At 38.6% G+C, this 57,671-nt stretch carries 52 protein-coding genes and 2 pseudogenes (2 of these 54 cut by a window edge); 32 read left to right on the top strand and 22 right to left on the bottom strand.

Annotation, left to right across the window (positions count from 1 at the left end):
• The 9 genes from BBP83_RS02145 to BBP83_RS02105 form a co-directional block, all read right to left on the bottom strand.
• Positions 1 to 85, bottom strand: the beginning of a protein-coding gene (locus BBP83_RS02145; protein ID WP_068885760.1) for a M23 family metallopeptidase. The gene continues 473 nt to the left of window position 1, outside the view; 85 of the gene's 558 nt are visible here — the first part of the coding sequence; its start codon is at positions 83 to 85; its stop codon lies beyond the left edge, outside the window.
• Between the two features lie 40 nt (positions 86 to 125).
• A complete protein-coding gene (gene mutY / locus BBP83_RS02140; protein WP_068885759.1) occupies positions 126 to 1,154 on the bottom strand; it encodes an A/G-specific adenine glycosylase in 1,029 nt (342 codons plus the stop codon).
• A gap of 153 nt (positions 1,155 to 1,307) precedes the next feature.
• Positions 1,308 to 1,667 (bottom strand): HIT family protein, encoded by a 360-nt coding sequence (locus BBP83_RS02135; protein ID WP_068885957.1) that lies wholly within the window; start codon positions 1,665 to 1,667, stop codon positions 1,308 to 1,310.
• Positions 1,668 to 1,713: 46 nt separating this feature from the next.
• Positions 1,714 to 2,457: a dienelactone hydrolase family protein gene (locus tag BBP83_RS02130; RefSeq protein ID WP_068885758.1), complete on the bottom strand. Its 744-nt coding sequence runs from the start codon at positions 2,455 to 2,457 to the stop codon at positions 1,714 to 1,716.
• 180 nt (positions 2,458 to 2,637) lie between these two features.
• On the bottom strand, positions 2,638 to 3,330 hold the full coding sequence (bamJ, locus tag BBP83_RS02125) for a BamJ family beta-barrel-assembly machinery protein (RefSeq protein WP_068885757.1): 693 nt from the start codon (positions 3,328 to 3,330) through the stop codon (positions 2,638 to 2,640).
• A gap of 57 nt (positions 3,331 to 3,387) precedes the next feature.
• Positions 3,388 to 4,101, bottom strand: a complete 714-nt coding sequence (bamJ, locus tag BBP83_RS02120) for a BamJ family beta-barrel-assembly machinery protein (RefSeq protein ID WP_068885756.1) — start codon at positions 4,099 to 4,101, stop codon at positions 3,388 to 3,390.
• Between the two features lie 245 nt (positions 4,102 to 4,346).
• Positions 4,347 to 6,539 (bottom strand): polysaccharide biosynthesis tyrosine autokinase, encoded by a 2,193-nt coding sequence (locus tag BBP83_RS02115; protein WP_068885755.1) that lies wholly within the window; start codon positions 6,537 to 6,539, stop codon positions 4,347 to 4,349.
• A gap of 28 nt (positions 6,540 to 6,567) precedes the next feature.
• Positions 6,568 to 6,996, bottom strand: a complete 429-nt coding sequence (locus tag BBP83_RS02110) for a low molecular weight protein-tyrosine-phosphatase (protein WP_068885754.1) — start codon at positions 6,994 to 6,996, stop codon at positions 6,568 to 6,570.
• A gap of 4 nt (positions 6,997 to 7,000) precedes the next feature.
• A complete protein-coding gene (locus BBP83_RS02105) occupies positions 7,001 to 8,071 on the bottom strand; it encodes a polysaccharide biosynthesis/export family protein (RefSeq protein ID WP_068885753.1) in 1,071 nt (356 codons plus the stop codon).
• 525 nt (positions 8,072 to 8,596) lie between these two features.
• On the opposite strand from BBP83_RS02105, the pseudogene BBP83_RS15125 reads away from it, so the two are divergent.
• The 28 genes and pseudogenes from BBP83_RS15125 to galE form a co-directional block, all read left to right on the top strand.
• Positions 8,597 to 8,710, top strand: a pseudogene (locus BBP83_RS15125) (IS5/IS1182 family transposase); the annotation flags it as partial.
• A 155-nt stretch (positions 8,711 to 8,865) separates the two neighbouring features.
• Positions 8,866 to 10,143 carry a Vi polysaccharide biosynthesis UDP-N-acetylglucosamine C-6 dehydrogenase TviB gene (tviB, locus tag BBP83_RS02100; RefSeq protein WP_068885752.1) on the top strand — a complete coding sequence of 426 codons (1,278 nt, stop codon included), beginning with the start codon at positions 8,866 to 8,868 and terminating at the stop codon, positions 10,141 to 10,143.
• Between the two features lie 24 nt (positions 10,144 to 10,167).
• Positions 10,168 to 11,190: an NAD-dependent epimerase/dehydratase family protein gene (locus BBP83_RS02095; protein ID WP_068885751.1), complete on the top strand. Its 1,023-nt coding sequence runs from the start codon at positions 10,168 to 10,170 to the stop codon at positions 11,188 to 11,190.
• Complete coding sequence (locus BBP83_RS02090; protein ID WP_342669282.1) at positions 11,166 to 12,362, top strand: lipopolysaccharide biosynthesis protein; 1,197 nt, start codon at positions 11,166 to 11,168, stop codon at positions 12,360 to 12,362. The genes BBP83_RS02095 and BBP83_RS02090 overlap by 25 nt, the downstream gene beginning before the upstream one ends.
• Positions 12,359 to 12,973, top strand: coding sequence for an acyltransferase (locus BBP83_RS02085; RefSeq protein WP_245669697.1), 615 nt, complete (start codon positions 12,359 to 12,361; stop codon positions 12,971 to 12,973). Before BBP83_RS02090 ends, BBP83_RS02085 begins: the two co-directional genes overlap by 4 nt.
• A gap of 137 nt (positions 12,974 to 13,110) precedes the next feature.
• Positions 13,111 to 13,656, top strand: a complete 546-nt coding sequence (locus BBP83_RS02080; RefSeq protein ID WP_068885749.1) for an acyltransferase — start codon at positions 13,111 to 13,113, stop codon at positions 13,654 to 13,656.
• 23 nt (positions 13,657 to 13,679) lie between these two features.
• Positions 13,680 to 14,798 (top strand): glycosyltransferase, encoded by a 1,119-nt coding sequence (locus BBP83_RS02075; RefSeq protein WP_068885748.1) that lies wholly within the window; start codon positions 13,680 to 13,682, stop codon positions 14,796 to 14,798.
• Positions 14,795 to 15,889, top strand: a complete 1,095-nt coding sequence (locus BBP83_RS02070) for a glycosyltransferase (RefSeq protein WP_068885747.1) — start codon at positions 14,795 to 14,797, stop codon at positions 15,887 to 15,889. The genes BBP83_RS02075 and BBP83_RS02070 overlap by 4 nt, the downstream gene beginning before the upstream one ends.
• Positions 15,886 to 17,022, top strand: a complete 1,137-nt coding sequence (locus BBP83_RS02065; protein ID WP_068885746.1) for a glycosyltransferase family 4 protein — start codon at positions 15,886 to 15,888, stop codon at positions 17,020 to 17,022. Before BBP83_RS02070 ends, BBP83_RS02065 begins: the two co-directional genes overlap by 4 nt.
• Before the next feature lie 72 nt (positions 17,023 to 17,094).
• On the top strand, positions 17,095 to 17,634 hold the full coding sequence (locus tag BBP83_RS02060; RefSeq protein ID WP_068885745.1) for a serine acetyltransferase: 540 nt from the start codon (positions 17,095 to 17,097) through the stop codon (positions 17,632 to 17,634).
• Positions 17,635 to 17,785: 151 nt separating this feature from the next.
• The gene (locus tag BBP83_RS02055; RefSeq protein WP_068885744.1) at positions 17,786 to 18,385 is read left to right on the top strand and encodes a sugar transferase; all 600 of its coding nucleotides are present in this window, start codon (positions 17,786 to 17,788) and stop codon (positions 18,383 to 18,385) included.
• The gene (locus BBP83_RS02050; protein ID WP_068885743.1) at positions 18,378 to 19,034 is read left to right on the top strand and encodes a NeuD/PglB/VioB family sugar acetyltransferase; all 657 of its coding nucleotides are present in this window, start codon (positions 18,378 to 18,380) and stop codon (positions 19,032 to 19,034) included. Before BBP83_RS02055 ends, BBP83_RS02050 begins: the two co-directional genes overlap by 8 nt.
• Positions 19,035 to 19,056: 22 nt before the next feature.
• On the top strand, positions 19,057 to 20,226 hold the full coding sequence (locus BBP83_RS02045) for a DegT/DnrJ/EryC1/StrS family aminotransferase (protein WP_068885742.1): 1,170 nt from the start codon (positions 19,057 to 19,059) through the stop codon (positions 20,224 to 20,226).
• A 63-nt stretch (positions 20,227 to 20,289) separates the two neighbouring features.
• The gene (locus BBP83_RS02040) at positions 20,290 to 22,155 is read left to right on the top strand and encodes a polysaccharide biosynthesis protein (protein ID WP_068885955.1); all 1,866 of its coding nucleotides are present in this window, start codon (positions 20,290 to 20,292) and stop codon (positions 22,153 to 22,155) included.
• A 180-nt stretch (positions 22,156 to 22,335) separates the two neighbouring features.
• A complete protein-coding gene (gene rfbB, locus BBP83_RS02035) occupies positions 22,336 to 23,394 on the top strand; it encodes a dTDP-glucose 4,6-dehydratase (RefSeq protein ID WP_068885741.1) in 1,059 nt (352 codons plus the stop codon).
• A complete protein-coding gene (rfbA, locus tag BBP83_RS02030) occupies positions 23,394 to 24,272 on the top strand; it encodes a glucose-1-phosphate thymidylyltransferase RfbA (RefSeq protein WP_068885740.1) in 879 nt (292 codons plus the stop codon). Before rfbB ends, rfbA begins: the two co-directional genes overlap by 1 nt.
• Before the next feature lies 1 nt (position 24,273).
• Positions 24,274 to 25,125, top strand: a complete 852-nt coding sequence (locus tag BBP83_RS14895; RefSeq protein ID WP_078055376.1) for a WxcM-like domain-containing protein — start codon at positions 24,274 to 24,276, stop codon at positions 25,123 to 25,125.
• A gap of 2 nt (positions 25,126 to 25,127) precedes the next feature.
• Complete coding sequence (locus tag BBP83_RS02020; RefSeq protein WP_068885739.1) at positions 25,128 to 26,243, top strand: DegT/DnrJ/EryC1/StrS family aminotransferase; 1,116 nt, start codon at positions 25,128 to 25,130, stop codon at positions 26,241 to 26,243.
• Position 26,244: 1 nt separating this feature from the next.
• Complete coding sequence (locus tag BBP83_RS02015; protein ID WP_068885738.1) at positions 26,245 to 27,516, top strand: O-antigen translocase; 1,272 nt, start codon at positions 26,245 to 26,247, stop codon at positions 27,514 to 27,516.
• Entirely contained in the window at positions 27,503 to 28,399 is an 897-nt protein-coding gene (locus BBP83_RS02010; protein WP_068885737.1) for a glycosyltransferase, read from the top strand. The genes BBP83_RS02015 and BBP83_RS02010 overlap by 14 nt, the downstream gene beginning before the upstream one ends.
• A 25-nt stretch (positions 28,400 to 28,424) precedes the next feature.
• Entirely contained in the window at positions 28,425 to 29,426 is a 1,002-nt protein-coding gene (locus BBP83_RS02005) for an EpsG family protein (RefSeq protein WP_068885736.1), read from the top strand.
• 3 nt (positions 29,427 to 29,429) lie between these two features.
• On the top strand, positions 29,430 to 30,479 hold the full coding sequence (locus tag BBP83_RS02000) for a glycosyltransferase family 4 protein (RefSeq protein WP_068885735.1): 1,050 nt from the start codon (positions 29,430 to 29,432) through the stop codon (positions 30,477 to 30,479).
• Positions 30,469 to 31,299 carry a glycosyltransferase gene (locus tag BBP83_RS01995; RefSeq protein ID WP_068885734.1) on the top strand — a complete coding sequence of 277 codons (831 nt, stop codon included), beginning with the start codon at positions 30,469 to 30,471 and terminating at the stop codon, positions 31,297 to 31,299. Before BBP83_RS02000 ends, BBP83_RS01995 begins: the two co-directional genes overlap by 11 nt.
• Positions 31,300 to 31,315: 16 nt before the next feature.
• Positions 31,316 to 31,939, top strand: coding sequence for a sugar transferase (locus tag BBP83_RS01990; RefSeq protein ID WP_068885733.1), 624 nt, complete (start codon positions 31,316 to 31,318; stop codon positions 31,937 to 31,939).
• A 31-nt stretch (positions 31,940 to 31,970) separates the two neighbouring features.
• Entirely contained in the window at positions 31,971 to 32,846 is an 876-nt protein-coding gene (galU, locus tag BBP83_RS01985) for a UTP--glucose-1-phosphate uridylyltransferase GalU (RefSeq protein WP_068885732.1), read from the top strand.
• A 12-nt stretch (positions 32,847 to 32,858) separates the two neighbouring features.
• On the top strand, positions 32,859 to 34,115 hold the full coding sequence (locus BBP83_RS01980) for a nucleotide sugar dehydrogenase (RefSeq protein ID WP_068885731.1): 1,257 nt from the start codon (positions 32,859 to 32,861) through the stop codon (positions 34,113 to 34,115).
• Positions 34,115 to 35,788: a glucose-6-phosphate isomerase gene (gene pgi / locus BBP83_RS01975; RefSeq protein WP_068885730.1), complete on the top strand. Its 1,674-nt coding sequence runs from the start codon at positions 34,115 to 34,117 to the stop codon at positions 35,786 to 35,788. Before BBP83_RS01980 ends, pgi begins: the two co-directional genes overlap by 1 nt.
• Positions 35,781 to 36,800, top strand: a complete 1,020-nt coding sequence (gene galE / locus BBP83_RS01970; protein ID WP_068885729.1) for a UDP-glucose 4-epimerase GalE — start codon at positions 35,781 to 35,783, stop codon at positions 36,798 to 36,800. Before pgi ends, galE begins: the two co-directional genes overlap by 8 nt.
• 281 nt (positions 36,801 to 37,081) lie before the next feature.
• Here galE and BBP83_RS01965 read toward each other — a convergent pair whose 3' ends face one another.
• Positions 37,082 to 38,926 (bottom strand): N,N-dimethylformamidase beta subunit family domain-containing protein, encoded by a 1,845-nt coding sequence (locus BBP83_RS01965; protein WP_068885728.1) that lies wholly within the window; start codon positions 38,924 to 38,926, stop codon positions 37,082 to 37,084.
• Between the two features lie 697 nt (positions 38,927 to 39,623).
• On the opposite strand from BBP83_RS01965, the gene BBP83_RS01960 reads away from it, so the two are divergent.
• On the top strand, positions 39,624 to 41,069 hold the full coding sequence (locus BBP83_RS01960; RefSeq protein ID WP_068885727.1) for a capsule assembly Wzi family protein: 1,446 nt from the start codon (positions 39,624 to 39,626) through the stop codon (positions 41,067 to 41,069).
• Between the two features lie 86 nt (positions 41,070 to 41,155).
• On the opposite strand, the gene BBP83_RS01955 is transcribed toward BBP83_RS01960, so the two are convergent.
• The 10 genes from BBP83_RS01955 to exaC all read right to left on the bottom strand — a co-directional run bounded on the left by BBP83_RS01955 (position 41,156) and on the right by exaC (position 52,375).
• On the bottom strand, positions 41,156 to 42,526 hold the full coding sequence (locus tag BBP83_RS01955; protein ID WP_068885726.1) for a phosphohexomutase domain-containing protein: 1,371 nt from the start codon (positions 42,524 to 42,526) through the stop codon (positions 41,156 to 41,158).
• Positions 42,527 to 42,587: 61 nt separating this feature from the next.
• Positions 42,588 to 44,426 carry a glutamine--fructose-6-phosphate transaminase (isomerizing) gene (glmS, locus tag BBP83_RS01950; protein WP_068885725.1) on the bottom strand — a complete coding sequence of 613 codons (1,839 nt, stop codon included), beginning with the start codon at positions 44,424 to 44,426 and terminating at the stop codon, positions 42,588 to 42,590.
• Positions 44,427 to 44,438: 12 nt separating this feature from the next.
• Positions 44,439 to 45,803: a bifunctional UDP-N-acetylglucosamine diphosphorylase/glucosamine-1-phosphate N-acetyltransferase GlmU gene (gene glmU / locus BBP83_RS01945; protein WP_068885724.1), complete on the bottom strand. Its 1,365-nt coding sequence runs from the start codon at positions 45,801 to 45,803 to the stop codon at positions 44,439 to 44,441.
• Between the two features lie 21 nt (positions 45,804 to 45,824).
• Positions 45,825 to 46,346: a phosphatidylglycerophosphatase A family protein gene (locus BBP83_RS01940; RefSeq protein WP_068885723.1), complete on the bottom strand. Its 522-nt coding sequence runs from the start codon at positions 46,344 to 46,346 to the stop codon at positions 45,825 to 45,827.
• The gene (thiL, locus tag BBP83_RS01935) at positions 46,324 to 47,241 is read right to left on the bottom strand and encodes a thiamine-phosphate kinase (protein ID WP_068885722.1); all 918 of its coding nucleotides are present in this window, start codon (positions 47,239 to 47,241) and stop codon (positions 46,324 to 46,326) included. Before thiL ends, BBP83_RS01940 begins: the two co-directional genes overlap by 23 nt.
• Before the next feature lie 18 nt (positions 47,242 to 47,259).
• Positions 47,260 to 47,709 carry a transcription antitermination factor NusB gene (gene nusB, locus BBP83_RS01930; protein WP_068885721.1) on the bottom strand — a complete coding sequence of 150 codons (450 nt, stop codon included), beginning with the start codon at positions 47,707 to 47,709 and terminating at the stop codon, positions 47,260 to 47,262.
• A gap of 4 nt (positions 47,710 to 47,713) precedes the next feature.
• Positions 47,714 to 48,184 (bottom strand): 6,7-dimethyl-8-ribityllumazine synthase, encoded by a 471-nt coding sequence (gene ribH, locus BBP83_RS01925; protein ID WP_068885720.1) that lies wholly within the window; start codon positions 48,182 to 48,184, stop codon positions 47,714 to 47,716.
• Between the two features lie 11 nt (positions 48,185 to 48,195).
• The gene (gene ribBA / locus BBP83_RS01920) at positions 48,196 to 49,317 is read right to left on the bottom strand and encodes a bifunctional 3,4-dihydroxy-2-butanone-4-phosphate synthase/GTP cyclohydrolase II (protein ID WP_068885719.1); all 1,122 of its coding nucleotides are present in this window, start codon (positions 49,315 to 49,317) and stop codon (positions 48,196 to 48,198) included.
• A gap of 328 nt (positions 49,318 to 49,645) precedes the next feature.
• Positions 49,646 to 50,563: a LysR family transcriptional regulator gene (locus tag BBP83_RS01910; RefSeq protein ID WP_068885717.1), complete on the bottom strand. Its 918-nt coding sequence runs from the start codon at positions 50,561 to 50,563 to the stop codon at positions 49,646 to 49,648.
• A 300-nt stretch (positions 50,564 to 50,863) separates the two neighbouring features.
• On the bottom strand, positions 50,864 to 52,375 hold the full coding sequence (gene exaC / locus BBP83_RS01905; RefSeq protein ID WP_068885716.1) for an acetaldehyde dehydrogenase ExaC: 1,512 nt from the start codon (positions 52,373 to 52,375) through the stop codon (positions 50,864 to 50,866).
• A gap of 208 nt (positions 52,376 to 52,583) precedes the next feature.
• Between exaC and BBP83_RS01900 the strand changes: the two genes are divergently transcribed.
• Complete coding sequence (locus BBP83_RS01900; RefSeq protein WP_068885715.1) at positions 52,584 to 53,771, top strand: sigma-54-dependent transcriptional regulator family protein; 1,188 nt, start codon at positions 52,584 to 52,586, stop codon at positions 53,769 to 53,771.
• Between the two features lie 8 nt (positions 53,772 to 53,779).
• On the opposite strand, the gene BBP83_RS01895 is transcribed toward BBP83_RS01900, so the two are convergent.
• Both BBP83_RS01895 and mdh read right to left on the bottom strand, forming a co-directional pair.
• Positions 53,780 to 54,745: an alpha/beta hydrolase gene (locus BBP83_RS01895; protein WP_141689940.1), complete on the bottom strand. Its 966-nt coding sequence runs from the start codon at positions 54,743 to 54,745 to the stop codon at positions 53,780 to 53,782.
• Positions 54,746 to 54,935: 190 nt separating this feature from the next.
• On the bottom strand, positions 54,936 to 56,147 hold the full coding sequence (mdh, locus tag BBP83_RS01890; RefSeq protein WP_068885713.1) for an iron-dependent methanol dehydrogenase: 1,212 nt from the start codon (positions 56,145 to 56,147) through the stop codon (positions 54,936 to 54,938).
• 419 nt (positions 56,148 to 56,566) lie between these two features.
• Here mdh and BBP83_RS15120 point away from each other — a divergent pair.
• A pseudogene (locus BBP83_RS15120) lies at positions 56,567 to 56,683 on the top strand (type I-F CRISPR-associated endonuclease Cas1f); the annotation flags it as partial.
• A gap of 523 nt (positions 56,684 to 57,206) precedes the next feature.
• Positions 57,207 to 57,671 carry the 5' portion of a response regulator gene (locus BBP83_RS01885; RefSeq protein ID WP_068885712.1) on the top strand. The gene runs 186 nt beyond the window's last position, so only the first 465 of its 651 coding nucleotides appear in the window; the start codon lies at positions 57,207 to 57,209; the stop codon falls past the right edge of the window.

Here is a 57,671-nt window from a genome sequence, read left to right as displayed (position 1 = left end):
GGGCCGTGGTACAGGCTGCTAACAAAATAATTTGAACGATGAGAAAGACAATTGTAATTGGGCGCAACACAAAATTTTCCTTCATTTTTTATGATGAACGTCTCATCGGGCGAACCTTGACTATGTCATAGATTTACGGCCGAGATCAATTTTTTCATGGCGGTTGGAAGACCTAAAGCGGTGGCTTGTGTCGCACTGAGCCATTGCCCATTTAATTCAATAGCCAAATGCTCTTTTTGATCTTTGGTGACTTCAAAAATTAGCGTATCGAGCAACCATGTAAAATGGGTAAAACTATGCGAAATACGTGCTTGCTGAACCACTATTTTTAAACCCAGACGTTGGGTCGTTTGTTGGAATTCATGTGGTTGTTCAAAAACAGGTAGGCACCATAATCCCCCCCATAAGCCCGTATTTGGGCGTTGCTGCCAAAGCCATTCATCACCTGCACGAATCAGCAGAACTTGAGCTTGTTTAATGGGCACAGCTTTTTTGGGTTTTTTAAAGGGTAATTCAGTTTCAATCCCTTGCTGATGCGCTTTGCAATGTTGTTGCATTGGACAGTATAAACACAAGGGTTTTTTCGGCGTACAGACAGTGGCGCCTAAGTCCATAATGGCTTGAGTGTAGTCATGATTACGCTCTTCTGGACAAAGCTGTTCGGCTATGGCCCACATTTCACGTTCATGTATAGGTTTGGATAAATCAGTATCAATCGCTAGAAAACGCGACAGTACACGTTTGACATTGCCATCCATAATCACGCCGTATTGGCGTAGTCCTAAAGACATTAATGCACCAGCAGTGGACGGGCCAACTCCCGGGAGGGCAATCCAACCTTCTAAGGTGTTTGGAAATTGATTTTGATGGGCAACGATACCTGCTGCTTTATGTAGGTTACGCGCACGGGCGTAATAGCCTAATCCTGCCCAATAAGGTGCAACATCGTCCCAACTGGCTTGACCTAAGTTTTGAACCGTAGGAAAGCGCTCAATAAAACGCTCAAAGTATTGTAATACCGTTTTGACTTGTGTCTGTTGCAACATAATTTCAGACACCCAAACTTTGTAAGGGTCATCGGCTACTTGCCAAGGTAAATCATGGCGACCATGTACATCAAACCAAGTCAGTAAAGCATCTGAAAACACAAACATAGAACAGGACAGTCAACAAAAAACTGCCTCAGTATACATGGAATTTTTGCGTGATTTTTGTCGTTACACAAGAATTGGAAAGAGCACAGCAATGCGGGGTATTAAAAATGTAAAGAAGGATCTGAAGATCCTTCTTTTAATTACTCAATGAGCTTATTGGTTAAAGCCCCAGCGCTCATCCAGTACTAAGCTTTGATTTTCATAGCGTGGAATAATATGAATATGCAAATGTGTTGTAGATTCACCGAAAACCGTTCCATCATTAAAGCCAATATGGAAGCCTGTTGGATGATGCAATATATTCAGTTCATTACGAGCTTGTTCTAAGAGTGACATTAAGCTTTTTCGTTCTTTGTCGGTCACTTCAAAAAAAGAACTGACATGGCGTAAAGGAATAATGACGCAATGGCCCTTAGAAAGACTATTGGCTTCAGGTAACACAACACCAAAATCATTCTTCGCAATGACATCATATTCGTCAAAATTACAATATGAGCAGTTATTGTCAGTCATCATTCTATCCTCCAAATGATTATAAAATTTAAGTTTAAATCTGGTTTTATTCGTTTTTAAGTTGGCGTGCTAATAATGCATACATCGCATCTAAGCTTTGCTGTTCGGCAGATGCGTTATAAGCTAAATCTACACCATTTGCTTGAGCGCGTTCATCGGCTAAAGGATTACTAAAACCATGTTTGGCATTTTCAAATACAATCACCTCATGATCGACTTTGGCTGCATGCATTTCTTGACGGAAAGTAGCCACATCATCTAAAGTCACCATGCTGTCTAGCTCACCATGCATCACCAAAATTTCAGCTTTAATGACGCCTTCTTGCGCAGGGGCTTTCGGTGTTAAAACGGCATGAAAGGTTGCCACCGCACGTAAATTTGCACCAGAACGAGCCAAATCTAAGATGACTTTACCGCCGTAGCAAAAACCAATTGCGCCCAGTTTATCTGCATTCACTTCAGGTTGTTGCGCTAAAGTCGTTAATCCAGCAGACGCACGAGTCACAATCGTCTCTGAATCTTCAAAAGTTTGCATCATCCATGCCGATGCTTCACTGACTAAGGTTGTGACTTTTTTATCGCCATACATATCAATTGCCAAAGCAGCATAACCATGTTCTGCTAATTCACGTGCACGTTGTTCGGTATACTCATTACGGCCCCACCATTCAGGTGCAACAATAATACCTGCAACCGGTGATGCAGTTTCAGGTGCTGCAAAGTAGCCAATCAGTTTTGCACCGTCAGCAGCGGTATATTCAATTTCACGTGTTTTGATTTTCAGTGCCATGGATCAATCCTTGTTCGATGAAGTTAATAAGTAAAGCATAGCTAGATGATTTGATTTATGAAGGTTTAAATAAAAGCAAAATAAGTTGTGCTAAAAAATGAAATAAAAAAAAGTATAAAAGTGTTGCAGATAAAAGCATACAGCGCATTGATGCGCTGTCGCAGGAAAAATTGTAATGATTTATTTAGAGGTGATTTCGAGTAATTCGACATCAAAAATCAGGGTGCTATTGGGTTCGATGGCATCACCTGAACCAATTTGACCATATGCTAAATTTGCAGGAATAAAGAAGCGGTATTTTGCACCTTCTTTCATCAGTTGTAGCCCTTCAGTCCAGCCTTGAATGACTTGGCTTACTTGAAACGTAGCAGGTTGATGGCGCGCAATTGAGCTGTCAAAAACAGTGCCATCAATGAGACGTCCTTCATAGTCCACTTTGACAGTTGAATTGGCCTTAGGTGTTTTGCCTTTTCCTTCTTGAAGGACTTGATACTGTAAGCCAGACTTGGTGATTTTAATTCCATCTTTTTTTGCATTTTCGGCTAGGAACGCATTGCCAATTTGTGCATTTTTATCTGCTTGTTGCTTGAGTTCAATTAATTGTTTTGCTTCGGTCTGTTTTTTATATTGTGTTAACGCACGGGTCATTTCTTCATCGCTCAGCGATGCGCTTTTGCCTTGAGAAGCCGTTTTTAAGCCTGTAATAAAAGCATCGATGTCCATATCTTTCATGGCGTCGGCATTACTACGGCCCATGAGATAGCCAAAACTGTAGCCCACTTGTTCTGCAGCACTACTTTTGGTGTTAATGTCTTTGGCAAATGTGCCATTGGCGCAAAGTGCAAGACAAAGCAGGGTCATTTGAATTTTCATAGACGTCTCAATAAAGATAAAGAAAAGGAGAGCTGATGGGCTCTCCTGAGTTTTTTGTTATTTCACTTTAATTAGTTCAACATCAAAAATTAAAGTACTGTTTGGTGGAATAGTTCCCGGAACACCTTGTTCGCCATAACCTAGATTTGAAGGAATATAAAGTGTTGCTTTACCGCCTTCTTTCATCAGTTGTAGGCCTTCAGTCCAGCCAGGAATCACTTGATTCAGTGGAAACTCAATGGGCTCGCCACGATCAATTGAGCTATCAAAAACTTTGCCATCAACCAATTGACCTTTGTAATGCACAGTGACCATTGAATTTGCAGCAGGTTGTTTACCTGTGCCTTCTTGGGTAATTTTATATTGCAGACCCGATGCCGTAGTTTTTACACCCGATTTTTTCGCATTTTCTATTAAGAAGGAATCACTGGTGCTTTGAGCTTGTTGAGTTTGATCAAGTTGCTTTTGTTGCATTTCTTTTTGGAATTCAACATAAGCTTGTTGCAATTCCTCTTCTGTATAAGCTGGTTTTGCACGTGCGTGGCCTGCGCGAACACCTGTCACAAAGCTGTCAATATTCAGTTCTGGTGGTGTTTGGTGTGCAACTTCATAACCCAATGCATAGCTAATTTTTTCTACAGCAGATGCATTTGCAGATGGTTGTGTTGACGTTGCAGCCTGTACTGCAGGTTTTTGTGTTGCGTAGTAAACAGGAACAAGTGCAGCACCGCCTAGAAGAACAGCGACAGCAATGGGTAGGGCCTTACTCATATATTTTCCCACAATTATTTTATATGTAAAAAGTTGCTGAAATTTTAGCAGACTTCTCTGTACTACAGGTTCTTAATCTGTCTGTAGATCCAAAAAATATCATAGTCATATTTCAGTTTTTATTCTATAAAATATTGAATATATAAAACATTTTTTATACAAAAAGAAAGATGTAGATTGGTTTTATTTATTTTTTAAAATGAAAAAAGCCAGTATTAAATACTGGCTTTGTAAGATTAAATCAATCAATCTTGTTCGGTTGATGCCTTGTAGCCATAAGAATAGTTATAGCCATAACCACCAGCACTGCGCACAATATCATTCAAGATGATACCGTTCACTTTCACACCCACCTGTTCAAAACGGTTGATGGTTATCTCTAGTTCTTTCATTTGTGTTTTTGCATAGCGTGCAATGACTAAATTTACACCGGTATATTGTGAAATAATAATCCCATCTGTCACAGCCAGAATAGGCGGTGTATCAATAATCACATGATCATACAGTGGCGAAAGCTGTTCTAATAAAGTCGCAAATTTTGCAGAACTGAGCAATTCAGAAGGATTGGTTGGGCTTTTACCGCGGGTAATTACGCTTAGCCCTGTAATTTCAGTTGTTTTAATAATTGTGTCCAAATTTTGCTGGCCATTTAAATACTCAGCAAGACCTGCCTGATTGTCATGATTGAAATATTTATGTAAATAACCACGACGTAAGTCAGCATCAATAATTAGAACACGTTTTTCACTTTGCGCCAAAATGGCTGCTAAGTTAGTTGAAATAAAGGACTTACCCACTTCAGGTGCAGGACCCGAAATCATAATTAAATTATTTTTTGCTGCACTTAAGGCAAAATGAATAGCAGTACGCATACTCCGTAGGCTTTCAATGGCAATATCATCGCCATTCTTAACAGCTAAAATGGGGATATGCTTTTTCTTTTTTAATAATTTAATGCGACTTTCTTGTACCGGTGAGCGCGGTACGGTGGCGTAAACGGGTAAATCCAATTCATTTTCAATTTGTGAAGAATCTTTAATCCCTGAACGCATCATATTACGCAGTAATGCCAACAAGGTACCTAAGAACCCACCTACAAAAATAGATAGAACAAGGATAATAAGCTTTTGAGGTTTAATTGGCTTTACTGGTTCAATTGCCGTGTCAATAATTCGCACGTTACCAATTTCACCTGCATTGGCAATTTTTAATTGTTGGTAACTATTTAATAAAGACGTATATAACTCCGTATTTACTTTAACATCACGATACAATTGCAAATATAGGCGTTGGGTTTCAGGCAAACGCTTAATAGCCTGACTGAGCTCCTTGGATTTCTGATCTAATGCATTAATTTGTGCATTAATTTCAGTCATTAACGGGTGATCTGCAGTATATTTTGCTGAAAATTCAGCCTGCTTTTGTTTCAGCTCAATGCGCATTTTTTCAAGCTCAATATTTTGTTTGAGCATGAGTTCAGACTCTTGAGTTACATCAACTGTATTATATTTTTCGCGAAAATCATTGAATTTTAATTCTGATTTTTCAAGTTGTTGTTTTAACTCAGGAAGTTGTTGATCAAGGAATCCTAAAGTTTGCTTAGATTCTAATGATTTTCGTTCAATATTTTGTTGATGATAAATTTCTAAAATATGGTTTAAGACATTGGTGATATGTTGCTGATCTTCACCTCTGTAATTTAAACCGATGACACCGGTCATTTTTCCTTTTTCAGCGACGGTATAATTTAACTTAAGCAGTTCAACTGCTGTTGTGGCTGACAGTTTAGTAAGGAAAAAATCTTGCTGGAAAGGACTATTACTTACAATATTAACTTTCCAAGTACCTTTGGAATCATTTGCTTGGTTAAGTTTGTTTAAATCGCCTGAAAAAATAATTTGATCTTTATCGCTTAAAGTGAATTTAGCATTATCTTCAAATTTTAATTTTAATTTTTTGTCTAAATAGAAATTAGGAATATCCAGCTGTTTGACTAAAAATGAGTGTTGTTTAGAACTAAAGCTTACACCCTGCGTATCATATTTTAGTTGAGTATTCTCTAGTGAAAAGAGTCTATTGAATGGCGTATCTTCACTATCTTTAATTGTAATATTAAGATTCAAATCATGGATCACTTTACCTAGAACCATTCTTGAATTTAAAATTTCAATTTCTGCTTCTGCTGGTGATTTTTGTCCTAATCCCCCTGAAAAGTCTTTCAATTCACCAAGTAAAGCAGCTGAGGCCGCGCCCTTACCATCTTCAACTTGTACTAATGCATCCGTCGAATAAACAGAAGGTGTAATGCGGATATAGAAAATTGCACAAATTAAACTTAAAATGATACAAAGAGCAATAACTTTCCATTGTGCAATAAGTGAAAAGAAAAGCTCTTTCAAATCAATAGTATCATCGTCAGATTTTGCATTTTGATTCATAAGTTAACAACTAATTATTTAATTCAAATTAAAGATGTGGAAGCCAATCTTTGACATAAGTTTGGATGTTTTGACATGATTCGTTAAAAAAGTTTTGATCATGTTTATATGGGTCAGGCACGTTTTGTCCTTTCCAATGTCCTAGCCTAAATACTTTTCCTTTGGCTGAAGGCCATTGTTTCTCAATATGCTGAGCTTGATTGTTGCTCATCACTAGGATCAAATCTGCATTTTTTATTAATGTAGAGTTTATTTGTTTTGCCACATGGCTACGCATATTAATGTTGAGCTGATCCATGCATTGGATCGCTTTTTCATCGGCCCCGTGCCCAACCATTGCAGATAAACCAGCAGATTCAATTTGATGGTTTAGACAATTTTCTTTAAGAAAAAACTCTGCCATAGGGCTACGACAAATATTACCGACACAAACAACTAAAATATTTTGAAGTTTCATCTAGTTATTTTCCAAGCTGGTCAAAACTATATAAGGCGCTTGAAAAAGGAATAATCTGATTCATGATACGCTGCCAACGTGCTAAACCAGTGGCATCAATATAAACGATATCATTTTTCTTCATTTGGAATTGGTTAGCTAAAGCTAAATTACCAATGTCGCTTAAATTAAGGTGATAAATTGTTGATTGCTTACTGCTTAGGTCTGTACGCATAATATAAATTCGTGCTGCACTGGCAGAGTAAGGGCTAATCCCTTCACTTTCACCAAGGACATCACTTAAGGACATACCTTGTTCACGCATGTTGACGGCTTGACTTTTGTTTGATTCGCCCATGACATAAAGCTTTTGATCTTGTTTTGTATTCACAAAAATTGTGTCATTGGGTTGAATAAGTAGATTGTGTAAAGATAATCCACTTTTTTCTAATTGAATGGCATTTAAATTATATGTGTGCCCATTACGAATCAACTGAATATTGGTTGTATCTCCAGTTTTTGTATCAATACCACCGGCTTGACCAAGTGCTGTATATAAACTGATAGGTTGGTCAGAAAGAGTGTATTGACCACTTTTTAATACCTGACCATTTACAAAATAGCGATGACCTTCATAGGATAAAACACGTACGACAACATCAGGGTGTTTTAGATATTTGCTGAATTGGTTGCGAATAAAGACATTTGTTTCTGCAAGTGTTTTTCCTGCAATTTTAACCGAGCCAATGAGGGGAAGTTGTACGTTGCCATTTAGATCGATTGGGTAGCCGACGGCTTTAATATTCGTTACATCTTGAATAGGTGGGGTGATTTCAGGATATGCCCAAAGCTGAATTGAAAGTACATCTCCAGCACTTAGCCGATAAACATGTTGTTGATTGCTGAATAAGGATTGGATGTTGGAAAAATTATTTAGATTAAATGGTGTGATCGGAGGTATATTATTTTGATTAAGTTGAATTACATTTAAATTAGCGCCCTGTTCTGTCTGATATGCCCCTTGATCGGGTAAATCATAAGTTTGTAGACCAGAAGTAATGGCACAGCCCGTCATTCCTAGGCTAAGTGTTAACATGATGCAGAAACGGTAGTAATTCACTCTAAATAAAATCCTATTTATAGATATAATTTTAGTAATAAATGATGGGTCTAACATACCCAAATTATTAATTTAAAACGCAGTAATTTTATACTAATAACCACGATTAATACAGTAAAAGATGCGACACACTCGTAAAGTATACAGCCTTGTAAAGATAAAAATGTTAGGGACGGTAGCCTTATAATTTAAAGCTTTTTTAATTTACTTAAAGTTAAGATATAACTTGGGTATAGAGTCTACCTAACTTCGGTGGATTTTTAAGCGAGGCTCTCCATGAAGTACTGTACATGATTTTGAATTATTTAGATGAAGTCTGAATAAGATTCCTTTCGGTTCTCTCCTCTTCGCAGGTAAAGATTACTAGGATATCTGCATTTTGTGCCCAGATAGTGTTTTGCCGTTAAAAACTAAAAGAGGGAGATGGTAAATTGAACCCTGAAAATAAAAATTTATAATCAATAAAAGAAAAACAGGGATTAAGCGTGTATTTGGGAGTCAAAAATCTTCAAAAGACTTGCTGAGTGTTATCGAAATAGAGGTAAAAGACTGGGATTGAGATTTAATTTAATTGCTGGAGCATATAACTTGGGGCTGAGCAAAAATGATTTATAAAAAAGGTCTAATATATTTCAAAGTAGGGTCAAAGACTCACAGGTCATGCACTCACAATATTTAGCAACATCGCTTGGGACTTATTTTTGTTATATTATAGGGCTCTTCACAATATAACGATGATTCATAATCCATCGATGGTATAGGCTTCTAGTATGTTACAACTTTCTGAACTAAAAATAGCCATTATTGGTCTAGGATATGTTGGGTTACCTTTGGCTGTAGAGTTTGGCAAACACGTTTCAGTGGTCGGTTTTGATATTCATCAAAAGCGTATTGATGAACTCAAAAACGGTCAGGACCATACCTTAGAGGTAACACCTGAAGAATTAAAACAATCTATTCATCTGAGCTATACCACCGATTTACAGCAACTGAGTGATTGCAATTTTTTCATTGTCACCGTCCCTACGCCGATTGATGAATATAAGCAACCCGATCTTAGCCCATTGGTGAAAGCATCAGAAAGCATTGCTAAAGTCTTGAAAAAAGACGATATCGTGGTGTACGAATCTACGGTATATCCAGGGGCAACTGAAGAGGTTTGTATTCCTGTACTGGAAAAAAAATCTGGCTTGAAATTTAATCAAGATTTTTATGCAGGCTATAGCCCAGAGCGTATTAATCCGGGTGATAAGTTGCATCGTGTAACTAATATTCTGAAAATTACTTCAGGCTCTACACCTGAAATTGCAGAATTTATAGATCAAGTTTATAACCTGATTATTGAAGCGGGCACACATAAAGCGACCAGTATTAAAGTCGCAGAAGCGGCAAAAGTCATTGAAAATACTCAGCGTGATGTCAATATTGCTTTAATTAATGAGCTTGCCATTATATTTAATAAAATGGGCATCGACACCGAAGCTGTTTTACAAGCTGCAGGCACCAAATGGAACTTTTTACCCTTCCGCCCAGGTCTTGTTGGGGGGCATTGTATTGGTGTAGATCCTTATTATTTAACGCATAAAGCACAAGCGATAGGTTATCACCCTGAAATTATTTTAGCAGGGCGTCGTCTAAATGACTCTATGGGGGCTTATGTTGTCACCCAGCTGGTAAAAGGAATGATTCAGAAAAGAATTCAAGTTGAAGGTGCAAAAGTATTGGTACTTGGTTTGAGTTTTAAAGAGAATTGTCCAGATATTCGTAATACTAAAATTATTGATATTGTGACAGAGCTGAATGAATACCATATGGATGTAGATGTTTACGATCCTTGGGTAGATGTGCAAGAAGCAGAACATGAGTATGGCATTACACCAGTACAATCTGTCAATACAGATACTTATGATGCCGTTATTTTAGCAGTGGCTCATGATCAATTTAAAGCAATGGGTGCAGGTGAGATTCGTGCTTTAGGGAAAGAGCAACATGTTTTATATGATTTAAAATATGTACTTGACGCAACAGAATCTGACATCCGCCTTTAATTGTTAAAATAAGGAAGACAATATATGAGCCAATATCAAACGGTATGTGAACAATTAAAAGCTACCCCTAAAACTTGGTTAGTTACGGGTGTGGCTGGTTTTATTGGCTCTAATTTATTAGAAACCTTATTAAAGCTGAATCAAACTGTGGTGGGCTTAGACAACTTTGCCACAGGTCATCAGTATAATTTAGATGAAGTACAGTCTGTAGTTACCACTGATCAATGGGCAAAATTTAACTTTATTGAAGGTGATATTCGAAAGTTTGAAGATTGCCAAAAAGCCTGCATGGGTGTGGACTATGTGCTACATGAAGCGGCATTAGGTTCGGTGCCACGTTCAATTGCCGATCCAATCACCACCAATGAAACCAATATTAGTGGTTTTTTAAATATGTTGACTGCGGCACGCGATGCGCAAGTCTCAAGTTTTACCTATGCAGCCAGTAGCTCAACCTATGGCGATCATCCTGCATTACCCAAAGTAGAAGAAAATATTGGGAACCCACTTTCACCTTATGCAGTAACGAAATACGTCAATGAATTGTATGCAGACGTATTTGCGCGGACATATGGCTTTGAGTCGATTGGTCTGCGTTATTTTAATGTCTTTGGTCAGCGTCAAGACCCGAATGGTGCATATGCTGCAGTGATTCCAAAATGGACAGCGGCCATGATTGCAAATGATGATGTGTTCATTAATGGTGATGGTGAGACCAGTCGAGATTTTTGTTTTATTGATAATACGGTTCAAGCGAATATTTTAGCCGCGACTGCAAGTAACGATGCGAAAAATCAAGTCTACAACGTTGCAGTAGGTGACAGAACGACATTGAATGACTTATTTAATGCGATTAAAACTGCGTTAAATGAAAATAAGGTGAGTTATACAAAAGAACCTGTATATCGTGACTTCCGTGCCGGAGATGTGCGTCACTCGCAAGCGAGCATTGCTAAAATTGAAAAAGCACTGGGCTATGCGCCAAAATTTCGCATTGATGCAGGAATTCAGTTGGCGATGAAATGGTATGTGCAAAATCTAAAATGAGGCTGATGCATTTAGCCCGAAAATATCAATCTATTGGGTTGATTACTCTTAGTTTATTAGTCGGTGCGATAATGACATTTATCGCACTTCCTTTTTTAACACGACTATATTCAGTTCATGATTTTGGTCAATATGGCGTAGCGCTGGCCTTCGTTAGTGTGTTGTCTACAGTAGCAAATTTACGCCTAGACCAAGCTTTATTGGTGGCAAAGGCAGAGCATCAAAAAAGTTTGATTTTTGAAAGTAGTGTATTTTCACTACTTTTTTGCACCGTTATTGCCGTTGTTATTGCATATGTGTATAACGCAGAAATGGCGATTGCGATTGCTTTGGGGGTTTTTGCCAATACCTTAATTCAAAGTGTTTATAATTATAAATTTGCCCACGAAGCAGAATGGTTTTGTGCAGGGTTGAATATTTTTCGCAGTATAACGGTTGTTGCGGTACAACTGATTTTACCACTTATTTTTACGATAAATTTACTGAACAGTTATAGTGTGAGCTCACTGCTGTTAGCCGTTGTCTTATTATTTTATGTGCTCAGCCAGCGTCTTTATGAGGTGAGTTGGCAAATATTTAAAAATTATAAAGACTTTATTTTTAGCAATACGCCACATGCCTTACTCAATAGTTTTTCACACAATTTGCCTTATTATGTGGTCGTGCATTTTGTGGGCTTTCAATCCGTTGGCTTTTATTCAATTGTTGAGCGGACTTTACGTGTACCGATTAATTTAATGTCACAAACCATTCGCCAGTTTTTTATTCGGAAATATAAAAACCAAAATACCCCGCGTGAAGCTTTTAAAAGTAGCATTTTTTTAAGTGTCTTATCATTGCCTTTTTTTGCGATTTTTTTCGTTTTACCTGAATCATTCTATCTTTTGATTTTTGGCCAAGAATGGGTAGGGATTTCTTTATATTTCCAAATTTTAGCTTTGGGTTATTGGGCAGTATTTTGTAATCCGCCAAGTTCAGCTTATTTGATTGCGAAGCGACAAAGTAATGTGTTATTTCAGTTGCAAATTGTCGAATTGATCATTAAGTTTATATTATTCTTAGGGTTATATTGGTTGTGTGCGGATAAATTATATATGTTGGTGGCTGTACCAGTAGCGTTGATTTTTTATAATTTTTCCATTTTAGCTACCGTGTGGAGACGTCCGAAGTGATCTTTTTTAAAGGTTTAAAACTGCTGAATTGGTTTTCTGCGCAGTGCCGTAAAATGCTCTATAACATGGCATTGGGCACACAGCTTAAATATTTTGGACGACGTACTAAACTCGAAGTTTCAGGGCAAATTCGCATTGGAAAAAATGTTTATATTGGTGATGATGTCACGTTAATTGTAGAATCGGATGCGACCTTAATTATTGGTGACAACAGTTTTATTGGTGAAAGTTGTTATATCAAATGCTTTGGCGGAAAGATTGAAATTGGTCATGATGTGAGTATCAATTCTAAATCATTTTTAAATGGTTGTGGTGGGCTGAAAATTGGTGCTAATACTCGTATTGGAACGCAAACCGTGATGATTGCCAGTAATCATACATTCAATAATCCAGAGGTTTTAGTGAAAGATCAAATCACGAAACAGGGCATTGTGATTGGTGAAAATATCTGGTTTGGCGCTCGGGTCACTGTATTAGATGGTGTCACAATTGCAGATAATTGTGTTGTTGGTGCGTGTTCTTTGGTGAGCAAAAATATTGCAGAGGCGGGCGTCTATGTCGGTATTCCTGCGAAGAAGCTAGAAAAGTCTGTAACTGTATCTGAGGTTTAAGTCCTTTAGTTAGGCGGTATATGTTGAACTCATTTTCAGTTAAAATGTATTGTCAAAAAATGGGCTGATGGTAGCTCATTGTCTTTTGTAGTTTCACGTTACGTCTTGCTTTTTAGGTTGTCACATAGGTTTTAATTATGAGCTTTATCCGTGCCGTTTTTAATACTGTTTTTGATTTGACCTATTTTTTTGCCAAAGGCAGTGTGGCATATGCAAGGAAGAAAGGCGTCACGATTGGTCATAATTGTAGAATCTATATTCGAAGTTGGGGTTCAGAACCGTTCTTAGTAACCATCGGCGATGATGTTACTGTTACTTCTGGGGTGAAATTTATTACCCATGATGGCAGTACTTGTTTGGTCAAAGATGAACAAGGTGAACGTTATCAGCGTTTTGCCAGAATTACTGTGGGCTCACAGGTCTTTATTGGTGTGAACAGTATTATTATGCCAGGTGTAAATATTGGCTCAAATGTAGTGATTGGTGCGGGTTCTGTCGTGACCAAAGACATTCCAGATAATACAGTAGCCATAGGCGTTCCTGCAAAAGTGGTGTCTAGCTTTGACGCTTACCACGCAAAAATTAAAGCCACTTGTGTTAGCGATACTGAACTGAAGGGTATTCAGGGGTATGCGGAGCGTGTGCAACATGCAATTGAACTGCAAAATCAAAAACAACTTTAATCTCCCATCTTTTAGGTTTTGTTATGCTGAATAAAGTCATGTTCTTTTTACCGACGTTAGGTGGAGGTGGGGCGGAACGTACAATCATTCAACTTGCCAATAGTTTGGTCGAACAAGGCTTAAATATTGATTTAGCGGTGTGTAATTTAGAGGGCGAAAAAGGCAAATTATTGCCCGAAATTCATCCAAAAATTCAGTTGATTAATTTTGATTGTGGGCGCGTGGTTAATGCTTTATTTCCGTTAAAAAAACGATTACAAGAACAACACTATGACTGTATTATTGCGACGCAAACACATAGCAATGTGATTTGTGGGTTTGCCAAAAAATTGGCACATGTCAAAACCAAGCTCATTTTTCGTGAAGTATCAACTCCTTCAAAAAATATGAAAAATACAGGTTTATCTAAATTTATTTTAAAAAGTTTAGTGAACTTGACTTATCCGCTGGCAGATAAAGTGGTGTGTGTCTCGAATGGTGTTTTGCAAGATTTTCGTGAATATTATGCGTATAAAAAGCAAAATCTCATCACCATTTATAACCCTGTCATTGACGATGCTTATTTTGAAAAATTAAATGCCCCTGTGCAACATCATTTTTTTAGTGCCGAAAATAAAGTGGTTATGGCTGTTGGGCGTTTAACTGAAGCCAAAAATTTTGCTTTTCTGATTCGTTCCTTCCAAAAGTTATATCAACAGTACCCTCAAACGCGCTTAATTATTTTAGGTGAGGGCGAATTGCGTACCGAATTAGATCAGTTATTAAAAGATTTGAATCTGTCAGATGTCGTTGATCTTTCAGGGTTTGATCCAAATCCATATGCCTACTTTAAATATGCAGATTTATTTGTACTTAGTTCTAATTGGGAAGGTTTACCCGGCGTTTTAATTCAAGCACTGGCATCAAAAATTAAAGTGGTGAGTACCAATTGTCCAAGTGGCCCAATGGAAATTTTGATGAATTCAAAATTTGGACTATTGGTGGAATGTAATGATATTGATGGTATGAGCCGTGCAATGCAACATGCAATGTTTGAAAATTATGTTGACTATAGCAATGATGAATTTGAAAAGCATTGCTGTCAATTTCACAAAAAAAATGTCTTACAGAGCTATTTAAACTTGATGGAAAATTTAGCGTGAGTAAAGAGACGATTGTTCATGTGATTACCAATTTTGCAGGGGTTGGTGGCGCTGAAATGATGCTGTCACGCCTAATTCAGCAAACGCAAAATGAATGTGATCATGTGATCATTTCATTAATGAAAACCTCAGCTGTTTATACTGAAACTTTGGCGCTATGTCGGTCACATTATGCTTTGAATTGGAATGGTTTAAATACTGTATCGGTAATTTTTCAATTAAAAAAACTACTGCAAAAACTGGTGCCTAAAACTATTCAATGTTGGATGTATCATGCCAATGTGTTGGCGACATTAAGCACTTTAGGAATGCAACATAAACCGAATGTTTTTTGGGGAATCCATCATTCTTTAGCATCAACCAAAGAAGAATCTATTAGTACCAAAGTCGCTTTGGTATTTAGCAAAATGTTATCAAACATGCCCAAAGGCATTATTTATTGTGCACATTCAGCTTTAGTGCAACACCAAAAATTTGGTTTAGAAAATGCCAATTCGCATGTCATTGCTAATGGCGTTTCACTTACCAAATTTGGGCCTAATCCAATTTTGCATGAGCCTTGCACAATAGGCTTTGCTGGACGTTATCACCTTGCAAAAGGTTATCCGTATTTATTTGCCACCATTGCCAAATTAAAAGATCAGCCGATTATTTTTAAAATTGCAGGTAGTGGCGCAAATATCGAAAACCCTGAAATAAAAGCCTATTTTGAGCAATATCAGCTTGATGAAAAGAAGGTGCAATTGCTTGATCAAATTTCAGATATGCCTAGTTTTTATCAGTCGATTGATGCCTTTTTAATGACTTCGATTACTGAAGGTTTTCCAAATGTTTTGGTGGAAGCGATGGCTTCAGGTTTGCCATGCATTAGTACCGATGTTGGCGATGCCAAATATATTGTGAATGATTTTGGCACGATTGTCCCGCCCCGTGATGTTGAGGCTTTGACAGATGCAATTTTAAATTATGTTGCAAAAACAGATGAAGAAAAACGCGCTTTAAAACAAGCCACACGCCAACGAGTGGAGCAAAATTTTGGTATTGAAAGCGTGAGTCAGCAATATCTTGCACAGTGGAGACAAGACAGATGAAATTTTTAATGATTAGCAGTTTTCTGCCTTCTGTTTTGAATTTTCGTGGCAAATTATTGGAAGCGATTCAGACCAAAGGCTATGAAATTCATATCATGGTACCTGAATTAGCAAACTTCCAAGAGGAATATCAAAAGCTCATCGCATTAGGTTATCAGGTGCATGAAATTCCAATGCAACGCACGGGAACGAATCCGTTAGCAGATTTGAAACTGTTGAAAAATATGTATCAGCAGATTCGTCAGATCCAGCCCGATGTTGTGCTGTCTTATACCATTAAACCTGTGATTTACGGTACGCTGGCAGCAGGATTGGCAAAGGTGCCAAAGCGTTTTGCATTGATCACAGGTTTAGGCTATGCCTTTCAAAATGTTGAAACAGCTAAGCGCAGTATTTTTCAAAAAATGGTGCATGGTTTATATGCGCAGGCCTTAAAATATGCCCATAAAGTTTTTTTCCAAAATCCAGATGATTTAAAACTATTTGAAGAGATGCGCTTACTTGAAGCCAATAAACCAGCGGTTGTCGTGAATGGTTCTGGCGTGAATGTGCAAGATTTTGAGGTTATGCCATTGCCTATTAATGAGCAAGGTGGAGTAAAGGCCTCATTTTTGCTGATAGCACGTTTATTGGGTGATAAAGGTATACGTGAATATATGGCTGCTGCACGTAGTATTAAAGCTCAATATCCAGAAGCTGAATTTCATTTGGTGGGATGGATGGATGACAATCCTTCAGCCATTTCCCAGCAGGAACTCGAGACTTGGGTAAATGATAAAATTGTCAATTATTGGGGCAAACTGAGCGATGTTCGCCCTGCAATTACAGCCAGTTCCGTGTATGTCTTACCTTCTTATCGAGAAGGGACACCACGAACGGTGTTAGAGGCCATGGCCATGGGGCGTGCGGTCATTACCACAGATGCGCCAGGGTGTCGCGAAACGGTTTCTCATGGGGTAAATGGTTATTTGGTGGCAGTAAAATCGGTCGATCAATTGGTGCAAAGCATGCAGTATTTTATTGAAGACCCGAAACTGATGATTTCGATGGGGCAACGTTCACGAGAAATTGCGCTAAATAAATACGATGTCCATCAAGTGAATAAGCATATGATGACTGAAATGGATATGTAAAAAAGATGATTGATTCTGCTCATCTCGCATTATGTTTTAAAATAAGAGGATTAACTCTTCAGGGGCAGTTGTATGACTTTAAAATATATAAAAAGTGATTTATATCGTTATACAGGAAGCCTGACGTTTAAATTATTTTTGAAAAATTATTTTTTTAATCGTGGCTTTAATTTTTCTTTTTGGCTACGTTTAGCAAGCACAACATCACTGCTGTCTAAATTTGCGTATCCTATTTATTATTATAAGAAAAAAAAATACGGGATTGATATTCATCCGTCTACCCAAATTGGCTATGGCTTATATATTGGCCATGGTGGCCCATTGGTGGTGAATCCTTCAGTGGTGATTGGTCATAATGTAAATTTATCTCAATTTACGACCATTGGTGCGAATCAGGGACGAAAAGCTGCAGAAATTGGCGATAATGTCTATATTGGCCCGAATGTCTGTATTATCGGAAATGTTAAAATAGGTAGTAATGCGACCATTGGTGCAGGTAGTGTGGTGACCAAAGATATTCCAGAGTGTGCAACTGCTGCTGGAAATTACGCCAAAGTATTACATCTGAATAGCGCAGGAAGTTTGGTCAATAGACGCTGGATGGATCTCTAATGCTTCGAAATGGTAGCGCTGTGAGGCTCAGCTTGGTCGTCAAACGACTGAACAGATCAACATATTTATTTTATTTGGCATTTTCAAACGCATTTATCATAAAGCCGAATAATCTAAAAACAATTTTCAAATGAATTCGATGAGTAAATAAATGTTAAAGCGTGTACTGGATATTGCGATTGCCTCGACTGCACTGGTGATTTTGTCTCCCGTGTATGCTTTCGTGGCGTATAAAGTGCGGAAAAATCTGGGTTCACCAGTCTTGTTTCGTCAGGTACGTCCAGGCTTGTACGGTCAACCATTTGAAATGATTAAATTTCGTAGTATGAAAGATGCTGTAGATGTGCAGGGGAATCCTTTGCCAGACAGTGAGCGCTTAACTCCATTTGGCAAAATGCTTCGTTCGAGTAGTTTGGATGAAATGCCAGAGTTGTGGAATGTGATTAAAGGCGAGATGAGCATTGTTGGCCCGCGCCCATTATTGACTGAATATTTACCCTTATATAATGCAGAACAAGCAAAACGACATAACGTGCGCCCAGGTATGACAGGGCATGCGCAAGTGAATGGGCGCAATGCCATTTCTTGGGAAGAAAAGTTTAAACTCGACACATGGTATGTTGAAAATCAATCACTTTGGCTGGATTTTAAAATTATGCTTAAAACCGTCAAAAAAGTGTTGGCCAAAGAGGATATCAGCGCAGAAGGCGAAGCGACCATGACTAAATTTACAGGCAGTCAACATGACTAAACTGTATGCGATCTATGGTGCTTCAGGCTGTGGGCGCAGTTTGATGCCTGTGGCGCGTCAACAATTGGCACGTGAACAGGATTCATCTGAAGTAGTTTTTATTGATGATGCCTTCACGGAAATTGGTGCGATCAATGGTCATCGTGCCATGAACTATGCTGATTTTTTAAATGAATCTGCTGCTGTAAAGTCTGTACAAATCGCCATCGCTCACAGTCATGTGCGTGAAAAAATTGCCCATCGTTTAGCGCAAGATGGCATTACACTTTGGTCAATTTATGCAGACAATGTTGTGCTTATGGATCAGATTGAAATTGCTGAAGGTTCGGCTTTAAGTCCATTTGTCACCATTACCTCTAATATCAAAATTGGTAAATGCTTTCATGCCAATTTATATAGTTATGTCGAGCATGATTGTATTATTGGGGACTTTGTGACCTTCGCACCAGGTGTAAAATGCAACGGTAATATTCATATTGAAGACCATGCTTATATTGGTGCAGGCGCTGTCATTAAGCAGGGCACACCAGATCGGCCTGTAGTAATCGGTCGTGGTGCTATAGTGGGAATGGGTGCTGTGGTTACAAAAAGCGTGCCCGCAGGTGTGACTGTTGTGGGTAATCCAGCCCGTATTCTCAAGTCTAAATAGATATTTCAACTAGGAAAATTCCATGTTAAACACTGCATTTGAACCGTGGCCAAGTTTTACGCAAACTGAAGCGGACGCAGTTTCAAAGGTTCTATTGTCAAATAAAGTGAATTATTGGACAGGTCAAGAATGCCGTGAATTTGAAAAGGAATTCGCACAGTTTGCAGGTACTCAATATGCGGTGGCTGTTGCAAATGGCACAGTGGCATTAGATTTAGCCTTAAAAGCATTGGGTATTGGGGCAGGGGATGATGTGATTGTTACTTCACGCACTTTCTTGGCGTCAGCAAGTTCTATCGTAACCGCTGGTGCCAATCCGATTTTTGCCGATGTCGAACTGGATTCACAAAATATTTCACGCCGTACTATTGAAGCGGTGATTACACCCAATACCAAAGCGATTATTTGTGTGCATTTGGCAGGTTGGATGTGTGATATGGATCCAATCATGCAATTGGCTGAAGAAAAGGGTATTTTCGTGATTGAAGACTGTGCTCAAGCGCATGGTGCTTTATATAAAGGCAAATCAGCAGGTTCGATTGGTCATATTGGTGCATGGTCATTTTGCCAAGACAAAATTATGACCACAGGCGGTGAAGGCGGTATGGTCACGACCAATGATGAATCCCTTTGGAAAAAAATGTGGTCGTATAAGGACCATGGTAAAAACTATGACAGTGTGTATAACACACAGCACCCGCCGGGGTTCCGTTGGTTACATGATTCTTTTGGCACCAATTGGCGCATGATGGAAATGCAAGCAGTGATTGGTCGTCTGCAATTAAAGAAAATGCCTGAATGGACTGAAAATCGTAATGCCAATATGGCACGTATTCAAGCTATCTTTGAAAATAACCCTTATTTTACAGTGTCAAAACCATCTGATGATGATGTACATGCTGCCTATAAATGCTATGTACAAGTGAATATTAAAGCCTTGCCTGAAACTTGGTCACGGGACCGTATCATGGCAGAAATTAATGCTTTAGGCGTACCCTGTTTTAGTGGCTCATGTTCAGAAGTTTATTTAGAAAAAGCGTTTGATCAAACACCGTGGCGCCCGATTGAGTGTTTAGCCAATGCTCAAGCCTTAGGTTTAAGCAGTTTAATGTTCTTGGTACATCCAACTTTGTCAGAGCAAAGTGTGCAAAAAACGGTTGATACGATTGCACAAGTCATCGCAAAAATCTAAACCGCAAAAGAGCGTATAATCATGCGCTCTACCTCACGTCATTTGACCCTATTCGAGCACGTTGTGAAAGACATTATTCGATCTATAGCATCATTACCGCGTCGCCAAAAACAAATTGTTTTGGTGTTGATAGATCTTTGTATCTTGCCACTGATGATGTGGCTCGCTTATGCGGTCCGTTTGGCTCGCCCAAATGTGCAAGTGATGCAAGGGCTTGATGCATGGTATATCTATGTGGGTATCGTCGGGATTGCAATTTTTGCTTTACTTGGCATTTATCGCGCAATTGTTCGTTCATTTAATGAAGATTATTTACTACGTATCTCGATTGCCACTTTTATTCAAATTGTTATTTTATATGCCATAAAAAAATTAAATTTAGCCTTTATACCCATGAGTATTCCGCTCATGTATGGTTTTTTATTGTTTTCATGGATGTGGTGGAGTCGTGCGGTGATTCGTTACGCAACCCTTAAAACGTTCGCTAAAAAACACGTGCGTAAACGTGTGGCAATTTATGGTGCAGGCCTAGCAGGACAGCAAATTGCTGCTGCTTTAAACCATTCAGATGATTATTTGCCTGTGTGTTTTATTGACGATAAAAAATCATTACAAGGCCAATCTTTAAGTGGATTAAAAATTTACTCAACCCAACGTGCTACGAAAAAACTGGGGAAGTTTGCAATTGAAGAAATTTTATTGGCGATGCCATCTGTTGGGCGTGCACGTAAAAAAGAAATCATAGAATCTTTTGACTCTGCTGATGTCAAAATTATGGAATTGCCGGGTGTGACTCAATTGGTCGATGGCCGGGTGAAAGTTTCAGATATTCGTGAGGTTGATATTATTGATTTACTGGGTCGTGATCCTGTACCACCAAAGCCCGAGCTTTTAGAAAAAAATATTAAAAATAAAGTGGTAATGGTGACAGGGGCAGGGGGGTCAATTGGTTCGGAGCTTTGTCGCCAGATTGTCAAGCATCAGCCGAAATGCCTTGTGCTTTTTGAGATGTCCGAATTTGCGTTGTATTCAATTGATCGTGAATTACAAAATACGAATATATCAATTATTGCAGTTTTAGGTTCGGTAACTAATCAGGCTAAATTGGAACGTATATTGCAACAATATGCTGTGCAAACGGTTTACCATGCGGCTGCTTATAAGCATGTGCCATTGGTTGAAGCGAATCCTTTTGAGGGAATTTATAATACATCTATTGGGACAGCACGCAGTGTAGATGCTGCGGTGAAGCAGGGTGTGGAAACCTTTGTTTTAATTTCGACAGATAAAGCAGTGCGTCCAACCAATGTGATGGGCGCGTCTAAACGTATGGCAGAGTTGTATTGTCAAGGTTTAGCTTCAACGAATCCGAAAACACAAATTAGTATTGTGCGTTTTGGCAATGTATTGGGTTCTTCGGGTTCTGTTGTTCCTTTGTTTAAAAAGCAAATTGCCCAAGGTGGGCCTGTTACTGTGACGCACCCTGACGTAACTCGTTATTTTATGACGATACCAGAGGCGGCGCAGTTGGTGATTCAGGCTGGTGCGATGGGTACGGGGGGGGATGTGTTTTTGTTGGATATGGGCGAGCCAGTAAAAATTGTAGATCTAGCCAAACAAATGATTCGTTTAAGTGGTTATAAATCAATGGATGAGAATGGTTTGGGAGATATTGCCATTCAATTTACGGGACTTCGATCAGGTGAAAAATTGTATGAGGAATTACTCATTGAAGCTGAAAATATAGAAAAAACAGATCATGAGCGGATTTTAAAATCGTACGAAAACTTTTATCTTTTTGATCAAATACGTAGCGTGTTTATAGAGTTGTCAGATCTATCTGAAGAAGGTGATAATCACGTGAAAATTAAAAATATTTTACAAAATTATGTTGAGGGTTACAAAGCTGAAAAATTAAACAATCATTGATACCATTTATTAATGCAAGTTTGATAAAATCAAAAATGTTCTATTATATTACTTATACAATTATATGTTTTGAGTAAAATATTAAAATCTTTTTAGTATACAGATACATCTTATTACTTATATTTATAGCTACTTAAAATTATTTTGCTATCAATTAACTTAAACTAGAAGCAGGACAAGATGAAATTATTGGTAACAGGTGGAGCTGGTTTTATTGGTTCAGCAGTAATACGACATATTATTCAGAATACACAACACCAAGTACTTAATGTAGATAAATTAACTTATGCTGGAAATTTAGAATCATTAACATCGATTGATAATAATGAACGTTACCAATTTTCCCAAATAGATATTTGTGATCAAGTCGAACTAGAAAAACTATTTCATGAATTTCAACCAGATGCAGTCATGCATTTGGCCGCTGAATCGCATGTTGACCGCTCTATTGATGGTCCTGCTGCATTTATTCAGACTAATATTGTGGGCACTTATAGCTTATTGGAAGCCGCACGAAAATATTGGTTAAGTCTAACCTTAGAAGCAAAAGAAGCTTTTCGCTTCCATCATATTTCGACCGATGAAGTGTATGGTGATTTAGAGGGAACCACGGATTTATTTACTGAAACAACGCCCTATGCACCAAGTTCACCATATTCTGCAAGTAAAGCCAGTTCAGATCATTTGGTTCGTGCATGGCAGCGTACTTATGGCCTGCCCACGATTGTGACGAATTGTTCAAATAATTATGGTCCATATCATTTCCCCGAGAAATTGATTCCTTTGGTTGTTCTCAATGCCCTAGATACGAAACCTTTACCAATTTACGGCAAAGGTGATCAAATCCGTGATTGGTTATTTGTTGAAGATCATGCGCGTGCTTTATATCAGGTTGTCACAGAAGGTATTGTTGGGGAAACTTATAATATTGGTGGACATAACGAAAAACAAAATATTGAGGTCGTAAAAACAATTTGTAAGATCTTGGATGAACTAAAGCCTCAGTCTAATGGACAGAAATATGAAGCGCTGATTACGTTTGTGAAAGATCGACCTGGGCACGATTTGCGTTATGCGATTGATGCGGTAAAAATTGAAAAAGAACTGGGTTGGATGCCACAAGAAACATTTGAAACAGGTATACGAAAAACTGTTGAATGGTATTTAAATAATTTAGATTGGTGCCGTCGAGTCCAAGATGGTAGTTATCAACGTGAACGATTAGGTGTAAACGCATAATGGTAATAACAACAAAGGGTATTATTCTGGCGGGTGGCTCGGGTACACGTTTGTATCCAATTACAAAAGGTGTTTCAAAGCAACTTTTACCTATTTATGATAAGCCGATGATTTATTATCCACTTTCTGTCCTCATGTTGGCAGGAATTCAGGATGTACTCATTATTACAACACCAGAAGATAAAGAGAGTTTTGAACGTTTACTGGGTGATGGTTCACAATTTGGTGTTCGTCTCCAATATGCCATTCAACCAAGTCCAGATGGTTTGGCACAAGCGTTTATTATCGGCGAAGAGTTCATTGGTAATAGTAATGTGTGTTTGGTGTTAGGCGATAATATTTTTTATGGTCAAGGATTTACACCAATGTTAAAACAAGCCGTTGCTCGTGCAAAAGGCGCAACAGTCTTTGGTTATCAAGTTAAAGATCCTGAACGTTTTGGTGTAGTTGAGTTTGACGAGCAGAAACGAGCAATTTCCCTAGAAGAAAAGCCTCAGTATCCGAAGTCTCATTTTGCGGTAACGGGGCTGTACTTCTATGACAATCAAGTGATTCAAATTGCCAAACAAGTTGAGCCTTCTGAACGCGGAGAATTAGAAATTACTACAGTGAACCAAATGTATTTGGAGCGTGGTGATTTAAATGTAGAGCTTCTTGGGCGAGGTTTTGCATGGCTTGATACAGGGACACATGCAAGTTTGCTCGAAGCGGCGCAATTTGTAGAAACCTTAGAGAAACGCCAAGGCTATAAAGTAGCGTGTCTAGAGGAAATTGCTCTTAGTCATGGGTGGTTAAGCAAAGAACAAGTTTTATCCATTGGGCAGAGCATGAGTAAGAATGACTATGGCCAATATTTAATCTCATTGGTAAGTGAATAAAATGAGTTTAGTAAAGTTAATTGATCTGCCGAACTTTGGTGATGACCGTGGTGGGTTAGTGGCTATTGAGTCCAATCAGTCCATTCCCTTTGACGTTAAGCGTTTATATTATATTTTTAATACAGTCGATAAGCCTCGTGGTTTTCACGCACATCTTAATTTAAAACAAGTGGCCATTTGTTTAAAAGGGAGCTGTCGCTTTATTTTAGATGATGGTCATCAAAAGGAAGAAATTGTATTAAATTCGCCTGCTCAGGGCTTGCTTATTGAAGGTTTGATTTGGCGGGAAATGCATGATTTTTCGGAGGACTGTGTTCTACTTGTTTTGGCAAGTGAGCATTTTACTGAATCTGATTATATTCGTGATTATCAAGAATTTTTAAAAGAAGTACATAAGCCTTTTATTCATCCTTTATCAGACGTGAAATCCCAAAAAATTGGACAGAAAACCAAAGTTTGGCAATTTAGTGTCATTTTACAGCGTGCCATAATTGGTGAAAATTGTAATATTTGTGCGCATACACTCATTGAAAATGATGTCATCATTGGCAACAATGTCACCATAAAATCAGGCGTTTATGTATGGGATGGAATCACATTAGAAGATAACGTCTTTATTGGCCCATCTGTTACGTTTACAAATGATAAAAACCCCCGTTCAAAACAGTATCCAGAAGAATTTCCTCAAACGGTTGTTGAGCAGGGGGCAAGCATTGGGGCCAATGCCACCATTTTACCTGGAATCCGTATTGGCCAAAATGCACTGATTGGTGCTGGTGCTGTGGTGACGAAAGATGTCCCAGCAAATGCAATAGTGGTAGGCAATCCTGCAATCATTAAAGGTTATATATAAGAATGATTCCCTTTTTAGATTTAAAAAATATCAATCAGCAGTATCGTGAAGAGTTGATTGCTTCCTGTACAAGAGTTATTGATTCGGGTTGGTATATTGGTGGTAATGAGTTAGAGCAATTTGAACAAAATTTTGCAAATTATTGTGGGGTCAAGTTTGCAATTGGTGTGGCCAATGGTTTGGATGCATTAATTTTAACCTTACGTGCTTGGAAAGAGTTAGGTAAGCTTCAAGATGGTGATGAAGTTATTGTTCCTTCAAATACCTATATTGCCAGTATCTTAGCGATTACAGCAAATAACTTAACGCCAGTTTTAGTTGAGCCGGATATTAATACTTATAATCTTGATCCAAAAAAGATTGAAGCAGCAATTACTCCTAAAACAAAAGTCATTTTACCTGTTCATTTATATGGTCAATTGGCTGCAATGTCAGAGATTATGCGCCTTGCAAAAAAACATAATTTATTGGTTTTAGAAGATTCGGCGCAAAGTCATGGTGCACAAATAGACTATAAAAAAGCGGGTAACTGGGGAGATGCTTCAGGTTTTAGCTTTTATCCAGGCAAAAATCTAGGTGCACTAGGAGATGCGGGGGCGATTACGACGAATGATGCTGAGCTAGCACAGATGTTAAAGGCCTTACGCAACTACGGTTCACACGAGAAATATAAGAACTTATTCGTGGGTGTAAATAGTCGATTAGATGAAATCCAAGCGGCAATGCTTGATGTCAAATTAAAACATTTAGATGTTGAAGTTAACCATCGTCGTACAATTGCAAAAATGTATCTCGAAGGGATTAAAAATTCTGAATTGATCTTGCCTTTGTCAGATATAGATGCTTCTCAATATGACCAACACGTTTGGCATTTATTTGTCATTCGTTCAAAAAATCGGGAAGAATTACAGCAATATTTATCAGAAAACGGCGTACAAACGTTAATCCATTACCCAATTCCTCCACATAAACAGCAAGCATATAAAGAATGGAATGATTTGAATTATCCGATCTCAGAGAAAATTCATGATGAAGTAATGAGCTTGCCTATCGGCCCTACTATGAGTTTGGAAGATGTTAAAAAAGTAATTCAGCTTTGTAATTGTTTTAAAGTCTAAAATGAATTTACTTAAAACCAGTGTACTAAATGGAGTGGCTGTTTTAATCAAAACAGCCACTATGTTTTTATTGAATAAAATACTAGCAGTATACGTCGGGCCTGCTGGCTACGCCGCTATTGGTCAATTCCAAAATTTTATTCAAATGGTAACAACCTTTGCTGGAAGTGCGGTAAATACAGCAGTGGTCAAGTACACAGCTGAATATTATGACGATGAAAAAAAGCAAAAAACGGTTTGGCAAACAGCTGGAAGTATTGTTTCAATTTTTAGCTTTATTTTTACTTTTCTGGTTTTAATCTTTCATCAGCAATTATCATTTTGGATATTTAAAACTGAAGATTATGGTTCAGTTTTAATTTGGTTTGCAGTATTTCTTATTTTCTTTAATTTGAATGCCCTTTTGCTAGCCATTTTAAATGGTAAAAAAGAAATACTAAAACTAGTTTTTGCAAATATTGCAGGCAGTTTATTTTCTCTATTTATCACTGGATTCCTTGCAGTTAAGTTAGGACTGTATGGTGCACTAGTTGCGTTATGTATTTATCAGTCCTTAAACTTTATTGTCACCTTATATTTATGTTATAGGTCAGAGTGGTTCAATTTTTCCTATTTTATTGGAAAAATTGATTCAGATATTGCAAAAAAATTTCTGGCATTTGCTGCCATGGCCTTAGTGAGTGCCATTTGTGTACCCTTATCTCAAATGGTTATTCGTAGCTATTTGGTTCATGAATATAATGTTGCATATGCTGGTTATTGGGAAGCGATGATTCGCTTAAGTGCTGCATATTTGATGTTGGTGACGACCACCTTAAGTGTATATTACTTACCAAGGTTATCCGAGCTTTCAAATATTCAGGCAATAAAAGCTGAAGTTTATTTGGGCTATAAATTTATTTTTCCTTTGGCTGTGGCTGGAGGAGTGGCTGTATACTTGCTGAAAGATTGGATTATTCCATTACTTTTCAGTTCTGCCTTTTTACCAATGAGAGAATTGTTTCTGTGGCAAATGATTGGTGATTCACTCAAAATAGGCAGCTGGATTTTAGCTTACCTGATGTTGGGTAAAGCAATGACGAAACTGTTTATTAGTACAGAAATAATTTTTGCCTGTAGCTCTATAGTTTTAACCTATATATTTACACAAGTTTTTGGTTTTAAAGGTGTTTCTATTGCGCATGTAGTCAATTATGCATTGTACTGGAGCGTTATGGGTTATTTTGTATTTGCAGTATTAAAAGATCGAGAGAGTCGTTTTGGAAAAGAATAATCAGCCTTTGGTATCTGTGGTTATACCATGTTATAACCATGAGCATTTTGTTCAAGATTGCATTCAGAGTGTTATTGATCAGACGTATGAAAATATTGAACTCATTATTATAGATGATGGTTCTAAAGATAATTCGGTAGAAAAAATTAGTCAAATGATTCCGAAGTGTGAAAAGCGCTTTACTCGTTTTGAATTTAGATGCCGTCCTAATAAAGGTCTAAGTGCAACATTGAATGAAGCTATACAGTGGTGTAAGGGAGATTATTTTTCAATTATTGCATCTGATGATCTTATGCTTGAAAAAAAGACAGCTATACAAGTTGATTTTTTGGAAAAAAACTTAGATACAGTGGCTTTATTTGGAAGTGCAGATTATATTGATGAAAACAATAATATAAAATCTCAAAACTCCTTAAAAGAAAAGGAATATGTATTTGATAAAATATTTCTTAATGAATGTGCTTTTTTTGCTCCGACACAGATGTTGCGTATGAATACACTACTAAAAATAGGTGGGTTTGATGAAAAGATATTGGTAGAGGATTGGTATATGTGGCTTAAAATGGCCGAGGAAGGCAGAGTTTATTGTTTATCAGATAAATTAGCTAAGTATAGAATACACTCAAATAATTCAACTAAGAATGCAAAATTTATTTATGATAATAATTTAAAAACATTGAATAATTATAGAAATTATAAATTATATGATAAGGCTTATAATAAAATACGTTGGATATATATTACATGGACGGGGCAGGTTGATAAGAAAAAATCGGTAAAATTGATGCTAGATTTTCTTAGAGAAAAGCCTGGTGCTATTTTTTCTATTTATTTTTTGATGTTTTGTAAGTATTATATTTTTAAAATGAAAAAATGGTTTTAATCATTAAGGATAAGAGAAATTTTTAATGATTGAACCTGTATATATTTATTTTATATATTATTTAATTGGTATGTTGTACTGTTTTAAGATTAAGCCAAATATTAATTATTTTTTAATTTTTTGCTTGTTGTTGATATGGTCATTCGCACTAAGAAGTTATGGTTTAAGTAATGATTTTGTTACGTATATTTCAACATTAGACTTGGATTGGTATTATTATTATGATACTTATTATTTAAGAGAGCCATTATACTGGCTCTCTAGTAAATTTATATATGAAAATATTTCAAACAATCCAGTTTATGTTTATTTTATATTGGATACGATTTTTTTCTTATTTTTCTGTATGTTTTGTAAGAAAAATAAATTACCAGAATATGTTTTCATTGTTTTTATTCTTTTTTTCCCATCAATTATGGGTTTTCAGAATGTGTATAGACAATTTTTAGCAACTTATTTTATTCTATTTTCAATATTTAATAATAGTGAGTATGATAAAAAAGATCTAATAAGTTATTTTTATCTGCTTATCGCATTTCTTCTGCATAATACAGCTATTTTATTTCTTCCATATATTTTTCTGAAAAAAAAGAAGTATCTTTTAACGATTATGAGTTTTGTCTTTTTGGTTGTTGCATTTTATTTTTTTGGAGATGGGGGGCGGTCTAGTTCTGATACGGGTGATGTTAATCCACTAGTCTATATGTTGGCTATTTCTATTTTATTTCTATTTTATTTATTTTTAAATAATTTTAAAATAAAATATAAAGATAATTTTTTCCTTAACAGTTTTGTTTTGAGTATTGGCTTGTATGTATTTTCAATAATTATTATGGCTGGTGGGCAAAGTAAGAGGGTGGGTATGATTATTTTATTAATAAATTTATTTGCATTGTTGTTTTTTTTAGAAAAGGATTTAAGAATAAAAAATTATAACAAGGTGATAATACGGTTGATATTGTTTTGTGTATTGTCTTTGATTGCCGTTTTGGTTCCATCATCAAGAGATATGTTAGTAGGTACTTAGTTTATGAAAATTGCATTTTTATTACCATCTTTAAGGAATTTAGGTCCGATTATAGTTGTTAAAGATATTGTAGATAGATTGTCTTGCAAGACTGGTGTTTCGATCGATATTTTTTATTTTGATGATTCTAATGATGATATTTTAAAGTTTAATGCTAATTGTATAAAAATGGATTTTTTTAAAAAATATGATTTTGAAGAGTATGATGTATTGCATTCTCATGGGATTAGACCAGATTTATATACAAGGCTACATAATATAAAATGTTTTTTGATCTCGACACAGCATAATATTATTTTTGAAGAATTTAGGATTTCAAACTCCTATATGAAATCTAAATTAATTGAAAAAATTTGGTTTTTTGGTTTGAGGAATAAAGATATTATTGTAGCTATTGGGAATACTGCTGAAAAGTATTATAAAGATAGTTTAAGTGTTAAAAATATTATTAATATACCTAATGGTAGGGATTTAAATATAAAAGAGTGTGTTAATGATGATGATGTACTGCTGATTAAGGAAATGAAAGAAAAATACATATGTATTGGCACATGTACTAGGGTGATAAAGAGGAAAGGTCATGAACAGATAATAAAAGCTTTACCTAGCCTTACAAATTATTGCTTCATATTAGTGGGTGATGGTGATTATCTAATGTATTTAAAAAAATTAGCAGAAGATTTAGGTGTTTCTAAAAGGTGCCTTTTCCTAGGTTATAGAAGTAATGCAATGGCTTATTTGGAGTATTTTGATATTTTTTCACAAACTTCGTATGCTGAAAGTATTTCTATTGCTTTGCTTGAGGCTGCATCAGCAAATAAAGCAATAGTCTGTACTGACATTCCTGTAAATAGAGATGTTTTTAATGATAAAGAGGTTGCTTATTTTCAACCAAATAACATTAAAAATCTTATCAGTGCAATAACTAATTTATCTGAAAAATCAGATGAATTTTCTAAAAATGCGTATGAAAAATACTTATTCAATTATACTCAGGAAATAATGGCTGATAATTATTATAATTTATATAAGAGCGTATTTTATGAAAATTAGTATTCTTATGTCATTGTACATTAAAGAAAATGAAAATTTCTTAAATGATTGTTTGAAGAGTGTCTGGGAAGAACAAACAGTTCCTCCAGATGAGATTGTGTTGGTTGTAGATGGGCCAATTGGAAAGGATTTACAAGATAGCTTGATTTTTTGGCAAAAAAGAATTGGTTCTTCACTTAAGATTGTACCTTTAGCTGTAAATGTTGGCTTAGGCAAAGCTTTAAATGAAGGTTTAAAGCACTGTTCAAATGACTGGATTTTTCGTATGGATACGGATGATATTTGTACACCTGATCGCTTTGAAAAGCAGATTAAATTTATACAACAAAATCCAGATATAGTCTTGTTTGGTGGTCAAATTTTAGAATTTGATCAAGAAATTTCAGATGCAAATGTATTCAAGGCAGTACCAGTGAACTACGGGGATATTAAGAAGTTTGCACAAAAAAGATGTCCTTTTAACCATATGACGGTGGCCTATAGAAAAGATATTATCGAGCATTTAGGTGGGTATAAACATCATTTATTTATGGAAGATTACAATTTGTGGTTGCGTGTAATAGGTGCAGATTATAAAGTTGCTAATTTAGAGGATGTGGTATTGTATGCACGTGTTGGCAATGGGATGCATGCTCGTAGAAAAGGTTTAGAATATATTAAAAGTGAAAAACAATTACTAAATTTAAAAAAAGAACTTAAAATTCAAAACTCAATGCATGCTAATATTCTGTTCTTAATAAGGTCTGCTTTTAGGCTGATGCCGAGTCCGCTATTAGGTAAAATTTATAATACTTTTCTTCGAAAAAAACTGAATAAATAGAGTGGTAATTTTAGTAATGAAAAGACTTGTTGACATAGTTATCTCGCTGATTGCTCTTATCTTACTTTCACCTATTTTTTGTTTCGTTACCTTTAAAGTCCGCAAAAATTTAGGTTCTCCGATCTTTTTTCTACAAGAGCGGCCAGGTAAAGATGGCAAACTTTTCAAAATGATTAAGTTTAGATCTATGAAAAATGCGGTGGATAAAAATGGTGAACCATTGTCAGATGAACAACGCATTACACCATTTGGTCAGAAGTTACGATCTACTAGCTTAGATGAAATGCCACAGTTAATTAATGTTCTTAAGGGGGATATGAGTATTGTAGGTCCTCGGCCAATGCTCAAAGAGTTCGTCGAATTGTATTCACCTGAACAAGCCCGTCGTTTAGAGGTGCACCCAGGCATGACAGGTTTAGCACAAGTGAGTGGTCGTAATGAGTTGGACTATGAAGAACGTTTTAAATGCGATGTATGGTATGTAGACAATCATAATATTGGGGTTGACTTTAAAATCATGTGGAAAACGGTAGGTGTCATGACTAAAAGAGAAGGCATTAATGCCCCAGGTCATGTGGGTCCTTCTTTATTTAAAGGCAATGATCCGAAAGAAAAAGCGGATGAAGTAAAAACTTCTTAATGTAATATTTAAACTTAATAGTAGAAATTTGATGATCAAAAAAGCCATTCTTCCAGTTGCGGGCCTAGGTACTCGCTTTTTGCCTGCAAGTAAGTCAATTCCCAAAGAAATGGTCACTGTCGTCGACCGACCTGCTATTGAGTATGTTGTGAAAGAGGCTGTAGCGGCGGGTATTGAGCAGATCATTTTAGTCACACATTCATCTAAAGCATCCATTGAAAATTATTTTGATCGTAATTTTGAGCTAGAAACGACCTTAGAAAATAAAAAAAAATATGATTTATTAAAATTGATTACAGAAATAGTTCCCGCTCACGTCAGTATTGTCAGTGTGCGACAACCACAACCCCTTGGTTTAGGCCATGCTGTATTGTGTGCAAAAGATATTGTGGGTGATGCACCATTTGCAGTGTTACTTCCAGATGTATTGGTTAAAGATTCAGACCCTGAAAATGATATTAGTCTTATGATTAAACGGTTTAGCGCATCACAAGCATCACAAATTATGGTTGAAGCTGTGCCAGATCACTTGGTTGACCAATACGGTATTGTGGATGTTGCTTCTAGTCCAGCAGAAGGCCAAAGTGTCGTCATGCAAGGGATTGTGGAAAAGCCTGCTGTAGGAACTGCACCTTCAAACCTGTCTGTGGTTGGGCGTTATGTACTGCCTGCCAAAATTATGCAATTACTTGAGCAAACGCCCAAAGGTGCGGGCAATGAAATTCAACTGACTGATGCGATTGCTGCGTTGCAAACGACAGATACAGTTGAAGCTTATCGTATGAAAGGTCAAACTTTTGACTGTGGTAGTAAGCTAGGTTATTTAAAAGCCGTGCTACATTATGGGGTAGCTCATCCACACTTGGGTGAAGATTTTAAAGCGCTGATTAAAGAACTTGCATTATAAGTTGGTGAATATATGAAGGTTGCAGTATTTGGACAAACTCTTTATTCAGGTGTATTGGCTGCTTTATTGGCCGAATGTGGTCATCAGGTTTTTTGGTGCGAACTGCTTGAAAAACCAAGGCTTGAACAAGCTTATATACAAGATGAAGCGGTTAAACAACTGATTGATAAACAGCAGAATAATGGTTTTCTAAAATACTGTACATTCGAAGATATTGATTTAGATACCCATGCCTATTTGTTTAGTTTTAATCCGACTGAAGAAAATCAAGCGCTTGAAATTTTAAAACAACTGAAACAGCGTCCGATTATTCATCCGAAATTGATGATCAATGCTTCAACTTTAGGTTTGCATGGCACTGCAAAATTTGAAAAAATCTTGCCAGAAGATGATTGGGTCTATTTGCCAGATATGATTCAAGAAGGCAATGCACTGCAAAGTTTGATTCAAACCAAGCAATTGATCGTCGGCTGTGCTTCTGATTCAAATCAAAGCAAAATAAGAGAGTTACTACGCCCATTATTTCCGCGTGAGCAGCAATATTTGTTTATGCCAGTCTTGGATGCTGAGTTCACCAAATTGAGTGTGTCCGGTATGTTGGCAACGCGGATTAGTTATATTAATGATTTAGCCTTGGTTGCAGAAAAATTAGGGATTGATATTGAACATGTCCGTCAGGGCATGGCAGCCGATAGTCGTATTGGTGCATCGTATTTGTACCCCGGTGCGGGTTTTGGTGGAGAGAATTTCTCGCATGATATACAAACGCTGACCAATACTGTTTTTGGTGCGGGTGCAAATAGCCAATTACTTTCTCAAGTTTGGGCGATTAACGAGCAACAAAAAGAGCTTTTATTTCGTAAGCTTTGGAATTATTACCATGGCAATTTAGCGGGAAAAATCGTTGCAATTTGGGGGGCTTCATTTAAAGAAAAAACCGCCCGTATTCAACAGTCGCCAATTCATGCCATGTTAAAAGCACTTTGGGCACAAAATGTGACGGTTAAGCTACATGATCCGCAAGCTTTGCCTGAAATAGAAAAAACATATGGACAGCGCCCAGATTTAATTTATTGCACAGAGCAATATGAGGCGACTCAAGATGCAGATGTCTTATGCTTATTAACGGCATGGAAACAATATTGGAGTCCGAACTATGCTGAATTACTCAAAATAATGAAGCATCCCCTAATTTTAGATGGGCGAAATATTTATGATCCGAGCTATGTGAAGGCACAAGGTTTCGCTTATATGGGAGTAGGGCGCTAATGATTGGAAAAATTCAGCCTTATTCTGTAGAAAATTTAAGCACAGTGATAGATGGTTTAAAGGCTTTAAAAAATCAATTTGAAGCTAAACATTTAACTGAATTATTTGCCGAAGACCCACAACGATTTCTTAAATTCTCAGTGACCTTAGGTCCTCTGGTTTTTGACTTTAGTAAACATCGTGTTGATGAAAAAATTATTCAAGCTTTAGTGCAGTGGGCCAATACGCAAGACTTAGCACCATGGATTAAGCGCTTATTTTCTTGCGAAAAAATTAACTGTACGGAACAACGTGCAGCCATGCATTGGGCCTTACGCCTACCTAAAAATGATCAACAACATCCAAAAATTGCAGAGCAAGTTCATCAGCAATTAGACAGAATGTTTGCTTTAGTGAATAAAATTCATGCAGGTCAATACCGCGGTGCAACGGGTGAAGCCATTCAAGATGTGGTCAATATTGGGGTGGGTGGCTCAGATTTAGGACCATTGATGGTCAGTCATGCTTTATCTGACTTTAAAAAAACCACATCGAAGCCACTCAATACACACTTTGTTTCAACCATTGATGGTAGTCAGCTTTCAGATTTGTTACATCAACTGCGTCCTGAAACCACCTTATTTATTATCTCATCCAAGTCCTTTGGTACTATTGATACTTTATCAAATGCCCAAACGGCACGTCTTTGGTTAGAAAAATCATTTGGTCAGGATTCTAAAATTTTAAAACATCATTTTATTGGTGTTTCGACGAAACCTGAAAAAATGACCGCTTGGGGTATTGCACCTGAAAATCAGTTCTTGCTGTGGGATTGGGTGGGTGGGCGTTATTCACTTTGGTCATGTATTGGTTTACCTATTGCTTTAACTGTCGGCGTAGAGGGTTTTAAGCAGTTTTTAGCGGGTGCACAGGCCATTGACCAGCATTTTCAAACAGCATCCTTTGCAAAAAATATCCCTGTATTAATGGGTTTGTTAGGTGCTTGGAACAATAATTTTTTAGATATTCAAACCCATGCTGTCTTGCCATATGATGGTCGATTAAAGTATTTCGCTGCCTACTTACAGCAACTTGAAATGGAATCCAACGGCAAATCCATTCAACGTAATGGTGAAAAAGTTCAATTCGATACTTGCCCGATTATTTGGGGGGAAGTTGGACCGAATGCACAACATGCGTTTTATCAATTGCTCCATCAAGGAACTCAGTCGGTGAGCAGTGATTTTATTGCTCCTGTACATCGTTATAAAGCAAAGCAATTTACCTATGTTGATAATGCCGATGCCTTGATTGAGCAACACCATTTGGCATTGTCCAATTGTTTGGCACAATCGCGCTTACTGGCTTTTGGCAATCAGGCTTTAGACCCAAGCGAAGTTTCAACTTTACCAGAGTATCAAAAATACGCAGGTAATCAGCCCAGTAGCACAATTCTATTGCAAGAGTTGAACCCATATAGTTTAGGCATGTTGATTGCAATGTATGAGCATAAAGTATTTGTACAATCTGTCCTTTGGAACATCAATCCATTTGATCAATGGGGCGTTGAAAAAGGTAAAGAAATTGCCAATCAATTGTTGCCTATTTTAAATGGTGAACAAACCGATGTATCGTCATTAGATGCATCGACACAAGGTTTAATTCAGATCTTAATGGGAAAAAATCATGTCTAAAATTTTAGTGACAGGTGGGGCAGGCTATATTGGTTCACATACTTGTATTGAACTTTTAAATGCAGGGCATGAGGTTGTTGTTCTCGATAATTTATCCAATAGTTCAGAAGAATCATTAACGCGTGTTCAAGCACTTACGGCTAAAAAACTAGATTTCGTTGAAGGTGATATTCTCGATCAACATATTTTAGATCACATTTTTCACAGTCATCGCATTGAGGCCGTAATCCATTTTGCAGGTCTAAAAGCGGTCGGTGAGAGTCAGCAAGAACCGTTGAAATATTTCGACAATAATATTTCAGGCTCTATCAGCTTAGTGAAAGCCATGGAGCGTGCTCAGGTCTTTAAGTTGGTGTTTAGTTCATCTGCGACCGTTTATGATGAAGCCAATGTATCCCCGTTAAATGAAGACATGCCAACGGGAATGCCAACCAATAATTATGGTTATACCAAACTGATTGTTGAGCAATTATTACAAAAACTTTCCATAGCAGATACGCGTTGGTCAATTGCACTATTACGTTATTTTAATCCTGTTGGTGCGCACAAAAGTGGCCAAATGGGTGAAGACCCACAAGGGATTCCGAATAATTTAATGCCTTATGTCACGCAAGTGGCGGTGGGTCGCCGTGAAAAATTGTCTATTTTTGGTAATGACTACGACACCATAGATGGAACAGGCGTACGTGATTATATTCATGTGGTCGATTTAGCCAATGCACATTTATGTGCTTTAAATAATCGTTTAAATGCACAAGGATGCCGTGCTTGGAATATTGGCACAGGCAATGGATGTTCTGTTTTGGAAATAGCCAAGACCTTTGAAAAAGTGAATGGAATTCATATTCCATTTGAGTTTTCGCCTCGTCGTGCAGGTGATGTTGCAACATCTTTTGCCAATAATGCACGTGCTGTGGCTGAACTTGGTTGGCAACCGCAATATGGATTGGAAGATATGCTTGCTGATAGTTGGAATTGGCAAAAGAACAATCCAAATGGTTATCAAGATTAAGCAATAAATGAATTTTTTGCTAAGTGGACTCAGTATCTTACTCAAGTGGAAATTTTTTTAGATTGTAGTTAATACCCTGTAAATAGAAAATTTGGAATTAGATCAGTTTTGTTTAATAAATTATAGTTAAAATAAGAGAAGTTCCATTAGCTGAAATTTCTCTTATTTTTGACTATAGTGAATTAAATACATGCCTAATGATGAAATTATTGTTGTTATTTTACTAAGTTAATTGCTATAGATAGCAGTTAATTTAGATTTTATTATAACTTTCCAACCTTTTAAGGTTTACGTAATCCATAAAGATCTATCTGCCAAATATAGTTTTCGGACGTAACGACGTAAAGAATCCATTCGATAACAGCAAGGCCAGTTGCATTATTACAATGATGAATATACTGCCAAGCGCTACTCTCGTTAATGAAATCAGAGTTTGATCGTAATAACCGATTGTCCGTGGTTGAAGCGAATAGAATGTCACTGTAAGAGGCCATTGCATTAATTGTTGCATCTCCTGCAAAAAATGTCATCGCGTTCCAAGATGGTATTGATCGCCTTGCTGGCGTTCTCCACAGCATACCGACTCCATCAACTGCATATAGCATGCCGCCTGCTGCGGCTAATGCCTTGCTTCCACCACTTGGTCCAGTTCCAATTGAGACCCAATTGGTTTCTGTCTCTGTAATTGAGCGCCACCAAAACTGATTGTCACTGGTAACGCAGAAAAGTGTATCTTCTATTCCCGCCATTGCGATAACATTGTTTGCGTGACCAATGTCTCGCCAATTTACATCTGCACCGATAGGATAGCGCTGTAAAAGTCTATTCTCTAGCGTTGCCATGAAAATTTTGCCATTCAGCGAAGCCAATGCGCAACCGTCATCCGCATGCCCGATATTTTCCCAATCCCATTGCGCGCGTTGTTTGAGACGACTAAAGACATTGCGTGTAACAATCGTAACAACTGGATCAATGCCCAAAACATTTAGCCAATCAGTGGTCGCTGCATTAAAAACAGTGCCGTTACGGGAATAAATCCCCATTGTTGCTCGTCCAGGTTTGCCGGTCCAAGAACTAAGGTCAGCGGTGGCAAGTATTGTGAATGTAAGTGGCGTGCCTTCATAACCAGTAGCACGAGGATAATTCTCTAGTTCATCCACGTAGGCGGTTGCATCCGCCTCGTAGTTCATAAATGATGACGTTGCTGTGGCCGAAACTCCATTAAATACCCAGTGCTCGGGTAAACGAATTGTATACGCGACATTAGGGCCACCATATGCACCATCTGTGAATCCAACGCCGAGAAGTAAGTTTTGTGGCCTATTTAGCGGTGGTTCGGCCCATGCTATTGTCGTTTCAGCAGCAATTGGGTTTGGGTCATTCCCTGCATATTTGTAGAAGACGACCAATCGGTTTTCTTGTTCTAGTCGGACTGCACGATAGCAAGTATTACCTGAAAGTATGATCATGTTGCCGCCATTAGCAACGAACTGCTCTGTTTGGTCACGCATGGCTTTTGTCCAGTATTCGTCGTGACCTGCGATTATTAGACAGTCGTAATTAGTGAGCAAATTTAGATTAGTATGCAGATCGATACTGGAACAATACTCAATTGCTATCCCCTCAGTTTCAAGCCAGTGAATTAAGATCGCTTCTGGCCCCAAGCTCAATGGTGTTCCTCCTGATCGATCAAGTGAAACTTTATTGGCGCGACTAGCTTCTCCTCCGCTGTTAAAACCATAGAGGCTTTTTCCGCCTGCTGCATTGTACGCAACAGGGGTCAGAAAAGAGACTTGAAGAAGAATTTTAGAAAAAGTGCCTGGCGTTGCTGACCGGACAACAAAGGTCAGTATATCATCAGATAAGTGAGCAAGCTTGTATAGACCTGATGGCCATGTTGCGGGAATATTAAATGATAATGCAACTGGCCAATTGAAGCCTTCCCATGGATTTAATGAGGGGAGAGCTAGACTTGATAGAGTCGCAGAAATAGTTGTCGAAACTGAGGTATTGCCTATACGTTCAATAGTTAGATTTGTTAACCCAGGCGAATCTGTACTAAGGTGAAAACTGACAGAATCTCCTGCCATAACCGATGTAGTTGATGAATAACCAGAAACAATCATATTGCATCTCCTTCATTATGAAAAGATGGCAGATTAGCTTCAATACAACCTTATTCTAAGAAGCCTAGAAAACCCTTTTCTGACATCTAGTTAAATTTAAGCTTGTTTATAAATGTAATGTAATTGAGCATTATATGATTATTTTAATGCCTATTATATTTTAGGATATAGCATCTTTAAGGGAATATCACAACATATTGATTCCATAATAATTTACATTTTCTCAATAGACTTATTTAATAAATTATTTTACTCAATTCCATGTTGAAAACTCTACGGTACAGATAATCAATAACATGTAGATCGATTTTTGATTTATGAAAGAGATTTAATGATGAACTATATTAGATTTATAATGCTTTTTTATAGAAAAACATCACCTTTTTGTGAAAATTTACTGGATGAGTTGTTGATAAAAATTAAATACTAATTTTATATTGTAGTGTATCTAGGAGTGCTGGCCACAATTTCAGAAGATTTTGGCGAAATATGCCAAATGTTTTTTTACTTGACTGGTTATTTTAAATTAATTTGAAAGATTGTTAGATATTCAATACCTTGTACTGGATAAGCTTGTTACGTTTTTATAATAGTTGCAGATCATGTATCAATTCTGCAAACATTAATATTCCAGTGCATCGAAGGTGTAAAATTTCGCTATGATGTATGAAAAAATAGCTAGGACTAAAGAACGTTGATGAAACACAAATATTTAAAATTTATTTCTACGGCAGTTTTGTCGGTTGTTTCATTACCTGTTACGGCACAGGGAGTTATCTTAAATAATGAAAATTTACGTACAGATTTAAACTGGTTGAACCATCAAGGTGTAATTCAAATCAGTACTTCAACATGGCCACTGAGTGGGGATGAAATACAGCGCGTATTATCTGCTGCGAAAATTAAAAACTCTACTCAACAAAAAGTTTTAAATTCGGTGAAAGCTAGTTTAGTGATAGAAAATGAACCACTGAAGTTAGCTTTATTTGCTGAAACAGATCCACAAAATGTCCCACAAAAATTTGCAGATGAGCAAAAATCGCAGTATCAAGCATCACTCGAAGTGAATGCAGGTGGAACACAGTGGGATGCTAAATTGCGAGTTAATGCAGAGAAGGATCCAATCATTAACCATGGGCATGATGTTAATGTTGAAGGTTCGTATATTGCGGGGAAATTGTGGAATCAATGGTTGATCGCAGGCCAAATCCCGACTTATTGGGGACCGGGACATGAAGGAAGTTTGATCCGCGGTGATGCAAGTCGTCCTGTTTATGGTTTTACGGCGCAACGCGCTGAACAACAAGCATTTGATAGTAAATGGTTATCTTGGATCGGCCCATGGCAATATCAAGCTTTTGCTGGTCAGTTAGATGATTACAGTGCAATTCCAGATGCTAAATTATTAGGATTTCGTTTAACTGCTCAGCCCTTGCCTTATTTAGAGTTGGGAGCTTCGCGGATTCTTCAATGGGGAGGAGAGGGCCGTTCAGAAAGCTTAGATTCATTGTGGAATGCCATTAAAGGCAATGATAACTTTTATGATGGTGATTTAGACAAGTCTAATCAGATTGCAGGTTTTGATGCACGGCTCAATTTAAATCAATGGGGTGGTATACCCATTAGCCTTTATGGGCAATATGTGGGAGAAGATGAAGCAGGACTATTACCTTCGAAAAAAATGTATTTGGCAGGTATAGATTATTCTTCACAGTTCAATAATTTACCACTCCAAGTATATGCCGAATGGGCAGATACACGGACAAATGGAGAGGTTAATGGCATTTCCTATAATCATTACATTTATAAAGATGGTTATTATCAACATGGTTACCCTCTAGGTCATGCAATGGGGGGAGATGGCCAAATGTTGAGTTTGGGTGGGGATATTCGCTTTGATCCCATGAACCGTTTGAATGGTAGAGTGTTGGTCGCGAAAGTTAATCAATCTGATTCATTAACAAATCATGCTTTTACTCAAAAAGATGAAATTAAAGCGATAGATTTGACATGGACACATTACTTAAAACCAAACGCACCATTGAAACTTAATGGATGGGTGAGTGATTCTGATGTTTATGGTCAAGATGCTGGGGTTTCACTTAGTGTGGAAATTCCTTTAGATCGCTCGTTATTTTACTAAGCTATGTGCTTCGAGCTACACATATTCAAAAAAACCATTCAACTAACAACTGGTTGAATGGTTTTTTTATTTTGGGCAAAAGAGAATTAGCCTTGAATGAGCTGCGTAAGCTCTTCGATATAAAATTGCATTGGCTGAGGGTTTTTAGATGCAGTACTTTCAATATTTAAACGTAAAAGTGGCTCAGTATTGGATGCACGCACATTGACACGCCAAGTACCAAAATCTAGACTCACCCCATCCGTTTGGTCAATTATTGGTTTTTGATCAGCAAAATGATCAAAAATTTTCTGAATAGTTTTTTGCGTGTCTGCCACTTTAAAGTTAATTTCGCCAGAGCATGGGAATTTGGCAATCATGCCTTCAACCAGTGCAGAGAGATTTTTCTGGGTTTCAGACAGTACGGCAATAGCCAATAACCATGGAATCATGCCGCTGTCGCAGTAGGCGAAATCACGGAAATAATGATGCGCAGACATTTCCCCGCCATAGACAGCATTATGTTCACGCATGACATCTTTAATGAAGGCATGCCCAGATTTTGACTGTACCGTTTGGCCTTGGTATTGATGAACAATATCTAAAGTATTCCACACCAAGCGAGGGTCATGCACAATTTTTTCACCTGATTGCTTCAGCAGGAAAGCTTGCGCCAAGAGGCCGACAATATAGTAGCCTTCAATAAATTGGCCTTTTTCGTCAAACAGGAAGCAACGGTCAAAGTCGCCATCCCATGCAATGCCCATATCAGCACCGTGTTCAAGCACCGCATTACGAGTGCTATCGCGGTTTTCTACCAAGATTGGGTTAGGAATACCATTGGGAAAAGTGCCATCGGCATCATTATGAATTTTAATGAATTCAACAGGAATACTGAGTTGTTTAAATTTGGTTTCAATGGCATCAACCACATGACCTGCAGCACCGTTCCCTGCATTCATCACCAATTTCAGTGGACGAATTTTTGCAGGATCAATATAGGTCATTAAGTGTGCAATGAATTCAGGCAGAATGTTGTAGGGCTGTATTGTCCCTTTTTTACTCACATCTTCAAATGTACCCAATTCGGCAAGGGCCTGAATGTCTTTTAAACCTGTATCTGCACTGATTGGACGGGCATTTTCACGCACCAATTTCATGCCATTATAATCCATAGGATTATGACTGGCTGTGACTTCAATCCCACCTTGAACATCTAAATGAAACGCACCAAAATAGACTTCTTCTGTTCCCGTCATACCTAAATCAAGAACATTCACACCTGCATCGTTTAAGCCCTGAATGGTGGCCTGTTTCAGCGCTTCACTGCTTAAACGTATATCACAACCAATCACCACTGTTTTGGGCTGGTAAATTTGACCATACGCACGCCCAACTTTATAGGCGATATCTTCGTTGAGTTCTGTGCCTAATTTTCCACGAATATCATAGGCTTTAAAGCAAGTGAGCTGTGACATCTTAAATTTTCTTCTTGAGTAAAGAAAAAAGACTGAAAATCACCAGCCTTTTTTCAAATTATTATTCAACAGTAACTGATTTTGCTAAGTTACGAGGCTGATCGACATCGGTACCACGTAAAACTGCAACATGGTAAGACAACAGCTGAACAGGAACGCTGTAAACAATCGGAGATAATACCGCACTGACATTCGGGACATGCACGACATGTTGACGATCTTTGCCTTTAATGCCACTGTTTACGTCTGCAAAGACAAACAATTCACCACCACGGGCTTGAACTTCTTCCATGTTCGATTTCAACTTATCTAACATGTCATCTTGTGGTGCAAGAATCACCACAGGCATCTCATTGTCAACCAAGGCCAATGGGCCGTGTTTTAGTTCGCCTGCCGCATAACCTTCGGCATGAATATATGAAATTTCTTTTAGTTTCAATGCACCTTCAAGTGCGATTGGGAAATTGGTACCACGACCTAAGAATAGACAGTGTTGCTTCTCTGTGAATAATTCAGCCAAACGTAAAATGGAGTCATTATGTTGTAGGGTATTCAAAATAACTTTTGGAAGATGCCATAACTCGCTGGTAATTTGTTCAACTTGTTCGGTTGAAATAGAGTTCTTCACTTGACCAATTTTCAGTACCAACAACATTAAAGCAGCAAGTTGTGTGGTAAAAGCTTTGGTTGAAGCCACGCCAATTTCTGGGCCTGCCAAAGTCAACAGGCTATAATTGGTTTCACGTACCATTGATGATGTTGCAACGTTACAAATGGTGAGTGTTACAACGTCTAGACCTTTGGCCACGGCACGTTTTTGTGTATCGCGAAGCGCAGCCAAAGTATCGGCCGTTTCACCTGATTGAGAAATACAGACATATAAGGTATTGCCCACGATCACTGGCGAACGATAACGGAATTCACTGGCAATTTCGACTTGGCAAGGGAGATCAATCAGTTGCTCAAACCAATATTTGGCAATCATACCCGCATGGTAGCTGGTTCCACAGGCAATAATTTGGATTTGCTGAATTTTACTAAAATCGACTTCTGCATTTTTTAGGAAATCAGGGCGCAGGGCATTACCATTCAATGCTTGAGAAATGGTTTGTTGAATCGCCTCTGGCTGTTCATAAATTTCTTTCAGCATGTAATGCTTATATTCACCTTTAGACGCATTGCTGACAGTTGCATCCAATTCTTTGACTGGACGCTCAACACGGTTTCCATTGGCAAAAACTTCAATACTGGTACGGGTTAAACGTGCAATATCACCTTCTTCAAGATACATAAAACGATTGGTGATTGGCAATAAAGCCAGTTGGTCTGAACTGATAAAGTTCTCACCAATACCGACACCAATCACTAAAGGTGAACCTTCACGTACCGTAATCAATTCATTTGGATGATCGGTATGTACAATACCTAAGGCATAAGCACCCTTCAGTTGTGGTACGACTTGGCGAACTGCTTCGAGTAAGCTAGGCGTAGATTTCAGTGCATCATTGACCAAATGCGCGACTACTTCAGTGTCGGTTTGTGACGTGAATACATAACCTAATGCTTCAAGATCATCTTTTAATTCTTGATAGTTTTCGATGATCCCATTATGTACAACGGCAACATTACCAGAAATATGCGGATGTGCATTTTCCTCAGTCGGTTTGCCATGGGTTGCCCAACGGGTATGTGCAATACCCAGCGAACCAGAAATATGTGATGTTTCTACTGCTTCTGCAAGATTAATCACTTTACCTACACGGCGTTCGCGTAGTACTTGGCCGGCATTGATCAATGCCAAGCCCGCAGAGTCGTAACCACGGTATTCGAGACGTTTTAAGCCTTCAATTAAAATATTTGTAATGCTGCGTTCAGCGATGCCACCGACAATACCACACATAGTAAAACCCTCTTATTTCTTCATCTTTTGTGGACGCTGGTAATCTTCTTTAGCGATTTGCTTTGAACGCTCGAATGCCAAACTATTATCTGCGACATCATGCGTAATGACCGAACCTGCGCCAACTGTTGCACCATTGCCAATTTTGACTGGGGCAACTAGTGAGCTATTTGAGCCAATGAAGGCAGCATCACCAATAATGGTTTTGAATTTATTGGCGCCGTCATAGTTACAGGTAATAGTGCCTGCGCCAATATTTGAACCCGCACCGATTTCTGCATCACCTAAATAGGTAAAATGATTGGCTTTAGAACCCAAGCCAATACTGGTATTTTTTACTTCAACAAAGTTACCAATATGCACTTCGTTTGCCAGTTTTGCACCTGGGCGTAAGCGTGCAAAAGGGCCAATTTGTGTATTTTCACCCACAATGGCACTATCAAATACGCTATAGGGTTGTACTTTAGTGCCCGCTGCGATTTTGGTGTTTTTAATGATACAGCCTGCGCCAATTTCAACATTGTCACCAAACTCACAATTGCCTTCAATGATCACATTGATATCAATGCGTACATCTTGTCCCACGGCTAAAGAACCACGCAGGTCAAAACGGCTAGGGTCAATTAAATGTACGCCTTGTTGCATCAGTTGTTTGGCTTGAAAAGCTTGATATTCACGCTCTAATCTAGCCAATTGCACACGGTCGTTGACGCCTTCAACTTCAAAGGCACGTTCAGGTTCTACAGAAGCAACCTCTAAGCCATCTTGAATAGCCATGGCAACAATATCGGTTAGATAATATTCACCTTGTGCATTGTTGTTTGATAATTTGGGTAGCCATTGATGCAGTTTGGCATTGCTGACACAGTAAATACCGGTGTTAATTTCTTGAATTTTGCGCTGTTCGTCAGAAGCATCTTTATGCTCTACAATGGCTTGAATATTGCCATTTTCACGCACGATACGACCATAACCTGATGCATCGGGTAGGGTCAATGTGACTAAGCCAATGCCTGAAGCTTGCGATGCATCTAGCAGTTTTTGTAGTGTTTGCGTTGTAATGCACGGTACATCACCTGATAAAATCAGCGACAAACCATCTTTAGCCAACACGGGTAAGGTGACTTTGACTGCATGACCTGTGCCGAGTTGTTCTGCTTGTTCGACCCACTGTACTTGCTCTTTGGCAAATTCATGTTGAACGAGCTCACCACCATGTCCGTAAATAGTAATAATATTATCAGCTTGAAGCTTTTGGGCAGTCTCAATCACATGTCCAAGTAAAGGGCGCCCTGCCAAAGGTTGCAAAACTTTTGGCAAGCTAGAACGCATACGTGTCCCTTTGCCTGCTGCTAGAATAATAACGCTAATAGACATGTTAAATCCTAAGGGTATTTGTCATATAGAAACAAAATAAAAATAGAGATATATACAGAGCGCAGCCCATATCCCCGCAATAATATCATCCAGCATGATACCGAAACCGCCACCCACTTTTTGGTCTGCGATACGGATAGGCCAAGGCTTCCAGATATCAAATAAGCGGAATAGACCGAATCCAATCAAGACCCAAAGCCAATTCATTTGGCCCAAATATAAAATGGGTAAAAAAGTGATCGATTGTCCTGCAAATTCATCCCAGACAATACGGCCATCGTCGTGGACACCCATAACTTTTGCCGTTTGACCACAAATATAAATCCCCACGAGTGACATGAGAATAATCACAACAATGGTGCTGGAAAAGCCAATTGCAAGCCAGAGTGGAATAAACAATAAAGCAAAAGCGGAGCCGAAGGTGCCTGGTGCTTTAGGAGCAAGCCCAGAACCAAAGCCAACACCGCAGAACACAATGAAGCGGTTGAACCAGTTCATTTGCTTAAAGTTAATTTCTGGTTTATGCAAAATGTTGATATCCATGAAATTGAATGGAATAATCTATGCCATTCTGTAAAAAAGTTAATCCCAAATTTTGGGTAATTTTTCCAATAATTGTAAGATTTACATCTAATTTTTGTTGAGCAAGCAAATGATAATTTTGAGGGCTTATTGTAAAGCATAATTCATAGTCATCGCCACCCGCTAAAGCCACTTGCCATTTTTTTTCTTGTTCAAGTTTGGCTATATCTAAAGAGACAGGAAGTTGATCCAATTGTAAAACGGCACCAACACCCGAGGCTTTTAAAATGTGCCCTAAATCTTGGGCTAAACCGTCAGAGACATCAATCATACTAGACGCCAAACCTTTCAGCTGTTGTCCAAGTTGGCAACGCGGCGTTGGGTAATCTAAGCGTTTTTGTAAGGGGTGGCCCATATGTTGCAAAGCAAAGGCAGCATCGCCGACTGTACCACTGACGCAAATTAAGTCACCGACTTGTGCGCCAGCGCGTGTCACGGCTTGGCCTGTTTCAATCCAGCCCAAGGCAGTAACCGTAATGGTTAAATGTGGGCTTTGGGTGGTGTCACCACCAATTAAACTCACACCAAATTGATCACAGCAGTCGTATAAACCCTGACTAAAGTCTTTGAGCCAGTGATGATCGATTTGGGGTAAACTCAAGGCCAATAAAATACTGTGTGGTTTCGCACCCATGGCGGCAATATCAGACAGATTAACGGCAACCGACTTCCAGCCAATGGCATGAGGATGAGTATCAAGCGGAAAGTGTCTGCCAGCAACTGATGTATCGACACAAATGACCAATTGTTGCTGTGGCGGGGGGGTGAGCAGGGCTGAGTCGTCCCCAACACCTAAGTCGACTGAATTTGCATTCTTTCGATTAAAGTAGGTGTCAATAATTGAGAACTCAGCCATCAGCGCAAATCAACTTAATTATTGAGCTTGTTGCTTTTCTGCTACACGTAGAGTCGTTGCTAAACGGTCTAATACACCATTGATGTATTTATGGCTGTCTGCACCGCCAAAGTGTTTAGCAAGCTCAATCGATTCGTCTAGAACCACACGATATGGAATTTCAAGATGTTGTTCCAATTCATACGCGCCAAGACGAAGGGTTGCAAGTTCGACACCATCTAGGGCATCAACATCGCGGTCCAATACAGGAATTAAGAGCGCATCCAATGCTTCATGATTGGCAACCACTTGAGTCAACAATTCATGATAATAGCTCAGATCCACTTTGTGCATGGCATTTTCTACACGTGTACGTGCTTCAATCTCATGGACTGGATTGTGGCTCATTTGCCATTCATAAATTCCTTGTACAGCAAAGCGACGTGCTTTACGTTTCGCTGCATAAGTTGCTTGAAGTGTTTGCGACATAGCGTTAAATAGCCTTTAACAAGTTAACCATTTCAATAGCAGTAAGGGCAGCTTCACCGCCTTTATTACCTGCTTTTGTACCCGAGCGTTCAATCGCTTGTTCAATACTATCCGTAGTCAATACACCATTAATGACTGGCAAGCCAGTGTCTAGGCCAACAACGCCTAAACCTTTGGCACATTCGCCAGCAACAAAATCAAAATGAGGTGTGCTACCGCGAATCACTGCGCCTAATGCAATAATGGCATCAAAACGTTCAGATGCCGCTAATTTTTTTGCAACAACTGGAAGTTCCCACGCGCCTGGTGCATGAACAACAGTGATATTATCCTCTGATACACCATGACGTTTCAATGTATCAATTGCACCTTCTAATAGATGTTCAACCACAAAGCTATTAAAACGACCCACTAAAATCGCATAACGGCCTTCGCTAGCGAGATGTAACATACCTTCAATACGGCGAATTGCCATAGCAACCTCGATTATTTATCTGATGTTTGGTTTGCGGTGATGTATTCCACCACTTCTAAATTAAAGCCTGAGAGTGCATTAAAGCGTAGTGGAGAGCTAAGTAGCTTCATTTTTTCCACGCCTAAATCACGTAATATTTGTGCACCAACACCAATGGTTTGGTACTGCTGCGATAGTGCAGTATTTGACTTGCTTGGTTTTGGTGTATTTAGGTTGTCTAAAGCAGGGCCTAAATCTTGTAAGTGGCGCTGACCAATCCACACCAAAACGCCACGATCGCTGTCAGCAATGGTTTTCAATGCTTTATCTAAATTCCAAGCGGGTTCACCATCTTGTTTATTGAGTTTCAGCAAATCACGAACGGGATTGAAACCATGCACACGTACAGTCGTTACGCCTTCTTTCGGCTGGCCTTTGACCAAAGCCAAATGAATATCTGGGTTACCTAATTCACGATAACGGAACAATTCAAAAGTGCCGTATTCGGTATTTAGCGTTTGTTGATCAATACGTTCTACCGTTTGCTCATTGGTCATACGGTAGTGAATAAGATCAGCAATTGTACCAATTTTTAAACCGTGTTTCTCTGCAAAAACTTCTAAATCTGGACGGCGTGCCATGGTGCCATCTTCATTAATAATTTCACAAATTACAGAAGCTGGTTCAAGGCCCGCTAAGCGAGACAAATCACAGCCTGCTTCTGTATGACCCGCGCGGTGTAATACACCACCGGGTTGCGCCATTAATGGAAAAATATGTCCAGGTTGTACAATATCTGTTGGTTTTGCATGGGCCGCCACAGCCGTTTGAATGGTGTGCGCGCGTTCTGCTGGCGAAATACCTGTGGTAATGCCATGGGTCGCTTCAATTGAGAGCGTGAAGTTCGTGCCATGTTGTGCGCCGTTGGCATCGACCATTAAGGGCAACTTTAACTGTTCACAGCGTTCGCGACTCAGGGTTAAACACACCAAACCGCGGGCATGAGTAATCATGAAGTTAATATCTTCTGGACGAACATGAGTTGCGGCAATCACTAGATCACCTTCATTTTCACGGTCTTCATCATCCATCAGGATAACCATTTTACCTGCACGGATATCTGCTACGAGCTCTTCAACGGTATTGAGCGGCATCAACCTTCACCTTTTTGTTTGTCTCAAAAGACATATTGCTTGCATTGATTGTCGCATAGTCTAACGTTTTTTTGCGTCCTTTGCCTATGCTTATCATGTTCTATGACTGGTTCATTGTTATACACAGTCCGCGCGCACATGAAAAGATGGCTTTATTTTAAAAGTGATGCTATACGCACAATCTTTAAACAATTGAAAAGAATAGAAAATGACAATGTCATCGATCTCTTGTTCAAAACAGCAGAAAATTTGTGGTGTATATCGCAAAAGATACACATGATCTCTTTTATTGAGAGAGAAACTTCTCTCGATTTTGAGAGTGATTATTTTATTTGTGGCTGATGGGTGACATAAAATTTTTAAATTTTTGGATGAGTGTCATCACACTTTGCTCAATCACCAGATCATTTTGTTTGTTCCAAATTAGACAGACACGCGAAGGTTCGGGTTGTGGCTGTATGGCAACCAGTCGAACATTGGGGGGCAAAATACTTTGGAACTCTTCAGGGACGATACAAATCCCCAATTGAGCCGCCACCAAGGCCAGTTGAGATATTTTCCGAGAACGTAGCGCTGATTTTTGTGGATAAAAGCCATGGCTTAAACAGAGGTTCGATACCAAGTAGCTTAAACCACCCCGTTCTGCATGTGGTGTAGACACAAATTTTTGTTCACGCAATGTGGTTATTTCAACCCAGTCTTTCTGATTAAAAAATGTATCATCGACATGTACAGCAACATATAAGGGCTGCGCATACAGTTCGGTGTAATGAATGTCTTGTAATGTCTGTAAAACAGGTGGGCGGATAAAACCAATATCGACAGAACCGTTTAATACCGCATCTATTTGTTGCTCTGAGGAGAGGGTATTCAGTTCAATTTCAATTTGATGTTGCTGACAAAGGTCATTTAGAAATTGTAGTTTTTTCGCATCCATGACAATACTACTCGAATGGGCAATGTGCAAACAGCGCCCTTGTCCTTGCGCAATACGCTGCGCCATTTCGACTGATTGATCCAGATTCAGCAAATCTTTTTTAATTTTTTGATAGAGCACTTGCCCAGCGGGTGTTAGCTGAATTTTCTTTTCGGTGCGGTCAAATAAAGTAAAGCCAAGTTGATCTTCTAAAATTTTAATTTGACGACTTAAAGCAGACTGGGCAATAAACAGGTGCTCGGAGGCTGCTGTGAAACTGCCATGTTCAACAATGGCGATAAAGTACTGAAACTGTTTAAGGGTTTTCATATCTTAAAATGAGATAGATTGGGCTAAATTCTATATTAGATGAGATGAATGATTTTAAATATGCTGTATACAACATATTTTTAGTGATTCAGATAATGTCGCGTTGGATTTGTTTTGGGTTGTTAATTGTGGGATGTATTGGTGTGCAATCTTTTGATATTTATGTTTTGGGAAAAGCGCCAGATTCCGCCATAAAGGTATGTGCTGATTAAAGCATCAGGGCACACTTTTGTTGTTTGTCCGAACCATAAAAAAGCGAACCGAAGTTCGCTTTTACGCTTTGTAGCATTCTGTTTTAACTTAGAAGAAGCCCATAGCTTTGGTTGAATAGCTCACTAACAAGTTTTTGGTTTGTTGATAGTGATCAAGCATCATTTTGTGATTTTCACGGCCAATCCCTGATTTTTTATAACCGCCAAAGGCCGCATGTGCAGGGTAGATGTGATAGCAGTTGGTCCAAACTCGCCCTGCTTGAATTGCACGGCCCGCACGGTATGAGGTATGTGCTGAACGTGACCAAACCCCCGCGCCTAGACCGTAAATCGTATCATTGGCAATTCTTATGGCATCATCAAAGTCTTTGAAAGTGGTTACAGACAGCACTGGGCCAAAAATTTCTTCTTGGAAAATTTTCATGCTGTTGTTGCCTTTGAAAATAGTCGGTTCAATATAGAAACCTTCGCCGACTTCTTGACGTTCACCGCCACCTGTCAGCACTTGCGCACCTTCCTCACGACCTGTCGCAATACAGCCCAAGATTTTATCTTGCTGTTCTTGCGAAGCCTGCGCACCAATCATGGTATCGGTATCGAGCGGATGACCCGTTTTAATACGTTTTACCCGTTCAATGGCTTTTTCAAGGAATTTATCGGCAATGCTTTCATGTACCAATGCACGAGATGGGCAAGTACAAATTTCACCTTGGTTTAGAGCAAACATGGCAAAGCCTTCAAGTGCTTTGTCTAAGTAGTCATCGTCTTTGTCCATGACATCTTCAAAGAAAATATTTGGCGATTTACCACCCAATTCCAAAGTTACAGGAATAATATTTTCAGTTGCATATTGCATAATTTGCTGACCCACAGCGGTAGAACCCGTGAAGGCAATTTTGGCAATGCGTGGGTTGGTTGCCAATGGACGGCCGACTTCTACGCCGTAACCATTGACAATATTCAATACGCCTGCTGGCAATAAATCTTGAATGAGTTCAGCCAGAACTAAAATACTGGCAGGGGTTTGTTCCGCAGGTTTTAGGACAATACAGTTGCCTGCGGCTAAGGCCGGTGCCAATTTCCACGTTGCCATTAAAATAGGGAAGTTCCACGGAATAATTTGTCCAACCACACCTAATGGTTCATGGAAATGGTACGCAATAGTATCTTCATCAATTTCTGAAATACCGCCTTCTTGCGCACGAATACAGCCTGCAAAATAACGGAAGTGATCAATGGCTAAAGGAATATCGGCGGCCAATGTTTCGCGCACTGGTTTACCGTTGTCCCATGTTTCTGCCACGGCCAGTAGTTCCAAATTTGCTTCTAAGCGATCAGCAATTTTTAACAATAGATTAGAACGAGTCGTAGGTGAGGCACTATTCCAAGAGGCTTTGGCTGCATGCGCAGCATCGAGCGCAAGTTCAATATCGGCTGCCGAAGAACGCGGAATTTTTGTAAATACTTTGCCATCGACAGGGGAGATGTTGTCGAAGTATTCTCCATTGACTGGTGGAACCCATTTGCCACCAATAAAGTTTTCATATTGTGATTTAAATTGAATTTTTGAACCGGGTTGATTTGGGTCGACGTAACGCATATAAAAATTCCTTTGCTTATTATGGTGTTCTTAATCACAAAGCATTTGCTGCTTTGGTATAAGGTACTTTTGTACATTATTTAATTAGCATACCGAGTATAAGGTTGGAAAAAGGTTGGTTGAAGGGCGGTTTACAACCTTTAGACAAATGGTTACAAGGATAAAAAGAGCAAGGACAGATCATTGGTTGTAACTGACAAGCTAAAGGATGGCACAAATGCGAAATTTAGTAGAAAAAAGAAAACAAATAGAACAGTTTAGGCAAAGTAGCAGTTTGTCGCCCACTCATGCAGAACTACTTGGACAAAGCATTCTCAGTTCATGGAATCGCTCTAAAACTGCTGAAATTCCCAAAGACCGTTCAGCAGCACCGATGCAGACCGTGGCGAAGCAAACCCCGAATGCACTAGAACATGCGTTGAGGCTTTGTGCAGAAGATTTAAAACATATTGCCCAACAGTCTTCTATGGTGGTGGCTGTAGGCGATGTGGGTAGCACGATTATTTGGACCGCTTCTAGCCAGCAGATGCAAAGTGCAGCTGAAAGTGTGCATTTTATGCAAGGTGGGCAATGGAAAGAAGAATTGGTGGGTACCAATGCACTGGCATTATCACTAAAAACCCAACAGTCGAGCTGTGTGTTTTCCAATGAACATTATATGTCGTCTATTCATGATTGGGTCTGTTATGCAGCACCGATTGTTGACCCATATTCCAAACAAATTTTAGGGGTAATCGATCTATCGACGACATGGAAAAACCATAATAGTTTGGGGTTACTGGCTGCGGAACGCTGTGCTTCAATTATTCAATCGGCCTTGCAAGAACAGTATAAGCAACAACTCTATATTCGGGCTTTTTCTGCGTCTCAGGTATTGTTTAATGGGAGGGTATTGGTACTTACACCCCGACAAATTGAGATTCTCATTATTTTAGCTTTATGTCCTCAGGGCATGACTTTAGACACTTTGCATCAAGCCTTATATGGTGAACGTAAGGTTAGTATTGGCACACTCAAAGCTGAAATGTCACAGCTACGAGATGTGTTAGGAGGAATGTTAGGCTCACGGCCTTATCGAATTTTAGCCAATGTCGAAGCCGATTTTTTACAAGCCGAACAGGCATTAGATGCCGGTTATATGGAGTCTGCTTTAAAACTATGTTCGGGGGTGTTTTTGGCGAAAACAGAAAGCCCATTTTTATGTGCATGGCGAGATTGTTTAGAATCACGTTTAAGCGATGCCATTTTTAAGGCCAATGAAACCGATGTGCTACTTCGGCATATTGCACGTTTTCCAGAAGCCATTGATGCAGTAGAGCGCCTGATTGAGCTTATGCCCAAACAGCACCCTGTACATCAAACTTTACTGAAATATAAAAATTACATGGCCAGCTAGGGCTATTTTTATAATCCCTTAGTTTCTAGCCAGCTGAATAACTGTTGGTAAACGTTGTCACGTACGGTTTTTTCTGACAACACCAAGTCATGCAAACCATTGGGTATTTCACGAATGGTGACATCGCCCTGAATTTTCTTTGCGTATTTTTGAATGTCTTTCACCCCTAAAATTACATCGCTGCTTTGAGCATCTTTGCCCCATTTGCGTGGGTTCTTGGTTTGATGTGAGTGCATCACAAAAACAGGGACATCCACACGTACACCTTGGTGAATTTCTTTTTGCGCCTCATAAATAGCACGGATAAAGCTAATTCTAACCTTTGGATAGCTACTCTTTTTCCAATCCAGATTAAAATCCCATTCACCTTTCAAGTCTTTATGCAGGCTAGCTGCATACCATTTATTTAGTTCACTTGGGAATTGCAAGTTGGGAAATTTCTGCGCTAAACGACTTAAACTAGGCACGCCGACAGCGCGTTTAATCGGGTTCATGTTGAAGTCATAAAATGGGCTGTTGACCCAAAGCGCTTTAATGAGGGGATGATTGGGGTGATGAGCGACATACAGTGTGGTGGTCAGACCGCCTGTAGAGTGGCCACAGAGCAATACAGAATCGTGGTCTTCAGCACCAATAATCTCTAAGGCCTGAGTAATTTCTGCATTGTATTCAGCAATTTCGCGAATGTTGTAATATTTTTGATGGGGCAGGATGGAGCGACCATATTTTCTTAAATCGAGCGCATAAAAATCAAAACCATGTTGGTTAAATTGCTCGGCCATTTCGGTTTGAAAAAAATAGTCAATAAAACCATGGATGTATAGAACGGCTTTATTTGTATTTTGTGAGGCTTTTTTACGAATGAGGGTGGCAGTGACTTTGCCTTCATAATCGTCTGGAAAATTTAAGGTGGCTTGCTCATAGCCTTCGCCTAAGATGTCGGCTTGATATTGTGGGGCTGATTGCTGTGTCATTGTTATACTCATCAGGACTTTTTAGATTGTATTTATCCTTGATGAAGTCTGAAATTTTGTCAACCACAAATAAAAAAGACAATTTAAGTGCACAGATAAGCAAGGATGGGCTTATCCGAATGAAACAGCATGAAGATCTGTTTCATTGCACTCAAATTGTCCAAGCAAACAATCAAGTTAAGACGGGAACTTAGACCGCTGCTTTAAAATCTAATACTGAAGCACCTGATTTGAGAGCGGCTGTAAAGATACCAACCACTTGAGCATGAGTTGCTTTACGTGGGTTGGTCAGCATGCAGGCATCTTTCTGCGCGTTTTCAGACATAATGGCCAAATCTTGTTCTTTCACACCTAACTCTGAAAGACTAGATGGAATACCAATGGATTGTGACAATTCACGGATGGCATCAATGGCTGAGAATGCCGCTTCTGTGACAGTTAGTCCTTCCGTATTGACACCCAGTAGTTGTGCAATGCGTGCATAACGGTCAGGGCAAGCAATTAAGTTAAATTCACAGACGTGCGGGAGCAAGACTGCATTACACACGCCATGTGGCAGGTTGTAGAAACCACCTAATTGATGTGCCATGGCATGGACATAGCCTAGCGAGGCATTATTAAAAGCCATACCTGCTAAGTATTGTGCATAGCTCATTGCATCGCGTGCTTCTAAGTTTTCACCATTGGCGACCGCAGGACTTAGCCATTCGCTAATCATACTAATAGCTTTTTCTGCGCAGGCATCGGTAATAGGCGTGGCCGCCGTAGACACATAGGCTTCAATTGCATGGGTGAGTGCGTCCATCCCTGTGGCAGCAGTTAAGGCTGCGGGTTTAGCAATCATCAATTTCGGGTCATCAATAGCAATCAGCGGTGTGCAACGCCAATCAACAATGGCCATTTTCACGTGCGTATCGGTATTGGTAATAATACAAAAACGGGTCATTTCAGAAGCTGTGCCTGCCGTGGTGTTAATGGCAATCAGTGGAGTCATAGGCACTGTACTTTTATCAATACCTTCATAGTCACGAATATGACCACCACCCGCAGTGACTAGACCCACACCTTTGGCGCAGTCATGCGATGAACCGCCACCCAGTGACACAATAAAGTCACAACCGTTATCGTTATATTCTTTGACGCCATTATGTACATTAATATCGGTTGGGTTCGGTTCTGCACCTGGGAAAATATGACTGTCTACGCCAGCATCTTTCAAATAGCCTGCAATAACATCTGCAACGCCAAATTTAAATAAACCTGCATCGGTCACAATCAGTGCTTTTTTTGCCCCTAAATTTTGTGCTTTGCCCCCAATTTCTTTGGCACAGCCTGGGCCAAACAGCGATACGCAAGGGATATAAAAACCGTTAGTTTGATCTGCAATATTTTTAAAAGCCATGGTGCGATTCCTTCTACCATTTATTTGTCGTCATTGTTATGGGTGCTGTTTATTTCACCTTGACTTGAGTATTCAATAGGGCGAAAAAAAAGCATACCTACCAAAGACCTACCATGTATAAGGGATTCTTGTTTGAATAGGTTGTTGGATTTTAAGTTAATGAAATTAAATAAAAAATATTTATAGAGAGTCGGTTTAAATACTTTTTTAAAACCAATGTTGGATAAAATTGAAGTCGTATGATTTTAATTTTTGCTCATCATGTAAAAAATGAAAAGCTCAAGAATAAAGCGTCAATATATGACGTGATTGACTGAAACTTGGTTTAAATAGCAATTAGAAAAAGATATTTTAATTATAACGATGACTAAAAATGGATGATAAGAATGGAACAACTGAATCCATAGGACTTAAAAGCAATATTACATTCTAAGCGCGCCAATGTGTATTACCTCGAGTATTGCAGAGTAATGCAGAAAGACGGTCGGGTTTTATATTTGACTGAAGCTAAAAATGAAAACCAGTATTGGAATATAGGCAGCTTAGAAAATTGAATGAACACCACCAACTTGTTTAATACGGTTCATTGCCATGTAAAGAAGCATAGATTCCAGCCAAATAGCCTGCGAGCCTTACTGGTGGCCAGAGTGTATTTTTCTTTTAATCAGCTGAATCAGATTTTTATTTTATTACGTCGTTTTAAGTGATATTCATCTGTTTTGGATAAACGACCACTTGCCTGTTTTACGATGAGAGGTTACCAATATCTTGATTCTTTCACTTTGATTTTAGTTCTGAACTGATATACCTACGGTCAGCTTGTAGCCAAAGAACCATCTCATTGAGTTTTGCCTCGAAAAAATAAGTAATTTTATACAGCCAGATAAAATTTATATCAAAAAATGATTTAAATTGAACAATAAAAGAAAAAAATCAAAACCGAATATTTTGTATGGTTAATCTGCATATTAATTAAAAAATAGTTATAACTTGCGTATCCTTCAAGCCCCATGTGTGGTTAGAATAGGCTTACTGTGCACAAGATCTTTCACGCTGCTTATGAACATACTAATCGTTGATGATCATCCGCTGTTTCGTCATGCTTTAATTCAAGCTGTGCGTTATAGTTTACCACAAGCCCAAATTCATGAAACGGCTGCAGTAAATGAGTTTTATGAACGTCTAGAAAAAGGTCCAGAACCAGATTTAGTCTTGTTGGATTTAAATTTACCAGGTGCTTCTGGTTTTTCTGCACTAGTTCATGTGCGTGCACAACATCCATCACTTCCGATTGTTGTGGTTTCTGCTCACGAAGAAACCTCTATTATCCAGCGTGCTATTGCACATGGGGCAATGGGTTATATTCCAAAATCTGCACATCCAAGTCATATTGGCGAAGCTATTCGTCATGTTTTGGAAGGTGAAATCTGGTTGCCGCCTAATTTCCCAAGTAACATGAATTTTGACCCGCGTGCTGCAGACGAAACAGCCTTGGCTGAACGTATTCAGTCGTTAACACCACAA

The sequence above is a fragment of the Acinetobacter celticus genome (assembly GCF_001707755.1).
GTDB classification, from domain to species: Bacteria; Pseudomonadota; Gammaproteobacteria; order Pseudomonadales; family Moraxellaceae; genus Acinetobacter; species Acinetobacter celticus.
This window is presented reverse-complemented; position numbering and strand designations above follow the sequence as displayed.

What these genes read in the sequence shown, in the direction of transcription:
- BBP83_RS02055 (WP_068885744.1), top strand. Translation starts at nt 17,786, where the DNA reads ATGTTAAAGCGTGTACTGGATATTGCGATTGCCTCGACTGCACTGGTG.
- ribBA (WP_068885719.1), bottom strand. Translation starts at nt 49,317, where the DNA reads ATGCCGCTCAATACCGTTGAAGAGCTCGTAGCAGATATCCGTGCAGGT.
- BBP83_RS02015 (WP_068885738.1), top strand. Translation starts at nt 26,245, where the DNA reads ATGAATTTACTTAAAACCAGTGTACTAAATGGAGTGGCTGTTTTAATC.
- BBP83_RS02060 (WP_068885745.1), top strand. Translation starts at nt 17,095, where the DNA reads ATGACTTTAAAATATATAAAAAGTGATTTATATCGTTATACAGGAAGC.
- BBP83_RS01995 (WP_068885734.1), top strand. Translation starts at nt 30,469, where the DNA reads ATGAAAATTAGTATTCTTATGTCATTGTACATTAAAGAAAATGAAAAT.
- BBP83_RS14895 (WP_078055376.1), top strand. Translation starts at nt 24,274, where the DNA reads ATGAGTTTAGTAAAGTTAATTGATCTGCCGAACTTTGGTGATGACCGT.
- nusB (WP_068885721.1), bottom strand. Translation starts at nt 47,709, where the DNA reads ATGTCGCAAACACTTCAAGCAACTTATGCAGCGAAACGTAAAGCACGT.
- BBP83_RS01900 (WP_068885715.1), top strand. Translation starts at nt 52,584, where the DNA reads ATGGCACAAATGCGAAATTTAGTAGAAAAAAGAAAACAAATAGAACAG.
- ribH (WP_068885720.1), bottom strand. Translation starts at nt 48,184, where the DNA reads ATGGCAATTCGCCGTATTGAAGGTATGTTACATCTCGCTAGCGAAGGC.
- BBP83_RS02095 (WP_068885751.1), top strand. Translation starts at nt 10,168, where the DNA reads ATGAGCCAATATCAAACGGTATGTGAACAATTAAAAGCTACCCCTAAA.
- BBP83_RS02065 (WP_068885746.1), top strand. Translation starts at nt 15,886, where the DNA reads ATGAAATTTTTAATGATTAGCAGTTTTCTGCCTTCTGTTTTGAATTTT.
- BBP83_RS01980 (WP_068885731.1), top strand. Translation starts at nt 32,859, where the DNA reads ATGAAGGTTGCAGTATTTGGACAAACTCTTTATTCAGGTGTATTGGCT.
- galU (WP_068885732.1), top strand. Translation starts at nt 31,971, where the DNA reads ATGATCAAAAAAGCCATTCTTCCAGTTGCGGGCCTAGGTACTCGCTTT.
- BBP83_RS02130 (WP_068885758.1), bottom strand. Translation starts at nt 2,457, where the DNA reads ATGGCACTGAAAATCAAAACACGTGAAATTGAATATACCGCTGCTGAC.
- BBP83_RS02050 (WP_068885743.1), top strand. Translation starts at nt 18,378, where the DNA reads ATGACTAAACTGTATGCGATCTATGGTGCTTCAGGCTGTGGGCGCAGT.
- BBP83_RS01960 (WP_068885727.1), top strand. Translation starts at nt 39,624, where the DNA reads ATGAAACACAAATATTTAAAATTTATTTCTACGGCAGTTTTGTCGGTT.
- BBP83_RS02020 (WP_068885739.1), top strand. Translation starts at nt 25,128, where the DNA reads ATGATTCCCTTTTTAGATTTAAAAAATATCAATCAGCAGTATCGTGAA.
- BBP83_RS01940 (WP_068885723.1), bottom strand. Translation starts at nt 46,346, where the DNA reads ATGGATATCAACATTTTGCATAAACCAGAAATTAACTTTAAGCAAATG.
- BBP83_RS02000 (WP_068885735.1), top strand. Translation starts at nt 29,430, where the DNA reads ATGAAAATTGCATTTTTATTACCATCTTTAAGGAATTTAGGTCCGATT.
- BBP83_RS02135 (WP_068885957.1), bottom strand. Translation starts at nt 1,667, where the DNA reads ATGACTGACAATAACTGCTCATATTGTAATTTTGACGAATATGATGTC.
- mdh (WP_068885713.1), bottom strand. Translation starts at nt 56,147, where the DNA reads ATGGCTTTTAAAAATATTGCAGATCAAACTAACGGTTTTTATATCCCT.
- BBP83_RS02115 (WP_068885755.1), bottom strand. Translation starts at nt 6,539, where the DNA reads ATGAATCAAAATGCAAAATCTGACGATGATACTATTGATTTGAAAGAG.
- BBP83_RS02110 (WP_068885754.1), bottom strand. Translation starts at nt 6,996, where the DNA reads ATGAAACTTCAAAATATTTTAGTTGTTTGTGTCGGTAATATTTGTCGT.
- BBP83_RS01895 (WP_141689940.1), bottom strand. Translation starts at nt 54,745, where the DNA reads ATGACACAGCAATCAGCCCCACAATATCAAGCCGACATCTTAGGCGAA.
- pgi (WP_068885730.1), top strand. Translation starts at nt 34,115, where the DNA reads ATGATTGGAAAAATTCAGCCTTATTCTGTAGAAAATTTAAGCACAGTG.
- exaC (WP_068885716.1), bottom strand. Translation starts at nt 52,375, where the DNA reads ATGCGTTACGTCGACCCAAATCAACCCGGTTCAAAAATTCAATTTAAA.
- BBP83_RS02105 (WP_068885753.1), bottom strand. Translation starts at nt 8,071, where the DNA reads ATGTTAACACTTAGCCTAGGAATGACGGGCTGTGCCATTACTTCTGGT.
- BBP83_RS02075 (WP_068885748.1), top strand. Translation starts at nt 13,680, where the DNA reads ATGCTGAATAAAGTCATGTTCTTTTTACCGACGTTAGGTGGAGGTGGG.
- BBP83_RS02005 (WP_068885736.1), top strand. Translation starts at nt 28,425, where the DNA reads ATGATTGAACCTGTATATATTTATTTTATATATTATTTAATTGGTATG.
- rfbB (WP_068885741.1), top strand. Translation starts at nt 22,336, where the DNA reads ATGAAATTATTGGTAACAGGTGGAGCTGGTTTTATTGGTTCAGCAGTA.
- rfbA (WP_068885740.1), top strand. Translation starts at nt 23,394, where the DNA reads ATGGTAATAACAACAAAGGGTATTATTCTGGCGGGTGGCTCGGGTACA.
- thiL (WP_068885722.1), bottom strand. Translation starts at nt 47,241, where the DNA reads ATGGCTGAGTTCTCAATTATTGACACCTACTTTAATCGAAAGAATGCA.
- tviB (WP_068885752.1), top strand. Translation starts at nt 8,866, where the DNA reads ATGTTACAACTTTCTGAACTAAAAATAGCCATTATTGGTCTAGGATAT.
- bamJ (WP_068885757.1), bottom strand. Translation starts at nt 3,330, where the DNA reads ATGAAAATTCAAATGACCCTGCTTTGTCTTGCACTTTGCGCCAATGGC.
- BBP83_RS02090 (WP_342669282.1), top strand. Translation starts at nt 11,166, where the DNA reads ATGGTATGTGCAAAATCTAAAATGAGGCTGATGCATTTAGCCCGAAAA.
- BBP83_RS01965 (WP_068885728.1), bottom strand. Translation starts at nt 38,926, where the DNA reads ATGATTGTTTCTGGTTATTCATCAACTACATCGGTTATGGCAGGAGAT.
- BBP83_RS01990 (WP_068885733.1), top strand. Translation starts at nt 31,316, where the DNA reads ATGAAAAGACTTGTTGACATAGTTATCTCGCTGATTGCTCTTATCTTA.
- galE (WP_068885729.1), top strand. Translation starts at nt 35,781, where the DNA reads ATGTCTAAAATTTTAGTGACAGGTGGGGCAGGCTATATTGGTTCACAT.
- BBP83_RS01910 (WP_068885717.1), bottom strand. Translation starts at nt 50,563, where the DNA reads ATGAAAACCCTTAAACAGTTTCAGTACTTTATCGCCATTGTTGAACAT.
- BBP83_RS02080 (WP_068885749.1), top strand. Translation starts at nt 13,111, where the DNA reads ATGAGCTTTATCCGTGCCGTTTTTAATACTGTTTTTGATTTGACCTAT.
- glmU (WP_068885724.1), bottom strand. Translation starts at nt 45,803, where the DNA reads ATGTCTATTAGCGTTATTATTCTAGCAGCAGGCAAAGGGACACGTATG.
- BBP83_RS02045 (WP_068885742.1), top strand. Translation starts at nt 19,057, where the DNA reads ATGTTAAACACTGCATTTGAACCGTGGCCAAGTTTTACGCAAACTGAA.
- mutY (WP_068885759.1), bottom strand. Translation starts at nt 1,154, where the DNA reads ATGTTTGTGTTTTCAGATGCTTTACTGACTTGGTTTGATGTACATGGT.
- glmS (WP_068885725.1), bottom strand. Translation starts at nt 44,426, where the DNA reads ATGTGTGGTATTGTCGGTGGCATCGCTGAACGCAGCATTACAAATATT.
- bamJ (WP_068885756.1), bottom strand. Translation starts at nt 4,101, where the DNA reads ATGAGTAAGGCCCTACCCATTGCTGTCGCTGTTCTTCTAGGCGGTGCT.
- BBP83_RS01955 (WP_068885726.1), bottom strand. Translation starts at nt 42,526, where the DNA reads ATGTCACAGCTCACTTGCTTTAAAGCCTATGATATTCGTGGAAAATTA.